General features: G+C 49.5%; 48 protein-coding genes, 1 tRNA gene, 4 pseudogenes and 2 riboswitches (1 of these 55 running past the window's edge). Of the genes and pseudogenes, 13 read left to right on the top strand and 40 right to left on the bottom strand.

All coding sequences use genetic code 11. The features are described 5' to 3' along the window. Both HMPREF9469_RS23190 and HMPREF9469_RS33065 read left to right on the top strand, forming a co-directional pair. Window positions 1–797 (top strand): annotated as a pseudogene (locus tag HMPREF9469_RS23190) (transposase); the annotation flags it as partial. Between the two features lie 166 nt (window positions 798–963). Next, window positions 964–1,206: a site-specific integrase gene (locus HMPREF9469_RS33065; protein ID WP_007867705.1), complete on the top strand. Its 243-nt coding sequence runs from the start codon at window positions 964–966 to the stop codon at window positions 1,204–1,206. Between the two features lie 1,234 nt (window positions 1,207–2,440). On the opposite strand, the gene HMPREF9469_RS23200 is transcribed toward HMPREF9469_RS33065, so the two are convergent. From HMPREF9469_RS23200 to HMPREF9469_RS23245, 11 genes and pseudogenes are all read right to left on the bottom strand, one after another. Further along, window positions 2,441–2,779, bottom strand: a complete 339-nt coding sequence (locus HMPREF9469_RS23200) for a hypothetical protein (protein ID WP_007867706.1) — start codon at window positions 2,777–2,779, stop codon at window positions 2,441–2,443. Between the two features lie 700 nt (window positions 2,780–3,479). Further along, window positions 3,480–4,694: pseudogene (locus HMPREF9469_RS33075) on the bottom strand (IS66 family transposase); the annotation flags it as partial. A gap of 1,189 nt (window positions 4,695–5,883) precedes the next feature. Next, window positions 5,884–6,144, bottom strand: a complete 261-nt coding sequence (locus HMPREF9469_RS23215; protein ID WP_147335886.1) for a hypothetical protein — start codon at window positions 6,142–6,144, stop codon at window positions 5,884–5,886. A gap of 108 nt (window positions 6,145–6,252) precedes the next feature. After that, a complete protein-coding gene (locus tag HMPREF9469_RS23220; protein WP_040417177.1) occupies window positions 6,253–6,738 on the bottom strand; it encodes a hypothetical protein in 486 nt (161 codons plus the stop codon). Window positions 6,739–7,133: 395 nt separating this feature from the next. After that, a complete protein-coding gene (locus tag HMPREF9469_RS33575; protein ID WP_007867716.1) occupies window positions 7,134–7,286 on the bottom strand; it encodes a hypothetical protein in 153 nt (50 codons plus the stop codon). 5 nt (window positions 7,287–7,291) lie between these two features. Beyond that, a complete protein-coding gene (locus tag HMPREF9469_RS33580) occupies window positions 7,292–7,624 on the bottom strand; it encodes a helix-turn-helix domain-containing protein (RefSeq protein ID WP_007867720.1) in 333 nt (110 codons plus the stop codon). A 136-nt stretch (window positions 7,625–7,760) separates the two neighbouring features. Then, complete coding sequence (locus HMPREF9469_RS33585) at window positions 7,761–7,892, bottom strand: hypothetical protein (protein ID WP_316139492.1); 132 nt, start codon at window positions 7,890–7,892, stop codon at window positions 7,761–7,763. Between the two features lie 9 nt (window positions 7,893–7,901). Continuing rightward, the gene (locus tag HMPREF9469_RS33590; protein ID WP_007867723.1) at window positions 7,902–8,192 is read right to left on the bottom strand and encodes a gamma-glutamylcyclotransferase family protein; all 291 of its coding nucleotides are present in this window, start codon (window positions 8,190–8,192) and stop codon (window positions 7,902–7,904) included. A 215-nt stretch (window positions 8,193–8,407) separates the two neighbouring features. Further along, window positions 8,408–9,115, bottom strand: coding sequence for a Fic family protein (locus HMPREF9469_RS23235; protein WP_082197794.1), 708 nt, complete (start codon window positions 9,113–9,115; stop codon window positions 8,408–8,410). 367 nt (window positions 9,116–9,482) lie between these two features. Next, a complete protein-coding gene (locus tag HMPREF9469_RS23240) occupies window positions 9,483–11,111 on the bottom strand; it encodes an ABC transporter ATP-binding protein (RefSeq protein WP_007867728.1) in 1,629 nt (542 codons plus the stop codon). Window positions 11,112–11,212: 101 nt separating this feature from the next. Next, a complete protein-coding gene (locus HMPREF9469_RS23245) occupies window positions 11,213–12,106 on the bottom strand; it encodes a LysR family transcriptional regulator (protein ID WP_007867730.1) in 894 nt (297 codons plus the stop codon). Window positions 12,107–12,256: 150 nt separating this feature from the next. Here HMPREF9469_RS23245 and HMPREF9469_RS23250 point away from each other — a divergent pair, with 150 nt between their 5' ends. Continuing rightward, a complete protein-coding gene (locus HMPREF9469_RS23250) occupies window positions 12,257–13,537 on the top strand; it encodes a cation:proton antiporter (protein WP_007867736.1) in 1,281 nt (426 codons plus the stop codon). Window positions 13,538–13,697: 160 nt separating this feature from the next. On the opposite strand, the gene gpmI is transcribed toward HMPREF9469_RS23250, so the two are convergent. From gpmI to gap, 4 genes are all read right to left on the bottom strand, one after another. After that, window positions 13,698–15,239, bottom strand: coding sequence for a 2,3-bisphosphoglycerate-independent phosphoglycerate mutase (gene gpmI, locus HMPREF9469_RS23255; protein ID WP_007867738.1), 1,542 nt, complete (start codon window positions 15,237–15,239; stop codon window positions 13,698–13,700). A 107-nt stretch (window positions 15,240–15,346) separates the two neighbouring features. Next, window positions 15,347–16,099, bottom strand: a complete 753-nt coding sequence (gene tpiA, locus HMPREF9469_RS33080) for a triose-phosphate isomerase (protein WP_007867741.1) — start codon at window positions 16,097–16,099, stop codon at window positions 15,347–15,349. Window positions 16,100–16,129: 30 nt separating this feature from the next. Further along, window positions 16,130–17,347: a phosphoglycerate kinase gene (locus HMPREF9469_RS33085; RefSeq protein ID WP_007867743.1), complete on the bottom strand. Its 1,218-nt coding sequence runs from the start codon at window positions 17,345–17,347 to the stop codon at window positions 16,130–16,132. Between the two features lie 116 nt (window positions 17,348–17,463). After that, window positions 17,464–18,495 (bottom strand): type I glyceraldehyde-3-phosphate dehydrogenase, encoded by a 1,032-nt coding sequence (gene gap, locus HMPREF9469_RS23270; protein ID WP_007867757.1) that lies wholly within the window; start codon window positions 18,493–18,495, stop codon window positions 17,464–17,466. Window positions 18,496–18,868: 373 nt separating this feature from the next. Between gap and HMPREF9469_RS23275 the strand changes: the two genes are divergently transcribed. After that, a complete protein-coding gene (locus HMPREF9469_RS23275) occupies window positions 18,869–19,678 on the top strand; it encodes a histidinol-phosphatase HisJ family protein (protein ID WP_007867760.1) in 810 nt (269 codons plus the stop codon). A 7-nt stretch (window positions 19,679–19,685) separates the two neighbouring features. Here the strand turns inward: HMPREF9469_RS23275 and HMPREF9469_RS33890 are convergent, their stop codons facing one another. Continuing rightward, window positions 19,686–20,513, bottom strand: coding sequence for a peptidoglycan recognition protein family protein (locus HMPREF9469_RS33890; protein WP_082197798.1), 828 nt, complete (start codon window positions 20,511–20,513; stop codon window positions 19,686–19,688). Window positions 20,514–21,208: 695 nt separating this feature from the next. Here HMPREF9469_RS33890 and HMPREF9469_RS23285 point away from each other — a divergent pair. The 4 genes and pseudogenes from HMPREF9469_RS23285 (at window position 21,209) to HMPREF9469_RS32505 (ending at window position 23,068) form a co-directional block, all read left to right on the top strand. Continuing rightward, window positions 21,209–21,778, top strand: a pseudogene (locus tag HMPREF9469_RS23285) (sigma-70 family RNA polymerase sigma factor). Continuing rightward, entirely contained in the window at window positions 21,753–22,601 is an 849-nt protein-coding gene (gene rsiV, locus HMPREF9469_RS23290; protein WP_007867772.1) for an anti-sigma-V factor RsiV, read from the top strand. The pseudogene HMPREF9469_RS23285 and the gene rsiV overlap by 26 nt, the downstream one beginning before the upstream one ends. Before the next feature lie 120 nt (window positions 22,602–22,721). After that, the gene (locus HMPREF9469_RS23295) at window positions 22,722–22,904 is read left to right on the top strand and encodes a hypothetical protein (RefSeq protein WP_007867773.1); all 183 of its coding nucleotides are present in this window, start codon (window positions 22,722–22,724) and stop codon (window positions 22,902–22,904) included. Window positions 22,905–22,909: 5 nt separating this feature from the next. Further along, on the top strand, window positions 22,910–23,068 hold the full coding sequence (locus tag HMPREF9469_RS32505; protein ID WP_007867776.1) for a hypothetical protein: 159 nt from the start codon (window positions 22,910–22,912) through the stop codon (window positions 23,066–23,068). A 135-nt stretch (window positions 23,069–23,203) separates the two neighbouring features. Here HMPREF9469_RS32505 and HMPREF9469_RS23300 read toward each other — a convergent pair whose 3' ends face one another. Further along, on the bottom strand, window positions 23,204–24,736 hold the full coding sequence (locus HMPREF9469_RS23300) for a bifunctional metallophosphatase/5'-nucleotidase (protein ID WP_007867778.1): 1,533 nt from the start codon (window positions 24,734–24,736) through the stop codon (window positions 23,204–23,206). Window positions 24,737–24,763: 27 nt separating this feature from the next. Beyond that, the gene (ytvI, locus tag HMPREF9469_RS23305; protein ID WP_007867781.1) at window positions 24,764–25,843 is read right to left on the bottom strand and encodes a sporulation integral membrane protein YtvI; all 1,080 of its coding nucleotides are present in this window, start codon (window positions 25,841–25,843) and stop codon (window positions 24,764–24,766) included. A gap of 660 nt (window positions 25,844–26,503) precedes the next feature. Here ytvI and HMPREF9469_RS23310 point away from each other — a divergent pair. Beyond that, entirely contained in the window at window positions 26,504–28,108 is a 1,605-nt protein-coding gene (locus HMPREF9469_RS23310; protein ID WP_227884582.1) for a S8 family peptidase, read from the top strand. Window positions 28,109–28,278: 170 nt separating this feature from the next. On the opposite strand, the gene HMPREF9469_RS23315 is transcribed toward HMPREF9469_RS23310, so the two are convergent. From HMPREF9469_RS23315 to nifS, 6 genes are all read right to left on the bottom strand, one after another. Then, window positions 28,279–28,367, bottom strand: a tRNA-Ser gene (locus HMPREF9469_RS23315). A gap of 133 nt (window positions 28,368–28,500) precedes the next feature. Then, on the bottom strand, window positions 28,501–29,310 hold the full coding sequence (locus HMPREF9469_RS23320) for a DUF6612 family protein (protein WP_007867786.1): 810 nt from the start codon (window positions 29,308–29,310) through the stop codon (window positions 28,501–28,503). Window positions 29,311–29,417: 107 nt separating this feature from the next. Further along, a complete protein-coding gene (locus HMPREF9469_RS23325; protein WP_007867788.1) occupies window positions 29,418–30,761 on the bottom strand; it encodes an N-acetylmuramoyl-L-alanine amidase in 1,344 nt (447 codons plus the stop codon). Next, window positions 30,758–31,834, bottom strand: coding sequence for a tRNA 2-thiouridine(34) synthase MnmA (gene mnmA / locus HMPREF9469_RS23330; RefSeq protein WP_007867789.1), 1,077 nt, complete (start codon window positions 31,832–31,834; stop codon window positions 30,758–30,760). Before mnmA ends, HMPREF9469_RS23325 begins: the two co-directional genes overlap by 4 nt. Next, a complete protein-coding gene (gene nifU, locus HMPREF9469_RS23335; RefSeq protein WP_007867790.1) occupies window positions 31,831–32,268 on the bottom strand; it encodes a Fe-S cluster assembly scaffold protein NifU in 438 nt (145 codons plus the stop codon). Before nifU ends, mnmA begins: the two co-directional genes overlap by 4 nt. 46 nt (window positions 32,269–32,314) lie before the next feature. Further along, on the bottom strand, window positions 32,315–33,499 hold the full coding sequence (gene nifS / locus HMPREF9469_RS23340; protein ID WP_007867791.1) for a cysteine desulfurase NifS: 1,185 nt from the start codon (window positions 33,497–33,499) through the stop codon (window positions 32,315–32,317). Between the two features lie 288 nt (window positions 33,500–33,787). Between nifS and HMPREF9469_RS23345 the strand changes: the two genes are divergently transcribed. After that, complete coding sequence (locus HMPREF9469_RS23345) at window positions 33,788–35,188, top strand: MATE family efflux transporter (RefSeq protein ID WP_007867792.1); 1,401 nt, start codon at window positions 33,788–33,790, stop codon at window positions 35,186–35,188. 1 nt (window position 35,189) lies between these two features. Here HMPREF9469_RS23345 and HMPREF9469_RS23350 read toward each other — a convergent pair whose 3' ends face one another. Together HMPREF9469_RS23350 and HMPREF9469_RS23355 are read right to left on the bottom strand one after the other, a co-directional pair. After that, window positions 35,190–36,482: a TRAP transporter large permease gene (locus tag HMPREF9469_RS23350; RefSeq protein ID WP_007867794.1), complete on the bottom strand. Its 1,293-nt coding sequence runs from the start codon at window positions 36,480–36,482 to the stop codon at window positions 35,190–35,192. Between the two features lie 4 nt (window positions 36,483–36,486). Further along, entirely contained in the window at window positions 36,487–37,008 is a 522-nt protein-coding gene (locus HMPREF9469_RS23355) for a TRAP transporter small permease (RefSeq protein WP_007867796.1), read from the bottom strand. Between the two features lie 333 nt (window positions 37,009–37,341). Here HMPREF9469_RS23355 and HMPREF9469_RS23360 point away from each other — a divergent pair, with 333 nt between their 5' ends. After that, on the top strand, window positions 37,342–38,904 hold the full coding sequence (locus HMPREF9469_RS23360; protein ID WP_007867798.1) for a putative polysaccharide biosynthesis protein: 1,563 nt from the start codon (window positions 37,342–37,344) through the stop codon (window positions 38,902–38,904). 32 nt (window positions 38,905–38,936) lie between these two features. Here the strand turns inward: HMPREF9469_RS23360 and HMPREF9469_RS23365 are convergent, their stop codons facing one another. After that, window positions 38,937–39,734 (bottom strand): Cof-type HAD-IIB family hydrolase, encoded by a 798-nt coding sequence (locus tag HMPREF9469_RS23365; protein ID WP_007867801.1) that lies wholly within the window; start codon window positions 39,732–39,734, stop codon window positions 38,937–38,939. Between the two features lie 186 nt (window positions 39,735–39,920). On the opposite strand from HMPREF9469_RS23365, the gene HMPREF9469_RS23370 reads away from it, so the two are divergent. After that, entirely contained in the window at window positions 39,921–41,291 is a 1,371-nt protein-coding gene (locus HMPREF9469_RS23370) for an MATE family efflux transporter (protein ID WP_007867803.1), read from the top strand. 2 nt (window positions 41,292–41,293) lie between these two features. Here HMPREF9469_RS23370 and HMPREF9469_RS23375 read toward each other — a convergent pair whose 3' ends face one another. The 5 genes and pseudogenes from HMPREF9469_RS23375 to HMPREF9469_RS23395 form a co-directional block, all read right to left on the bottom strand. Then, window positions 41,294–42,529 (bottom strand): NAD(P)-dependent oxidoreductase, encoded by a 1,236-nt coding sequence (locus HMPREF9469_RS23375; RefSeq protein WP_007867804.1) that lies wholly within the window; start codon window positions 42,527–42,529, stop codon window positions 41,294–41,296. A gap of 116 nt (window positions 42,530–42,645) precedes the next feature. Continuing rightward, a complete protein-coding gene (locus tag HMPREF9469_RS32130) occupies window positions 42,646–42,786 on the bottom strand; it encodes a hypothetical protein (RefSeq protein WP_156200172.1) in 141 nt (46 codons plus the stop codon). A 67-nt stretch (window positions 42,787–42,853) separates the two neighbouring features. After that, window positions 42,854–43,420: a folate family ECF transporter S component gene (locus HMPREF9469_RS23385; protein ID WP_007867806.1), complete on the bottom strand. Its 567-nt coding sequence runs from the start codon at window positions 43,418–43,420 to the stop codon at window positions 42,854–42,856. A gap of 182 nt (window positions 43,421–43,602) precedes the next feature. Beyond that, window positions 43,603–43,707: riboswitch (THF riboswitch) on the bottom strand. Window positions 43,708–43,844: 137 nt separating this feature from the next. Next, entirely contained in the window at window positions 43,845–44,870 is a 1,026-nt protein-coding gene (locus HMPREF9469_RS23390; RefSeq protein WP_007867809.1) for an MBL fold metallo-hydrolase, read from the bottom strand. A 133-nt stretch (window positions 44,871–45,003) separates the two neighbouring features. Then, window positions 45,004–45,525, bottom strand: a pseudogene (locus tag HMPREF9469_RS23395) (phosphatase PAP2 family protein); the annotation flags it as partial. Between the two features lie 234 nt (window positions 45,526–45,759). Between HMPREF9469_RS23395 and HMPREF9469_RS23400 the strand changes: the two are divergent. After that, window positions 45,760–46,782: a PTS sugar transporter subunit IIC gene (locus HMPREF9469_RS23400; RefSeq protein WP_007867813.1), complete on the top strand. Its 1,023-nt coding sequence runs from the start codon at window positions 45,760–45,762 to the stop codon at window positions 46,780–46,782. A 134-nt stretch (window positions 46,783–46,916) separates the two neighbouring features. Here the strand turns inward: HMPREF9469_RS23400 and HMPREF9469_RS23405 are convergent, their stop codons facing one another. From HMPREF9469_RS23405 to amrA, 8 genes are all read right to left on the bottom strand, one after another. Beyond that, a complete protein-coding gene (locus HMPREF9469_RS23405) occupies window positions 46,917–51,578 on the bottom strand; it encodes an EAL domain-containing protein (RefSeq protein ID WP_007867815.1) in 4,662 nt (1,553 codons plus the stop codon). Between the two features lie 156 nt (window positions 51,579–51,734). Further along, on the bottom strand, window positions 51,735–52,493 hold the full coding sequence (locus tag HMPREF9469_RS23410; protein WP_007867817.1) for an ABC transporter ATP-binding protein: 759 nt from the start codon (window positions 52,491–52,493) through the stop codon (window positions 51,735–51,737). 75 nt (window positions 52,494–52,568) lie between these two features. Continuing rightward, complete coding sequence (locus HMPREF9469_RS23415) at window positions 52,569–53,699, bottom strand: ABC transporter substrate-binding protein (RefSeq protein WP_007867819.1); 1,131 nt, start codon at window positions 53,697–53,699, stop codon at window positions 52,569–52,571. 69 nt (window positions 53,700–53,768) lie between these two features. Beyond that, on the bottom strand, window positions 53,769–54,530 hold the full coding sequence (locus tag HMPREF9469_RS23420; protein ID WP_007867822.1) for an ABC transporter permease: 762 nt from the start codon (window positions 54,528–54,530) through the stop codon (window positions 53,769–53,771). Then, on the bottom strand, window positions 54,499–54,795 hold the full coding sequence (locus HMPREF9469_RS23425; protein ID WP_007867824.1) for a thiamine-binding protein: 297 nt from the start codon (window positions 54,793–54,795) through the stop codon (window positions 54,499–54,501). Before HMPREF9469_RS23425 ends, HMPREF9469_RS23420 begins: the two co-directional genes overlap by 32 nt. Window positions 54,796–54,884: 89 nt before the next feature. Then, window positions 54,885–54,994: riboswitch (TPP riboswitch) on the bottom strand. A gap of 68 nt (window positions 54,995–55,062) precedes the next feature. Next, window positions 55,063–56,136, bottom strand: coding sequence for a collagen-like protein (locus tag HMPREF9469_RS23430; protein ID WP_007867827.1), 1,074 nt, complete (start codon window positions 56,134–56,136; stop codon window positions 55,063–55,065). A gap of 162 nt (window positions 56,137–56,298) precedes the next feature. Further along, window positions 56,299–57,126 (bottom strand): AmmeMemoRadiSam system radical SAM enzyme, encoded by an 828-nt coding sequence (gene amrS, locus HMPREF9469_RS23435; RefSeq protein ID WP_007867830.1) that lies wholly within the window; start codon window positions 57,124–57,126, stop codon window positions 56,299–56,301. Beyond that, window positions 57,123–57,671, bottom strand: partial view of an AmmeMemoRadiSam system protein A gene (gene amrA, locus HMPREF9469_RS23440; RefSeq protein WP_007867832.1) — the 3' portion only. Its footprint extends 858 nt past the window's final position; the window shows 549 of its 1,407 coding nt (coding positions 859–1,407); its start codon lies beyond the right edge, outside the window — the gene reads right to left on this strand; its stop codon occupies window positions 57,123–57,125. The genes amrS and amrA overlap by 4 nt, the downstream gene beginning before the upstream one ends.

Raw genomic sequence — 57,671 nt, forward strand, 5'->3', positions numbered from 1 at the left:
CCATATGATGAACGGGAAGTTAAAACCAGCATACAATGTCCAGATTGCGGTGGAGAATTACTTTATCGTCCACGGATATGTAAGCAATGACCGGACAGACTATCATACGCTGATCCCTGTTTTGGAAAAGCACAGGAAAACGTTTGGAAATACGTTGGAGGCAGTGACTGCTGACAGCGGCTACTGCAGTGAAAAGAACCTGCTGTATTTGAAAGAGAACGGGAGCCGGAGTTATATCAAGCTTCAGGAACATGAGAAGCGTAAGACACGGGCATACAAAGAAGACATCGGGAAGTATTACACCATGACATATGTCATCTTTGAAGATGAGCGTTATTATATCTGCCATGACGGAAGGGAACTGCGGCATATCCGTACGGAGAGCAAAGAACAGGATGGCTACACCCAGACCGTGGAGGTATATGGCTGTGCGGACTGCAGCGGCTGTGAGCATAAATCGAAATGTCTTTATAAATACAATGCGGAAAAGAACCCGGACCGCAATAAAGTCATGAAGATCAATGAAAGATGGGAAGAACTGCGGGAAGAGTCCCATACAAATATCCAGAGTGAAGAAGGGATTCTGAAACGTCAGACCCGTTCGATCCAGACAGAGGGACATTTTGGAGATATCAAGGAGAATGAAAACTTCCGGCGTTTTACCTACCGATCAGAGGAAAAAGTATATAAAGAGTTCATGTTGTATGCGATAGGCAGGAATATGATGAAATACCACCGATTTTTACACCATGAAATCGAAAAATATGAAGGGGAAAAAGGAGCAGAAAACCGCTTAGCAGACAGAGCCCCCGGACAACAAAACAGGCTGAATATCTCGCACTTTCCCGGTGCTTGATACTCAGCCTTTATTTGTTGTCAGCAGCCCCCGTTTCGTGGTCTGCGTGTGGTTCCTTGTAAACTGACCTATATTATGCGCTATATTACATTCAGAGATATCGTTGTATGAAGGAAAAAATGAACAAAACTACTGAACCTGTACGGAATATGAAAACCAGAAACAGTATATCAGCCTACCTGAAAGGCAAATCTTCAAGGGATTATCTGATTACCAAACAGCAACTCAATACAGCCTTCCGAATCAGTGATGTATTGAAATTAAAAGTCAGTGACGTTCTAACGACTAATGGAGAATTTAAAGATTTACTGACTGTAAAGGAGAAAAAACTTCTAAAATACGGAGCATAGCAGGCAATTCAAGTTTACCAAGCACATTGGCCGAATATCTTAACGAAACAAATTTATCTTATGGGGCTTATTTATTTCCATCCAGAAAAGGGGAAAATCAACCACTTTCCACTACACAAGCACATAGAATATTACAAGGCATAGCGGAAACGCTATATATTGATAACTTTGGTTCACACTCATCAAGGAAAAACTGGGGATACTTTGCTTATAAAAAGACAAAAAAATCTCCCTCATTATGGAAACATATAACTATACAAGAGAAAAAGTTACTTAAGCATTCAACAAAAGGATCACGATGACTTATATAATCAAATCAAATTTTAGAAGGAATCTCAAAGCAAATTCATTAGAAAATTTTAACATCATATTAATTTGACACTTTTTTCTATTTTTGATATTATAATGACAGACGAGGTGGTGTTTCAAGCAATTCTCCAATAGATGTTACTACACGCATGGTCAACAAACCATTAGGCTCGTCACTCCATCATATTTCCTGGAAGTAGGATCCCAAAACTCCATATAGTACTTCTCGGAAATGGAAACCTGGCTAGGTCTATTTTTCTTATTGAGATTTGAACTTGGCCAGGTTTTTAGCAAAGTTTCCATAAGTTAAATCAACTTATTCTGTGGCTCTTTTTGCATTTTTCCCTTTTTCTCTGTATAACTTCCATTGTTTTCGTTCCTTAAACCTCATAGTATGTCCGTAAGCTGACACCTTTCACGTTCTGTTCTTCTTACAACACCTCATATACAAACTGATGCTTAATATTGATGCGCCGAGAGTATGCCCCTTGCAAATCGCCTTATAACTTTTCATATGGAGGCGGTGTTTGATATGGCTTCTCTGGATAAGCGCTATTCCCCACCTTTGTCTCCAACTTTTCCGCCTTAGGGTTCTATATATCCTTGGATACTTTTTTTGATAAACGATTGCGTACATTACCAGTGCACCTCGTTTTCTGGCAAACACTCATCAAGCGATGTAGAAAGCCCTTCGACAATCTTCTCTCGTAGCTGCGGAATAGATGAAAGATATACCGTTTCCATCAAGCCGTTGTGATCTTCTTGGCTGATTATGGCAGCATTTCCTGACTTTGTGCTTATATTCACCGGCCCATTGTACTTGTTTGTCTGCTCCAGCAGTTCAAAAATATTCTTGCGTAACCAAGCCCCCTAATATATATTATAGTGTACGCTTTTATTCTTTTTCTTTAACTTACACAAAAAATCACATAAAAGTATTGATAATACCGATAACCAGTGTGGTAGCAGCCATTATGCGGGCAATCTTAAGTTTTTTCTCATCACCTTTGCTCGTACGGTCAATCACGATTGCTGCGATTCCTACGGCACCAGAAGCTACGCTAACAGCGACCTGTATTGGGAATAGACCACGTCCGATACGGATACCGACAGCTGCTGCGTAGATGGAGAGTGCGACTACAATGTAGAAACATACACGTTTGATGTGTGGTCGTCTTACAAGAAACATCAAGCACAAAGATAAGAAACTTGTAGCTACCATTATCATAAAAACGATTACTAACCAATCTAAAGAGGTTAACATATTAATTTCCTCATTTTTCTATTTTTATGTTGTTTTGCTTTGTTGAGTATAGCATAGCAAGCAATTCTAAAAAGATTCCTAAGGATATTTCTAAAGACTTTCTATGCGAGTATGATAGGAGAACATATATAACTTATTGTGGTATTTCTGCCATTGTACTATAATTGCCCCCCTAGACAGGTACAGAAAAAGCAGGGGGCGTTTGGATATACTCATATCTATTTTGCCTATTGGCATTATAGCATATGCCTTTGGCATTTTCAAGTATTCCACTATTTTTATAATTGCTAACTGGAATGAAAATTTAAATTCCATTTCCCTATCCCACAGTAGAATGAAATCCTTCACAGGGTGGCTTGATTCATTGCGCCTTTTGTAGTAACCTCTCTCTCTTTCTTATTTTCCTATTGACGTTTTATTTGCAAGCTAATGTACTATATACTTTCTTTTATAATAATATTATTTTTCAAAAAAATCATGTATATATCCAGCAAATTTATATATAAATTATTTTATTTTTGTATACGCATTCTATTTCAACCATTCATGCATTTTATTTTAATAAACACTTATAATTTCGTACCATTATATTTTTTGATGCAAGATATCAGAGAATATATTAATCTATTGAAAATATTTTTTCAGTTGATTATCAACTGAAGTTGAATACCTAAAAATTAAAAAGTACTTAGTGACCTTCTTAGCCCCCCACCCATACTATAAAGACAGTGATCATCGGCACCGTTCCTGTATCCTGTACCATGGAATCCCATGGTAGATCACCATCCATATATTCCGTATTCTCATCCCCAACATATCTGACAGTATATACTAGATGGATTTCATGGCATCCAGGCCATTGTATTTCGCTGTTTCGACTAAAGTATATACCTCTTCACTTGCACCAGCCCCCTTCGGACTTCCAGAAAACAGACAGTTCTCCTCAAAGGAATAACTGATGGAACAGTTTCCCATCTTCAAGATAATAAAAAATTCCTGACGATTGTTCAGGGCATAATGGAAAGCTGTATGAAGTTTCAACTTTGGCAGTCCTCCGACAGATTTTATCTCTGCCCATGACCAGAAATCTTCTATAAGCGGCTTCTCGAGGCATAACCGTTTTTTCTTTTATTCTGGGGTAAGCCGTCCCGTTCCTTTTCCATATCATACTATTTATTCAGACGCCGGACTGCTTCCACGGGTTTTGAAGCTTACAATTCATAGATGTCTTTTGGCAGCGCATCCACAACCGTGCGGCGCAAATGAGTATAGCACAGGCATCTTGTGGCCATCTTCCCCCATTAGACCTGGAATAAGCATCCGTATGGATATATCCCCTCAGTACATTTCCTCCCCCACCTAGCTGATATTCCAAATACCGGGCCGGCCTTACCTAATCCCTGATGCTGCATTACACCCACATGTAAGAATTCGCAGTTTTCTTCCTCCCTTGTCTCTTTAGCAACTACACATGTCTCTCATCGATATGCATATGCCCCTACTTTAGAAGTTCCTGCTTCCATTAAGAGACCGCATTAGAGAGCCAGTCCCAACAGACTGCAAGAAGTCAGTTCGACATCGTTGTCCTACAAAAAAACAGTCCCATCTCCTCCCATTCCTTTTCCTGAAGGTATAGTGGGATGCCCAGTTCAAACTTCTGACGGATGAGCCATGTGATTGTGGAAGCTGACGCGAAGAAATGTATGATCAAGGGATTCGGTACCGGCGTTCTCCATATAAGGCATCCCAGTTTTTCGGTATGCCCTGCATTCATCCGTTTCCCAGTCATGGTCGATCACTTTAAAGCTGGCAGGAATCAGGAATACACTGTACCTTAGTACGAACAAATTCCTCACCGATTTTTACCATGGTACTTTCCGCATCCTTTACTGATCTGTTCACCTTCATCGATTGTGGGGGAGCATTTCCTTTTTAGCTTTTATCGTTACACTGCTTGTTCTATTCCGCAAGGTTCTTTCCCTTGTCCTTGCTTCATTTCACCATCAGCAAACCGATTCTTTGCACAGTGACGCACGGCTACTTTGGCTATCACTCTAGAAGTTAAAAATATCCTTGCACTGGTTTACTATCATCACCATGCCGAGTAAAGGAGATAGCAAATGCCATTCCATGTTGAATCATTTTCTCAGACACTTATGAATCAACTATCGTTTTCAATCTTCTTATTCTTTTTCTGTACTAATTATTTATTTCGTATTGGGAGGTTCACTTCATGTGACACCATGACGCATACCATAGGACACCCAAAGGGCAGAATCCCCCCTTGGCGTAATCTTTTCATTTTAAAAGGGCGGACATTGCTTTGATTTCCGGAAAGATATTCTGCCACCATCTTCAGACGTTCTCTAAATCCCAACCGCTCCCGGATTCGTTCTCTGCAAAATATGCCAATGGCCCTATTCCGATTCTTTGGTATTCATTAAAAATCCCTTAATCTGCGTTTTCTCGGTATCTTTTGGCTCTACCAGCACCACAATCATCCACTTCTGCCAAGAAAGTATTCAAACCGGAATCCCCGGACGGCTTTGCCGGCCGGTGTTTTTCGGGGTTCGGCTGCGAAAGCAGCATAACCTCTTTAACCTGCACCACTTTCGACCCAACTTTCCATCCCTAATTTTCTCGATTTTCTCATCATTTTAAGCCTCGCTCACAAAGGCCCGACAAGGCAGGAAAGCCCGTTTATGGTACATGGATGCCACCTCTTTCCTTCAAGCGGCACACAGGGCCAACGAACGTTTCACGCGGGCCGATTCCCTTCTTACATCCTCTATGTCATATCAGACCCTGGTTCTATTTCACTGTATTCCTTATTCTGAGTAGGGACCAGTTCTTCCAATTACTTTACAAAAAAACCATTCTTTCCTCAAACCTAAGGTTTCTCCGCGCTAAGCAGTTTTTGATACCTTCATCATACAATCCATCGGCAGAATGGATGTCTTTCCTCCAATCTTTGCTGTTACGGTGTTATGAGCAAAATCCAGAGAGTAACCCCCTTTGACCCGTCTACCATCGACAGCACAGCGCTCCTCAAATTCCTCTTTGGCAACCGGCTCCGTCTCTTTATATGCCGTTTCCAGAAATTCCTAGCCAGTCATTTTTTTCGCCTGCGAATAATGAAGCGCACAGGCATGGGCCACTTCAAGTGGAGTTCCATACCTTTCCCCAATCCTGCAGCTGGTCCCCCCATCCTTCTTTGCCTCAATGAAAACAAAGCGGCGGCTAGCGTCTTCTGCCTTCCGCCTAGCTTCCTCCTGGACAATGATTTTCTCGACATGCTCCCTCTTCTCAACCGGGACACATTTTTCATACAGCTTCTGCATCATCTCTTTCACTACCTTCTCCATGGTAGAACCATCTACCAAGTGGTCAGTCAACGCCTTGTATTGATGCTCCTCCATCCATACTGTGGTCTCTAAACAGTTCCTTTCTCCCGTTTCCTTATCATGCAGTCCCTAACTCATCTCCCCGGAAATCTCCTGAGAATGATTCACCATTCTGGCTTCCGGCCTTGGTCTTTTCGAACGAGTTTCCTTCTCCCTCGCCTCTCTGGCAATCCTATCATCGTTCCTCGTAGGTGGTAAATTTTTTTCAAACTGTCTGTGTTCCACCCCTGACGGACTCTCAGTACCGAAAATGGGAGCATAAAAGATAGCCTTTACTCTTATCGAATCAAGTCTATCTCCATCTTCCATTTCATTGTTCATTGAGTCAATCGTTCCATCTAACAATCTGAAACCATCACGCATATCTCCAATGTATTCTTGGTAATCTTCAGAGATATTGCCCAAAAAAAGAGAACAGATTAACATAGAAATTAAAATAACAGGCAAGAGGAGCAATCCAGTGGTCCATGCCCTGCCTTTTCGCAATCGCTCATCGGTAAGAGTTGTTACCGCCGTTTTTGCCACAAGAGCTGTAGTTGATGTGGGTTCTGCCAATTAACCACCTACACAACAAAATCACCCACCATCAAAGTGAGTGATCTCGTATCCATATTTACATGATTAATTCGTGCATTTGCTGTGATGCGTCCTGCCGTTCCTTTTGGGTAATTTCATGCCCAAGAAACAGTCCCATGCTGTAGTCCAAGATTTTTGCTTTTCTTTCTGACAGCATAATCCTTTAAAAAACCTTTTGCAGTTCAGTAGTAAATGGTGCTTTCTCTACCAAGACATAGATCCGATCCATGTCAATTCGATCTGCAATCCGCTGCAATGCCTGATTGCAATTCTCGTCTTTCAGGGAAGAAATCTAATCAAAGCAGGGTATCTTTTTCCCCTGTTCCAAAATAGACGAGGTCGGGAACAGATAAACATGCTGATGGATTTCTTTTTCATCTCTCAACACCTTCTGCATTCTCACACGCTCGCTCCTGTTCTTCATAAAGATATTTCGCCCTCAGATAATTTGCCTGTTCCTCCGATATGACTCCTGCCCAAAGGTCGGCATTAATTGAACCATACAGCTCTCCCCATAAGCAGTCCATATAAGTTACCTCATCTTTTCCCCCTGTATATAATCGCCGATTGCTTTTTGCAGATGGGCAGACAGGTTGGATTCCAAGTAAGAACGATCCTGCGGTTTGCCGTCCTCCTGATGTTGTTTGGATTCTTCTGTGAGTGTCAGTACCTCCTCGATGGTCATTGTAAAAGCGGTTGCCAGCTTTTGAAGCGTCTGCGCATTGCACCGCGTCAAGCTTGTTTTGCCGGAGCAGATGTCTGAAAGTGTTGCCCAGGGAATACCACTTCTTTTGGATAAGCTGTATCGAGACATTCCTTTTTCTTTTATCACTTCATTTATTGTCATTTTCATCACCACTACCATTATATCGGACTTCCGATATATCGTCAATGGTGATTTCCATAAAAGGCAAGGCTTACCATCATTCCATCCCACCAAAGCCAAACAGCTTTTGTTGTTCCCACTGCGATTCTTCGAATGGAGATTGGCATTGCATACGCTACTCTGTTTCAGCTATGGCATTCTCTAAAACAGAAAGGTCAAAGCCTGCACTTTCATAACCCTCGGCCATGGTGTTCACATATCTTTGAGAGAGCATACCCAACGAATTTCCCTCCATCATAACATACACAAAAGCTTCCTACTGCCTGCCGTCTATTGCAACCGTCATGCTTTTCATACAAATCGGATAGCCCTCATATCGGTCTAAGGCAGGTTCATCGTTTTGACCAACTGTCCACCTTAGGACAGGCACGTGTCTCCCCTCACAGGGTTCTATCGTGGTATAGGAACCTGTGCGTGACCCACAAAAAAACCGCTTGTAATTCTTAATTTCAAACGTTCCAAGTTCCCTTGCCAAGGGACAGCACTTCGCCATCTGCGGCAGATTTGGATTGCTAACATAGGCAATATCGATTCTTACTTTGCTCATTCGTTCCTCCAACCTCCCCATCAACATAGAAAAGCAGGGCTGCATTTGCCTCCACTAGGATTCCTCCTGGTCCATCTTTTCCAACGTCCTGATCAGCGCTCAAAAAATAAGTGCAGAGGGCAAAGCACAAATCCTATGATTTATCTCTTGCACGTATAGGATACAAAAGAGTGCCGGACCTATTTCTTTGTCCGACACACAGTCCATCTATTTCTTCATTTCAGTTCCATTCCTGACATTCCAGACTCCATTTTAGGGAAAGGGATCTGAAACAGCCGCAGGATTTCCTTCTGAGATTCCAGCTCCCGTTCTGCAATAAATTCTATAAAATCATGAGCCTCCCGATGCGCCCGTTCCAACAAAAATACATAATCCTTACGAAGGATTGGCGGGATGACTGCCGGAAGATATCCATCTTGAATCAACGCAAAATTCATCAAAAGGCGCACCACTTTGCCATTCCCATCCTTGAACGGATGGATATATACAAAACGCCGATGCAGCTCGGCAGCAAATTCCACTGGGTGGAATCGCTCTCTTACCTTAGCTGCCCATTCAAACAGCCCTCTCATCTCTTTGTCCAGTCTATCTGGTGGTGTGATTGAATAATGAGAACCTGTGATGATAACCTGAATATCTCGATATCGGCCTGCATAGTCTGGTTCTATATTCCAATAGAACAACCTATGCATATAGAGCACCATCTCTTCATCTATTCGGCGACTTTTTAGCAAAGTGAACATAAACCCATATGCTTTCGCATGAGCCGCCACTTCCAATACATCTCGCAGTGATCTGCCTCCTATGGTCAGCCCATCCTCCAAAAGCACCTTGGTTTCACTCTCTATCAGAGAATTTCCCTCCAGCGCATTGGAAGTCCAGGTCAGTCCAATCCGATAATACGCTTTTATCTTCTCCAACATTTATCCTTCGAATGGACGTAAAACATTTATCTCATTTTGAAACCGATCTACCTTTTCTAATACTTTCACAGACATCACATCCTCATCTCTCTATTTCTTGTTAGCATCATACCATATCACCAGGGAAAAGAGTAGCATTTCCTTCCATTTTTGCCATTTAACGATTTCAGATCGTTAAAAATAGATGCATAGTTTTATCATTGATACAAGCCCAGCCCCCCTATCTGTCAGTCTGTCAACCTACGACTGCCAATAAAAAAAAGAGAGAGAATGTTCTCTCCCCCAAGCATCACCTGAACAACAACTCGTAAATCTACTATATCTGTACATTATGGGAATACTGCTTTCTTCCGTACTATGCTCTTCGTTATATACACTTTACACATCCATTTGTGTATAGTGTCCTTCTTTTGCCACTTTTTCTTACTCTATACACGTGATACACATAAAAAATTATACTCCATTTTACGTCCAGGATCAGGATAGCAGGATTCTTTAGGAACACTCTGGCAATGCTGATCCGCTGCTTCTGTCCGCCGGACAGCTTTACGCCCCTCTCTCCCACATACGTATCATATCCATCCTGGAGCTCGCTGATAAACTCATGGGCTCCCGCCATCCTGGCTGCCTCAATCACTTTCTCTCTGGACGCCCCGGGACATCCGTAGCTGATATTCTCATAGACAGAACCTGAAAACAGATACACATCCTGCTGAACCACACCAATGTTGGACCGCAGGCTGCGCAGGGTCACCCCCCTGATATCCTGGCCGTCAATGGTAATACTTCCTGAAGCAGCATCATAAAACCTGGGCAGCAGGTTGCACAGAGTGGTCTTACCCCCTCCGGAAGGTCCCACCAGGGCAATCCTCTCCCCCGGCTCTACTGTTAAATCAATATCCTGCAATACAGGCGCATGATTGCCCGGGTAGGAAAAACTCACATGGTTAAATACAATTTTCCCCTTCACGTGTTCCAGCATCTTCGCATTCCTGCAGTCCCTTATATCAGGCACAACATCCATGATCTCCTGAAAACGTTCAATTCCCGTCATACCGCGCTGAAACTGCTCGGCAAACTCAATGATCCTTCGGATCGTGGTGAGAAGCGTGGTTACGTACAGCGTATAGGCCACAAGATCTCCGGCCTCTATCTTCCCCTGTATCATAAAAATGCCTCCGGCCACAATAACCACCACATACATCAGACCGTCAAAGGATCTGGTGGTGATCTGAAATGCAGCCATATAACGGTACGTATATTTTTTAATATCCATAAAAGCCTGATTGCCTTTTCCAAACTTGGCAATCTCCACCGGCTCATTGGCAAAAGCCCTTACAACCCTGTTTCCAAGAAGAGCGTCCTCAATCTGGGCATTGAGTTCTCCGATCTGGTTGCGCTGTCTGCGGAAGGCTTCCTTTACTTTCATGTTAAACCAGATGCAAGACACCACCATAACGGGGATCAGCACAAAGATCAGCAGGGTCAGTTCCAGATCGATTCCTGAAAGGATGATAAACGAAACCACTGTCTTAAGGGCGGCAATAAAAAACTCCTCGGGACAGTGATGGGCAAACTCTGTCACATCAAAAAGATCACTTGTAATACGGGACATGATCTGTCCCACCTTGGTGCTGCTGTAATAACTGTCAGACAAGCGCTGAAGATGCTCAAATGCGTCCTGGCGCATGTCTGTCTCAATGTATACCCCCATCACATGGCCGGTGTAAGCCATATAGTAGGCTGCAAAGGAATCGATGATCCGAAGCACCAGATACAGACCGCCGATCCTCACCACAACGCCCACCGTGATCGCGGCAAGGTCCTGCATTCCCTGATTTGTAATATAGCGCAGCATAAGCGGAAACACCAGCTCCCCTAATGTGGTCAGGGCAGCGCAGAATAGATCGAACAATAAAATCCCTTTATATTTGCCGTAGTAAGGCAAAAAACGATTTAGAAGCCTTCTTGTCCTCATACCCCTCTTTTCACTCACATCAACCGACTCCTGTTTTGTTCCGCCCGTGCCATTTAACATTGCCTGTGATATAAAGCACTATCTTTCATTCTATCCTATTTCCCAGAAAAATGGAAGGGCTATTTTGCCTTCAGATGTTCATAAATCAACCGTATATTGTCAATCAGCTCCGGATGGATGAAATCCTTCTGATAAACCATGTCGATCTGGCGCACCATGGTGGAATTCTCAATGGGGATGATCGCCAGCCGTCCGCTGGCAAGTTCCTCGCGGCACGCGCTTTTTGCGATGATCGTTATCCCCAGATCCATGCTTACCAGCTCCTTGATCATGGACACATTATCCAGTTCCATCATAACATTAAATTCAGAGAGGCTCATATCCCTGGCACCCAGGTGCTTTTCAAACAGCTGCCTTGTGCCTGCACTCTGGCTCCTTAATATCAGCTTCTCATGGCGGATTTCCCGCAGGGATACGGTCTTGGCCCTGGCCAGCCGGTGGATGGGGGATACGGCCAGACACAGGTAATCCGTGTCCAACGTGGTGGTGACCAGGGCGTCATCCGGCACTGCGCCTTCCACCACTGCAAAATCAAGCTCATACGCCTTTAAGCGGGTATAAATTTTTTGAATGGTATTAACACCAATATTTATATGTATGCCGGGATTCTCATTGCAAAGGGTGGCCAGTACCTGGGGAATGATGGTCTCGCCTGCGGTTGGCGTGATGCCCACATTCAGGTGGCTGGTCTCAGTCTTGCTGTCCTCAATAGCCTGCCACGCATTGCTGTACACAGCGGCTGCCCTGCGGGCGTACTGGACCAGGATCTTACCCTGGGGTGTCAGTTTTAGTTTGTTTTTGTCTCTATAAAATATTTTAATGTCGAACTCATTTTCCAGCATACGTATCTGGTGGCTTACGGCCGGCTGTGTCAGATTCAGCTTCTGAGCAGCCTTGGTATAACTTCCAGTCTCGATCACCGCCAGCAACGTATTAACTTTTACATCAAACACAGTCCCGTCCCCCTCCAAAATATAAATATTTTTTATGTACCAATTAATTAATATCATTTGATTTTATCACCAAATACTACTATAATCAAGCAAAACAAAAAAGGAACAGGGTAAAAATATACGCCCTGTCCGCAGAAAGGAGTGTTCCATATGGCACTGTATTTATCAAATCTGGGGGCAGCAGGAATCATATTAAGCATCGCAATCATGCTGGCATCCGGCTTTCTGCTGACTCGTATCACAAAGAGGCTTCACCTTCCTAATGTTACCGGTTATATTATTGCGGGAGTCATCATCGGGCCCTGGTGCCTGAATCTGGTTCCCTCACAATATATAGAACAGATGGACTTTGTCACGGATTTAGCTCTTGCGTTTATCGCGTTTGGGGTGGGAAGATATTTTAAGCTCTCCGCTCTGAAGGCAAATGGAAAAAACATGGTTATCCTCACGCTGTTTGAGTCGCTGATGGCCGGCGTGTTCATTACGGTTTCCATGCTGCTTTTAGGATTGTCCCTGTCCTTCAGCCTTCTTCTGGGCGCCATTGGCTGCGCCACAGCACCGGCCTCCACCATTATGACCATCCGTCAGTACAAGGCCAAAGGCCCATTTATTGACACCATTCTTCAGGTGGTAGCACTGGATGACGCGGTAGCGCTGGTGGCCTTCAGTGTCTGCGCTGCATTTGTTCAGGCAAGTTCAGGTACCGGAGCCGTGTCCATTTCCCAGGTAGTCATTCCCGTGCTGCTCAACATAGCCGCACTTGTCATGGGCGCTGTTTCCGGGATCGTACTCAGCCGGATGATCAACAAACGCCGCAGCAAGGATCACAGTCTGGTCCTGGCCTGCGTTACCATCATGGGCGTGGCAGGTGTCTGCTCATCCATGAATGTTTCGCCCCTTTTGGCCTGTATGGCATCCGGCACAGCCTACATCAATGCCAGCGGCAACAAGCATCTGTTTAAGCAGCTGAACCAGTTTACACCGCCCCTTTTGGTAATGTTCTTTGTACTGTCCGGAATGCGGCTTTCCATCCCCAGTCTGGCTGCCGCAGGCACCATTGGCGTCATCTACTTCCTGGTGCGCATTGCAGGCAAGTACGCTGGTTCCACCGTAGGGGCAGCCGTTATCCATGCATCACCGGAGATCCGCCGCTACTTTGGCCTGGCCCTGATTCCCCAGGCAGGTGTATCCATTGGCCTGGCGGTTCTCGGCCAGAGAATGCTTCCCGCTGAAAGCGGGCTCATGCTGTCCACCATCATCCTGTCCAGCGGACTGCTCTATGAGATGGTCGGACCTGCTTGCTCCAAGATAGCCATAAAACTGTCCGGAAGTATACCGGATAAGGAAAAATGTACAAAAAAAGAGAAGAAGGGGGATGGAGGTGAAATGGAGGAGACTGTTTCTGCGCAGGCAAGGCATGTGGTGGTTTGAGGGATTGGAATAAAGCCGCGGGACTGGCCTGCATGGGTGAAGGACGGATCATAATAATGAAACAGCCGGAAATAATGCTGCTGGCCAAAATTAATTGGTGGATGCGGCTTTATTTCCGGCTGGCTTTGTGTTTCATGTCAGATAGGAGTAAATTTCGTGATTATTTTACCAGGAGTGACGTTCCGGTCATCTCCCCCGGCTGCTCCATGCCCATAAGTTGGATCAGGGTAGGGATGATGTCACACAGTGCTCCGCCTTCGCGCAGTTTGTAAGAAGGATCTGCATTGACCAGGATAAAAGGCACCGGGTTGGTGGTGTGGGCTGTAAATGGCTCGCCTGTCTCATAATCCACCAGCTGCTCTGCATTTCCATGGTCAGCGCAGATGAACATAACGCCATCCACTTCCTTAATGGCTTCCACCGCACGGCCCACGCATACATCCACGGTTTCAATTGCCTTGATGGCAGCTTCCTCCACACCGGTATGGCCAACCATATCCGGGTTTGCAAAGTTGATAATGATCACATCATATTTGCCGGACTTGATGGCTTCCACCAGCTTGTCGCATACGCCCAGGGCACTCATCTCCGGCTTCAGGTCGTAGGTGGCAACCTCCTTGGGAGACGGCACCAGGATGCGGTCCTCTCCGGGATTCGGCTCCTCTACGCCGCCGTTAAAGAAGAATGTAACATGGGCGTATTTCTCAGTCTCGGCAATCCTTACCTGGGTCTTGCCGTGAGCGGCCAGGAACTCACCGAATGTGTTGGTGATTCCTTCCTTCTTAAATGCAACCAGCTTATTCTCAATGGTCTCATCATAATCAGTAAAGCAGACAAACACAAGATCCAGTTTTTTGTCTCTTGCAAAGCCATCAAAATCATTATCACAGAACGCACGGGTGATCTCTCTTGCACGGTCCGGACGGAAGTTGTAGAAAATCACGGAATCCCCATCCCCGATCACGGCTGTTGGCTTTCCGCCTTTTTCCACTACAAAGGGAACCACGAACTCATCCGCTTTGCCTGCGTCATAGGATGCCTGGATGCCTTCAGTCGCGCTGGAAGCAGTATTTCCCCGCCCCTTTGTCAGTGCATTGTAAGCAAGTTCCACACGGTCCCATCTCTTGTCACGGTCCATGGCGTAGTAGCGCCCCATAACGGATGCAACCTCTCCCACGCCGATCTCCTTCATCTTGGCTTCCAGCGCAGCCACATATCCCTTGCCTGACTCCGGAGGCGTATCACGTCCGTCCAGAAAGCAATGGACATATACCTTTTCCAGGCCGTTTCTCTTAGCCAGATCCAAAAGGCCGTAGATGTGCGTGTTGTGGCTGTGCACTCCGCCATCGGACACAAGGCCGAACATATGAAGTGCGGAATTATTTTTTTTGCAGTTTTCCACAGCCGCAAGGAATTCCGGGACCTGGAAAAAGTCGCCATCCTGAATGGATTTTGTGATCCTTGTCAATTCCTGATAAACAATGCGGCCGGCGCCCATATTGAGATGTCCAACCTCAGAGTTTCCCATCTGTCCTTCAGGAAGTCCCACTGCCATTCCGCTTGCCTCACCCTTTACAAAAGGGCACTGGCTCATAAGCTGGTCCATGACCGGTGTCTTTCCCTCACACACCGCATTATGGTCACAGTTGTTGTTAAGGCCGTAGCCGTCAAGTATCATTAATACTGTTGGTCTCTTGCTCATAGTTCATATCTCCTTCTACTTTCATTCTCCTGGAAAGAGCAGCTCTCCTGGAAAGAATTAAACCCTGCAGCCCGTCTGACCCGGCCGCAGGGCAATCATATCATTTATTACTTATTGTAGTTGACGATCTTTCCAAAATCAGGCTTCAGGGATGCGCCGCCAACCAGTCCGCCGTCAATGTCAGCCTGGGTAAAAAGCTCAGGAGCGGAGGAAGCTGATACGGAGCCGCCGTACTGGATACGGATGGCCTCTGCTGTTGCCTCATCATAAATCTCGCCAATACATGCACGGATTGCCGCACATACTTCCTCGGCCTGCTCCGTGGTTGCAACTTTACCAGTGCCAATGGCCCAGATCGGCTCATAGGCGATCACAGCCGTCTTGGCCTGGTCAGCGGTCACATTGAGAAATGCGATCTTGATCTGCTGACGGATCCAGTCAATGGTAATCCCCTGTTCCCTCTGGGTCAGTGACTCACCACAGCAGACAATGGGGGTGATCCCATGCTCAAATGCCTTAAGCACCTTTTTGTTCACGGTCTCATCTGTCTCGGCAAAATACTCACGCCTCTCAGAATGGCCGATGATCACATATTTAACTCCGGCATCTGTGAGCATGTTAGGAGCGATCTCGCCTGTGTAAGCGCCTTTTTCCTCATAATACATGTTCTCAGCGCCGATACAGATGTTGCTTCCCTTGGCAGCTTCCATGGCCGGTATGATGTCAATGGCCGGAACGCAGAATACTACGTCCACATCGTCATTTGCTACCAGTGGTTTTAACTCGTTAACCAGAGCAACTGCCTCAGATGGCGTCATGTTCATCTTCCAGTTGCCTGCGATAATTTTCTTTCTTGCCATGTCAAATCCCCTCTCTTTGAACGGACGCGATCAGTCCTTGTTGTCAGCTGCAGCCACACCCGGAAGTTCCTTGCCCTCTAAGAATTCCAGAGAAGCGCCTCCTCCTGTGGAGATGTGTGTCATCTTGTCAGCAAAACCAAGTCTCTTGACAGCATTCACGGAATCACCGCCGCCAATCACTGTGGTAGCATCCGCCAGATCTGCCACTGCGCGGCATACTTCCAGTGTTCCCTCAGCAAAGTTGGAGAACTCGAATACGCCCATGGGTCCGTTCCAGACAACCGTCTTTGCGCCCTTTAACGCATCCTTATAAAGAGCAATTGTCTTTGGCCCGATATCAAAGCCAGACCAGCCGGCATCGATCACATCCACTACCTTATGCTCTGTCTCATTGGAAAATTCCTTACCCTCTACATGGTCAACGGGAAGCAGCAGCTTAACCCCCTTCTCCTCCGCCTTTTTAACCATCTCCAGAGCGTAATCCAGCTTATCTTCCTCACATAAGGAATTGCCGATCTCCTGTCCCTGTGCCTTGGCAAAGGTATAAGCCATGCCGCCGCCAATAATCAGGGTGTCAACCTTATCCAGCAGGTTATTGATCACATTGATCTTATCGGAAACCTTAGCTCCGCCCAGGATCGCAACAAAGGGGCGGACCGGATTCTCAACAGCCTGGCCTAAGAATTTGATCTCCTTTTCCATCAGATAACCAACCACGTTCTCCTTGGTATATCTTGTAACGCCCACGTTGGAGCAGTGAGCCCTGTGTGCGGTACCAAACGCGTCATTTACAAAGATACCATCGCACAGATCAGCCAGTTCCTTAGCATATGCCTCGGTAGCGGCATCGCCGTCTTTAAATTTTGTCTCTTCGATCCTGTAACGTGTGTTCTGCAGCAGAAGTACTTCACCGTCCTTTAACTCAGCGGCAACTTTCTGTGTCTCCGGTCCTGTAACCTTGGCATCATCCACGAATTTCACTTCTACGCCCAGTCTCTCGCTCAGCGCGGGAGCAACCGGTGCAAGGCTCATCTCCGGCACAGGTTCACCCTTGGGCTTGCCCAGATGGGAGCAGAGGATCACCTTAGCGCCCTGGTCAAGCAGCTTCTTAATGGTTGGGATGGCACCGTCAATACGGTTATAGTTCTGGATCACCCCTTCTTTTAACGGTACGTTGAAATCACAGCGTACCAGTACTTTCTTGCCCTTTAAATCTTTTAAATCATCCACAGTTTTCTTATTTAACATGGTTATGTTCCCCTTTCAGTGTCATGAGATTTTTTACTCGCCATATCCAATGGGATAAAAAGGATCCGGTCCAAACGACCGGACCCTTCATGAGTCTACTTAATGCTTAATTCAGATTAGCCTAACTCAGCAAAGTACTTAATGGTTCTTACCATCTGGCTTGTGTAAGAATTCTCATTGTCATACCATGAAACAACCTGAACCTCATACAGATCATCAGCGATCTGAGCTACCATGGTCTGAGTTGCATCAAACAGGGAGCCGAATCTCATACCGATCACGTCAGAGGAAACAATTGCATCCTCATTGTATCCGAAGGACTCACAAGCAGCAGCCTTCATTGCGGCATTGATATCTTCCTTGGTAACGCCAGCCTTCTTAACAACAGCTGTAAGGATAGTGGTGGAACCGGTCGGTACCGGAACACGCTGTGCGGAACCGATCAGCTTGCCGTTCAGTTCCGGGATAACCAGACCGATTGCCTTAGCTGCGCCGGTAGAGTTAGGAACGATGTTGGCTGCGCCAGCTCTTGCTCTTCTTAAGTCGCCCTTTCTGTGCGGTCCGTCCAGGATCATCTGATCGCCTGTGTAAGCGTGGATGGTGGACATGATACCGCTCTGGATCGGAGCGTAATCATTCAGAGCCTTAGCCATAGGAGCTAAGCAGTTTGTTGTACAGGAAGCTGCAGAAATGATCTTGTCATCAGCTGTCAGAACATTCTCGTTAACACTGTATACGATAGTAGGAAGGTCATTGCCTGCCGGAGCAGAAATAACAACTTTCTTAGCGCCGGCCTCGATGTGTGCCTGAGCCTTGTCCTTAGAGCAGTAGAAACCTGTACACTCCAGAACTACGTCAACACCGATTTCGCCCCATGGAAGATCAGCAGCCTTTGGTTCCTTGTAGATGGTAATCTTCTTGCCATCAACAGTAATGGAATCCTCTCCAGCCTCTACAGTGTGCAGACCCTGGCCATAGACGCCGGCATATCCGCCCTGTGCTGTATCGTACTTTAAGAGATGAGCTAACATCTTAGGATCGGTTAAGTCATTGATTGCTACTACATCGTAACCTTCTGCTCCGAACATCTGACGGAAAGCCAGACGTCCAATACGTCCAAAACCATTAATTGCTACTTTTACTGCCATGATTCAATTCCTCCTAGTTTGTTAAAAATTATATTATTGTTAAATAATAATCAACCTTATTACATTGTAATCAATTTCTCAGCAAATGGCAAGTCCTTTTTTCATTTTTTCGCAGGACTGGCTTTTTCTGGAAATTTCTTTCATCCCCTGCCCCTGTACGGGCCTAAAGTCCCCTGAATTTCCCACTATCCATTATGCCACGCCTTGGAGCACTCTTATTCATTTGTTGATAAAATAAAATCTTTTCTTTCGGGAACTTTCTGCTATAATGAACCTAGAGCGTGCCTGGGTGGAACTAAATGTCCACACGCTCCGGCAAATTTTATTTCATATAATAATGCCTATTTAGTAATAACTACAAGGAGAACCTTCCATGATTTACGACTGTCATCTGCATACTGAATTTTCCGGTGATTCCGATACCCCCGTGCGCCGGCAGATTGAACGGGCCATCCAGCTTGGCATGATGGAAATGTGCATCACTGACCATCATGACTATGATACCAGCTTCTGCGACACCAACTTTAACCTGGATATACCGTCCTATCTCACTGTCCTTCAAAGCCTTAGGAATGAATATAAGGAAAGGATACGTATCAATATAGGGGTGGAACTGGGCCTTCAGAACCACCTGAAACGATATCTTCACAATCTTGAAAAGGAATACGGCTCCTGCTTTGACTTCATTATCGGGTCCAGCCATTTTGTGATGGGAATGGATCCCTATGATTCCGATTACTGGGAAACCTACGGTGAGGAGGATGGTCTGGAGCAGTTTTTTAAAGTATCTTTAAGCCGTGTGCGCAACCTTTATGACACCTTTGATTCCTTTGGTCATCTGGATTATATTGTGCGTTACGCCCCTCATCAGAATTCCTGCTATACCTACCAGCGCTATGAACAATGGATCGAACCCCTTCTCATGGAACTGATCCGGCACGGCAAGGGACTGGAGTGCAATACGGGCGGCTTTAAATACGGTCTGGGACAGCCCAATCCCTGCAGCAGGATTTTAAAGCGCTACAGGGAACTTGGCGGTGAGATCATCACCATTGGGTCGGATGCCCACTCTCCGGAATTCCTGGGCAATGCCTTTGAGGAATGCCGCCGTATCCTGTTAGAATGCGGCTTCCGCCATTATGCGGTATACCATGAAAGGGTGCCGGAATTTCACCTGCTGTAACCGCCCGTCATTTGCTGCCTTTCATGGCAGCATCCACGTCCTTTTTTAACTGCTCCCATGCATCTTCATGATCTACAAAGTACTTGGGACAAACTTTTCCGTTGATATCGTAATGGCGGACCACGTCTTTGGATGTCAGTTTCAGTTCCTTGCACAGAGCTGCGGTCAGGTTTACCACCGACTCATAGGTTGCATCGTTGAATTTCCCGGTCTCATCAGGATGGCAGACCTCTATGGCTATGGTGTCGTCATTGCGGGGGGCATTTGCGTAAGCAATTTCAGTAATGGGGATGCACTGGATCACCTCCCCCTCCAGACCCACCACAAAGTGGCTGCTGGTGGAGGTTCCGCCCTTTTGTGGATCCTGATCCGCCAGGCTGTCAAAATAATTCCTGTTGTTTTCTGCCGTGGACCCCGGATTTGCCACATAATGGATCACGATATTATTAACCCTCTGCCTGCTGACATCCGGTCTTGAAAATATATTCTTCCTTATAAAATCCTGTTTTACCCATTCAGGCACTTCCGCCGCTTTCAGGTCCACCGTATAGGGCCGTTCCCACCCCCAGAGATAATAACCTCCGCCAAATCCTGCGCCTATGCCCAGCACAAATGCAAGTAAAAGGGCGAGCACCGGTACTCCCCGCCTTTTGCCGCTCCCCCGCGAATCATTCTTCCCTTCGCGCTGGGACCTGTTTCTGGTTTCGCCGTGTGAGCCGCTTCGGGTTTCGCCTTGTAAATTGCTTCGGGTTTCATCCCGTGAGCCGCTTCGGGCCAGGCGGCTGCCTGCTCCACGGGAACTGCGGCTGCCTGCATCCGCGCGGATCTGTGCTATGTGCCCCTTCTCCGCGTGGTGGCCTTCCCCTGTGCGGTGGCCTTCCCCTGTGCGAAGACTTTCCCCTGTGCGGTGGCCTCCCCCCGCGCTGTGATCCTCTCCCGCTGCGGACGCGTTCCCTGAACCAGCCCGCTTTCTTAAGGCCGCTTCCTCCCTGGAACGTGAACGTCCGGCTCCTTTTGCCCTGGAACGGCCCGGAACTAACGCCCCCTCAGCGCCGTTATCCTGCCTGGTTCCTCCCATATGTGAAGCACCCACAGGCCTGTTCTGCCTGGTTCCCTGACTTTTCCCGGGCTCCAGGGGAACGTGGCGGATGTCATCCCCTATCTCCATGTCCTTTGTATAATCTTCCCTCATCTGACGTATACCTTTCATTTTGTTTCCGATTTATCTTTTTATAAAACCATACCCTCAGCGGACAAGGGGACACATGTTTTCACACAACAGATCAGTAATCCCGCGTCATTACCGCCGGACGTGCTCCCACTGGCGTTAACGCGGCCAGCCTCAAAAAAACAGCGGTTTGAGCGTATGCGATTGTCCACTAAAGGTATTATCAATATAACATTTTTTGATTTAAAACACAATGGATGTTGCATTTCACAATTCTTACGATAAAATGTAGGAATGAGTGCAACTTTATGGAATCCTCAAACGTCTAACACACAGAAGGATACGAAAGGAGGATACAATACATGGGCTTTCAAAAAAATACGGCGGACACCGAACGGATTCTCACGGACAATTATGAGAAATATTACCGCCTGGCATATAGCTATATGCGCAATGAAGACGATGCTTTGGATGTAGTCCAGGAAAGCGCCTATCGGGCGATCAGGGACTGCGGCAAGGTTAAGAATAAAGACTACCTGTCCACATGGATTTACAGGATCGTAGTCAACACTGCCCTGGATCTGTTACGGAAGAAAAAGAAGGAGACACTGACCGAGGAACTGCCGGAGATCCCGGTGGAGGATCAGTATCAGGAAACGGAACTGCGGACCATACTGAACCAGCTGGACCACAAAAGCAAAACAATTATTATCCTCAGGTATTTTGAGGACCTGAAGCTGGAGGACATTGCAGATATCCTGGGTGATAACCTGAACACGGTAAAAGCCAGGCTGTACAGGTCCCTGAAAAAGCTAAGACTAAACCTGGAGGCCGAACATTATAAAGATGTTGCAGATAAATTTTAGAAAGGAGTAATGCTCATGAAACAGGATAGAAAAAAAACAGATGGACATGTTAAAGCAGGAATATGACCACATTCCTGTGCCAAAAGAAGCTAAGACGCGCATGCAGACGGGCATTGCCCAGGCAAAAAGAGAACAGAAAGGCGTGATCATTATGAAATTTGCAAAACATACAGGCGGGGTCGCAGCAGCAGCCATGCTGACCATTACCCTGCTGGCTAACTTAAATCCTACCACAGCCAATGCAATGGAGCAGATACCCGTGATCGGATCCATTGCCAAAGTAGTTACCTTCCGTACCTTTGAAGATAAAAAGGGCAATTTTGAAGCAGATATCCAGGTTCCCCAGGTAACTTTGGAGAACAGTGGAGAAACCCAGGTCCCTGCCAATAAATCCATTGAGGAATATGCCAATGAATTCATTGCCGACTACGAAAAAGAACTGGCCGCAAACAATGGTGAAGGCCATTATGGAGTGGATTCCCGATACAAGGTGGTGACTGACACTGACAAATACCTGTCCATCCGGATCGACACCACCCTTACCATGGCCAGCGGCACTCAGTTTGTTAAGATCTTTACCATTGACAAGACAACAGGAAATGTCATAACCCTGGCAGAACTTCTGAAAAACAAACCGGCAGCCCTGGAAGCTGTCAGCGATCAGATCAAGCAGCAGATGGAAGCTCAGATGGCCGCGGACGAGAATATTATCTATTTCTATCATTCCGAGATGCCTGAGGAGGACTTTAAGGGACTGACCGGGGATGAAAGTTACTATTTTAATCAGAACGGTGAACTTGTAATTGCTTTTAATGAATATGATGTGGCACCTGGTTATATGGGAGCAGTGGAATTTACCATCCCCGCTTCTGTTACCGGAACCTTTTAGGATTCAATTTCCTTCCTATCCCGTGGATGTGCGGCAGACTCCCTGTACATCCACTTTTTATACTTGAAAAAACGCATATTTTCCCGCCTTATCCTCCATACTAACCATGAGGTGATGAACATGATAGATAATGATGAACTGCCTATTGGGTTTACTATGGAGCTGGCCATGCATTCCGATGCCTTAAACCGCTTTGCAGGGCTTTCCAAACCGGAACAGGAACAAATCGTCAATGGCGCCAGAACCATTGAGAGCAGACAGGAAATGCGCAACTATGTAGAAAACATGTTTACGAAAGGATGATGGCCATGAATGCCGGACAGACACCCATGGAGCCCTTGGAGCTTCCGGGAAGAAACAGCAGCACTTACGGCGATGGCGACATTCCGGAGATCGACCTGCCCGGAACCGCTGACGCCACCCCTTCCATCCCGGAGGAATGCCCGGGAAGAGGCATGGAGTCCTGATCCTGACCGGCCAGGACCCAGCATGGAAACGGAATTAAAACAGTCCGGGGGGCCTGCCCCCTCGGACGTTCCCGTACAGAGAGCAGCTTTGTCCAAATATGTTCAGATCCCGGAATACCTACATATTAGACCGTATCACGTCTGAGGCTGCCAGATCACCTGGCAGCTTTCCCTATTCGGCAGTTTTACGGGACTGTTGGAGCGGATATAACGGGCGATCAGCTCCGGCACCTGCACAGTGCCTTTCCACAATACAGGGCAGCGGCCCAACAGCTCATATCCCCCTATGCCCGTGGCGCGGTAATTGCTGGTACACAGCCGCAATTTTCCCTTTCCCAGAGGAGTGCCGTCTGTCCTGGTCAGCTTGGTTACTCTTTGTCCCACAGGACGTCCTATGTCAAAGACATAGGAGATTCCTGCATAAAAATCGTAATTAAAATGTCCCAGCTTTGGTTCCAGGAACACTTCCGATATTGCCGGTTTTCCATCCTTTAGCGTAAAGTAGGCTGCGCACCGCTCCAGGGAGGCCCTGAGCACTGTCTCATCTGCCTCCAGGACCACTAGCGTGTTGTCAAAGGGATATGCCCTATATATCCCTTTCATGGTCACAGGGCTGTACAGGCCCACAGGAGTATTTCCCAAACTGGTACAGGATAATTCCGCACCGGTTACTGCAAGCTGTACCTGATTAAACAAGGCAGCCATACGGCTGCCCCCCAGGGCCGCCTTCAATTTTTCCTCAGGCAATATATCATTCGCCATCCATCCCACAGGCTGGTTCAGCCATTGCTCCACCATGCATTCAAAGGGCAGCAGCGTGTCATAGGGTTCCCTCTCGTGCTCTTTTTCCACAGGCAGGATCCGGGATCCTATGTCCACCTTTTTGTCTTCCTCCTCAACCTCCAGAAAAACATACCGCTCTGCTCCCCCAGGACATTGGACCGCATAAGTTTTATTTATATCTGTTCCTTCTATTGCCGCATGCTGGTGACCGGTCAGTACCAGGTCATAACCCAATTCTTCGCAAAGCTTCCAGCCAATATTTTCTCCTGTGTAGGATAAGATCCTGCCGTCCTGCAGATCACGCTCAAATCCTCCATGGTAAATACAGATACAGATATCACACTGCGGCCGGAGGCGCTCATATGCATGGGATGCTGCGGTAAAGGCATCTGTAATCCGCAGTCCTGCCAATGTTTCAGGCTGTTCCCACACATTTACATAATCTGTTACAATTCCCGAAATCCCAATCCTAAGCCCGATTTCCAGGGTATGCACGATCTCCGGCAGGATTCCCAATTCTCCCCTCAGATCCTGCACATTGGCACACAGGCACTGTGCATCCAGCGCCTGGAGGTAATCCCTCAGGGCCTTGTACCCAAAATTAAAATCATGGTTTCCAAGAGTGATATAGTCGTATCCTGCCGCGTTAAACGCCGCAGCCATGGGATGGCATGGCGCTTTATCCGGATGTTCCAGATAATACTGGGAAAAAGGCGTGCCCTGAAGCGTATCTCCGCCGTCCAGGATCAGGGTGTTTTCATCCTTTTTCATCTGTGCGGCCAAGTTCAGGATACCGCATGTTTCAGGTACACCTGCCAGATAATCCACTGGAAATACATGTCCATGGGTATCAGAAGTATAATATATCTTTAATGTCCGTTTCATCCCCGCCCCCCTAATAGTTTTCTGACATTACGCTGTTCTGAACAGCCTGACCGTGCCTGTGTCATTGAGATGGCGCAGCAGCGAGAGACCGATGGGAAAACCGAAAAGTCCAAGCACCCCAAAAAGCTGCGCCCCCACAAACATGCTGACCAGCGTCACCACGGGGTGAAGGCCGATCTGGCTGCCTACGATCTTGGGCTCTATGATATTGCGGATGACCGTGATGGCCAGATAAACGATCAGAAGTCCCAGAGCCAGTTTGTGATCTCCCGTAATGGCTGTGATGATCGTCCACGGTATCATAATGCCCCCTGTTCCCAGCACAGGAAGGATATCAAAAACAGCGATCAAACATGCAATCAGAAGGGAGTGCTCCACGCCGATCAGTGTAAGTCCCAGGGCAAGTTCCACAAAGGTTATGGACATGATAAGGGCATAGGAACGGATGCATACAAACAGCGTGCCTACCACATAAGCCTGGATCTTCAGAAAGATCCCCCTTGACTTTTCCCCCATCTGAAGCAGGCAGAAGCTTGTGAGCCGGTCATAATCCATTGCCATGAAAAAGGTGGCTATGACCATAAGCAGCAGATTGATAAAAAGGCCGGGAAGGGAGGAGGCAAAACCGGATATCCACCCCATGGCGCTTATGGAAAGCCCGGAAACCATCTGGCCTGCCGATTGTACAAAATGTCCCTCCAGTTCCTCCAGAGCACCCACAAGGGATGGGTCCATGCGCAGAATGGACTGCTCAATGCTGCTGAATATCCCTGCAAGTACCGGTTCCGCCCGGTTAGTATAGATTGCCGGCAGATTTACTATGAGCGCTTTTCCCTGGGAAAACATCTTAATACAGAGCAGGGTTATCAAAAGCCCCGCTGTGCTGTAAAACAGGAGTACCAGCAGAATGGCCGTGACCTTTTGGTTCAGATGAAGCCTTCCTGACAAAAAGCAAATGGGTCCCTTTAACAGGTATGCGATCACAAATGCCGTGACAAAAGGGGTTACCATGGGCAGGCCGTATTTTAAAATAGCAAAAGCGGCCGCCAACAGGATGGCAAAATACATGCAATTGATTATAAATACCTTTCTTTCTTCTGTTTTCATCACATCGGTTCCTTTCTGTTTCCTTCCTCAGCCGGAAAGCATAAAATAAAATGGCACGGCCAACGCCAAAAAGGGCGCAGGACATGCCTCATTGTTCTGATTTCTGTGTAAAATTATAGTTCAGGGCAGCATTACGATCAGCGTCCTCCATAAAAACGGTTTTCTCTTTTTGTGTGATCTGTTTATGGCTTATTATATGGGTTTAAATGTAATAACACAAGAGGGTGGAAGTAAGTTTAACATATTTTTAACCTTATGCCCATGAATGACTATTTCAAGGTCCACTCTCATATATTGAAATAAATTGGAAACTTAGGAATGCGCTGGATGAAAATATTAGATGAGAATTATTATGACTTAATAATAAATAATGCAATAGCTCCGATTTATGCAAACGATGATACCCTCAGTGGACAAGGGGACACGCGGTTTTGCACCACAGATTTGCGATTCTGCGGCGTTACTGTCGCTCGGCGTACGTCCAGTACGCCTCGTTCCAGTGCCTTGCAGAATCACAAATCTGAGGCGCAAAACTCCTTCGGACCCCAATCACCGTATTTTGGTGGCTGGTAAGGCAACGGATGGAGGCGTACTGGACGTACGCCGACTGACGTTAACGCGGCCAGCCGCCAAAAGACGGCGGTTGGGGCGTGTATCCCCTTGTCCACTGAGGGTAACATTACTTATATTAATGAACGGCATGCCTTGATCCATCTTCCTGCCGCTGATAATATCTGTTCTCTCGGCACAATGCCATATCACATATTCCCTAGCTTATTTGAAGCTACTTCTCCTATCAGCCTGGGAGCCTCCGGAATTATCTCCATACAGGAGAATCCCCATCTGGATTTACAGGGCCTGGGGGTACTGGTCGGTATTATTGACACCGGAATTGATTACACCCATCCTGCATTCCGCAATCCTGACAGTACTTCCCGAATCATCTCTATTTGGGACCAGACCAATCAAAATGGTACGCCGCCGGAACGATTTACCTTCGGCACGGAATATCAGACCGAGGAGATCAATCATGCTTTATCCTCAGATAACCCTCATTCTATAGTACCTGTATCTGATCCCACCGGACACGGTACATCCCTTGCCAGTATCATTGCCGGCAGCCCAAACGATACGGTTAACTTTTCCGGTGTCGCACCAAAATCTGAGTTGGTCATTGTAAAGTTAAAGGAAGCAAAGAAAAATATCAAAGATATATTTTGTGTCCCCAATGATGTTACTTGCTATATGGAATCGGACATCATGCTTGGAGTCAGATATTTATACACTGTTTCACAAGCCCTGAGGCGCCCTATTGTTATATGCCTTGCATTGGGCAGCAATCAAGGAGGGCATGACGGAAACGGTGCTCTCAGCAGCTATTTGGATTATCTTTCCCAGCTCCCATGGATAGGAATATCCATATCGGCCGGAAATGAAGGCGTAGCGGGAAGACATTATTTTCATACCACAATGACAGCGCCATTCCAAAATGATTTTGAGCTGTTGGTTGGAGATGGCGATCATGAATTTTCATTTGAGATATGGTCCTCCTATTCAAGATTATCCGTGGAGATTTTTGCACCCAATCGTGAAACCACACAGCAGGTCTTCCCTTCCCTGTTTGACTGCAGAAGATTTCAGTTTATTTTTCATGATTGCATTTTATGGGTCAATAATATGATGTTTGAGCAGGATACAGGGGACCAATTAATCCTTGTCCGTTTTCATAACGCGCTTCCCGGTACATGGACGATCCGAATACGCAATTTAGAAAATGAGGCATTTACTTTCCATGCCTGGCTGCCAACCGAATCGATTCTGTCGGATAACACATATTTTATACGGTCGGATCCCGATACAACCATCACTTCTCCAGGCAACAGCTACCATCCGCTGACAGTGACCGCCTACAATCAGCTTGATAACCGGATAATCCAAGAGTCAGGAAGAGGATTTACCCGAAACGGACACATAAAACCGGATCTGGCAGCACCAGGTTATCAGATTCCCTGCGCCTTGCCCCAAAGCCGTTACGGTAATGCCTCCGGCAGCGGAGCTGCTGCCGCTTTTGCCGGCGGAGCCATCGCGATCATTTTAGAATGGTGTGTTTCCCGTGGGAACTATACCTCGATTACAGGAAATGATATCAGCAGGCTATTAACACGGGGAGCGAGACATGATCCGGAAATTTTATTTCCTAATAACATTTGGGGATATGGAGAACTGGATGTTAACAGAGTCTTTGAACAATTCGCCTCACTATAGCATGTATATTCTGTTCTTATAATGGCTTTATACGTCTAACCCGCGGGGACAGGCCCCTCCATATTCCTGCTTCTTCATTCCCCATATACAGACCATCCGGCTGCCGGTACATTTAACAAACCCATTCATCACAAAAAAGCCGCCAGCAATATCGCTGACAGCCTATGAAACGGAGGAGGAGGGATTTGAACCCTCGCGCCGGTGCTACCGACCTACTGGTGTTCGAAGCCAGACCCTTCAGCCGCTTGGGTACTCCTCCAAGAAAATACCAACTACTGCATTATACACTAAATTTTGTGTTTTGTGTAGTAGTTGGCATTAATTTTTTTACTTTCAATTCTGTTGTCTTATATCCATGCTGTCAAATCTTAGCCAGATACCGCTGCCAAGCCTTAATTAGCAGCTGCAGCTGCCGTCATATCCGTATACTCGGCAACATTGGGAACAGGAACATCCACAGGCTGGCCCGGATCTGCGATTCCCACATCTCCGTCCAGATTTACGGTAACGGTCTGGCCTTCCATGGTCATATCCATATCCATCTTAAGACGCATCTTGATCATGTCACCGTTTGGATTTACAACATATTCACCTCTCATGTTGCGAAGGTTCATGCCGGTTCCATCCATCATGCCGGTGAGGCCCGTAGAACTTAAAACAGTCTGAAGGTACTCATTCATCTTAGTATCATCAATGGTAAAACCGATCACCTTATTCTCACCTTCATCCCACAGGTTCAGGTCCCGCATAATGTCTGTGGAAACATCAAAGGCATTGGCGGATGCCATGGACTGCTCCATCATGTCGGCCATTGCCATGGGGTACTTGACTTTCTGACCCAGCATATCCATGTAGCAGTATCCGTCCAGATAATACATGGAAAACGTAATCTGCTCATTGTCCGGTCCCGTCATACGGCTGTAAGCCATATAACGCATCTGGCCGGGGTCTGTGAGATGGTTCATCTTTATGTTCATCTCAAGCCGCATGTCCATGGGGGACAGGCCTTCATTCTGCAGCATGGTGCCGCCCACTTTTATCTTAAAATCATAGTAGGCATTCATGTCCGTAATGGATCTGCTCTTCTCCTGTACCTGGTTATACAGCGCCAAAGCTTCCTCTGTCTGTCCGGCATATGCGGTCATGGGGCACAGCAGGGCGGCTCCAAGGGCGATAGCCAGCAGGCGTTTCATAAGTTTCATAAAAAGTCCCTCCTTGTTTTGACAAAAATCAAACTGTTATGCTTATTGTAAAACAGTTTTCAGTTTTTGTCTATCTCAAGAAGGGTACTGTAAGAAAATGTTAATAATCACCGGCCAAAATATTGGTTGATCCCTGCCAGAAGGCCGTCAGCCAATGTATTCAGAGTTGCCTGGGAGTGGTCTGATGCCTTGTCACCCAACTCTATGTCCACGGAAGGTATGGTGGAAAAGGAGGTCTGGGTCAGGTCCATGGCCATGGCTCCATTGGAGAATATCTTTACCCCAACGCCTTTCAGGCCTGCCACCAGACTCTCTCCAAGAGCATTGTGGGACTGCCAGTGGCTTCTCACCGGCTCCATGTTCCGGTAGGAATCCACATTGGGCACACTCATATAAAACGCCCCCTTGTTGTTGGTGGTGGAATCCCAGTGGAGCGCAATATGGCAGTCGCTGGTATTGTTGGCGATCACTGTCCTGGCTATATTATCCAACTGCACATCATCACTTTCCCTTATCATCAGCACATCATACCCGGATGCCAGAAGTTTATCCTTTAGGATCTTTGCCATGGCAAGGGTCACCTTACTCTCCGCCGTACCGTCCGCAAATGTCATCCCGCCTGAAACAGCCACGGCCGAGGTTGCGCCCGCGCCGGTTGTGCCCCCGGTGACCTTGGGCGTACCATCCGGATGGCACAGGGTCTTCACCGAAGAACCGCCTTTTGTGCCGTGTCCCGCATTGACGCAGACCGTGATATTTTTCCTGCCGGATGCATCCGAACGGTAAAGCACGGCAGAACCGGAGTTGATCTTTGAAAAATCAGCATACTTCCAGGAAGGGTTCAGGGTAACCTCCCCGCTGTCCGCGCATGATGCCCCGGACACCCCGGCTGCCCCACTTGTCTCTACAACATCGGTGGTCACATAAGCGGATGAGAGATAGCAGGATGTACCGTTGTAATCGATCCTGGTCCACTCGCTGCTCTTACCCGTGCGTTTCAGTTTTGTCCCATGGCTTGCATAGGTGACTATGTTGGAATCGCTTCCCGTGTCACAGGATGACCGGATACGCACACTGCCTCCGTCAGAGGTCTTTACATAAACCGAATCGTCCACACTCTCAAATACCGGCAAGGACGCTGTGGTCAGCTCTGTCTCCAGACGGGTGGTTTCCGCAGTGGCGCTGATCCGGATGTCTCCCTGGCTTTGATCATCCCGGCCCTGGTTATCCCGGCCCTGATCATCCTTGCCATTCTGGCCTTCAGAAGCAGAACCGCCTTTTCCTCCCAGACCATCCATGGCCGCCTCTGCCTGGGATACCTCTGCCTGGGACTTAAGTTCCTCACTGGTGGCATACTGGCTGCAGCCCGCAGCTCCAAGGCTGCAGGCCAGTATTCCTGCCAGCACAAAAGAAACCTTTGATCCCTGTCTTTCCCACGCCTTCATTTTCATACAATAGTACCTCCGCCTGCCACATAATCCCCCTGGTAGAACACAACGGCCTGGCCCGGCGTAGCCGCCCGTACCGGCTCGTGGAACACGCACTCCACCAGGTCCGGACCAATCTCCCGTATGGTGCAGGGCGCGCCCCTGTGGCTGTATCTGATCTTGGCAATGACCTCCATCGCCTGTCCATGAAGGCCGTCCACCGCCATCCAGTTCAACTTGCTGCAGCAAAGGACATTTGTAAATACATCCTTGCCCTCTCCGATCACCACCTCATTGGTCTCGGGACGTATCTCTACCACAAACACGGGACGCCCCATTGAAAGGTTCAGGCCCTTGCGCTGGCCAATGGTATAATGGGAGATTCCTTCGTGCCTGCCCAGGACATTTCCCTGCAGATCCACAAAATTGCCCTTTGGCATCTGCTTTCCTGTGTACTCTTCAATAAAATTGGCATAATCATGGTCCGGTATAAAACAGATCTCCTGGCTGTCAGGCTTATGGGCCACCTGAAGTCCGATGTCCTGGGCCATCCTGCGTATCTCATCCTTACAAAAGCTGCCCACAGGCATCAGGGTATGGGCCAGCTGATCCTGGGTCAGGTTGTAAAGGGCATAGGTCTGGTCCTTCTCCACTGTAACCGAGGTTTTGAGGGCATATCTGCCGTTTGGCAGCTGCTCGATCTGTGCATAATGGCCGGTGGCAATATAATCCGCCCCGATCGCCATGCTGCGCCTTAAAAGGGACTCCCACTTCACATAGCGGTTGCAGGCAATACAGGGGTTAGGTGTTTTCCCCTCCACATACTCGCCCACAAAATAGTCCATTACGTTTTTCCGGAACTCTTCCCTGAAATTCATGACATAATAAGGGATACCGAGATCCATGGCAACCCTGCGGGCATCATCCACGGCGCTTAAGCCGCAGCATCCCCCTTCTGCCTCCTGGACATCCGTATCCTCATCCTGCCATATCTGCATGGTGACGCCGATAACGTCATAACCCTGCTGCTTTAACAGCCAGGCAGCCACGGAGGAGTCAACTCCTCCTGACATGCCTACTACAACTTTCCTGCTCAATAGTCTTCTTCCTCTTCCTCTTCTTCGATATTATCCTTGGGTTTTTCCAACCCTTCAATGGTAATACCCTGTTTCTGTGCATAATCCCAGAGGGCGGCGTGAATGGCTTCCTCTGCTAACAATGAACAGTGTACCTTAACCGGGGGCAATCCGTCAAGAGCTTCCATGACAGCTTTGTTGGTGATTTTCATGGCCTCCTGGACGGATTTTCCTTTTACCAGTTCGGTAGCCATGCTGCTGGTAGCCACGGCCGCGCCGCAGCCAAAGGTTTTAAACTTCACATCCCTTATGATCTGGTTATCGTCAATATCCAGATAGATCCTCATGATATCGCCGCATTTGGGATTTCCCACGGTTCCCAGGCCGCTGGGGTTCTCTATTTCACCCACATTTCTTGGGTGCTCAAAATGGTCCATTACTTTCTCGGTGTACATCTATATTCCTCCTGGTCATGGGCGCCAAACAACAGGCGCTCCGCTTTTACTGTTTGTTGTGCTTCATATAATCTTCGTATAACGGTGACATGCTGCGCAGGTAAGCCACCACTTCCTTGATCTGCTCTACCACGTAGTCTATCTCTTCCCTGGTGTTCTCCTCGCTGAGCGTCAGACGCAGGGAACCATGGGCGATCTCATGGGGCAGCCCGATGGCCAGGAGCACATGGGATGGGTCCAGGGATCCGGAGGTACAGGCGGAGCCGCTGGAACCGCAGATCCCTGCCATGTCCAGTTTGATGAGAAGGGATTCCCCTTCAATGAACTGGAAAGCAAAGTTCGCATTGTTGGGAAGGCGGCTGGAACGGGAACCATTGATCCTGGTAAAGGGCACCTCGCTGACCACCCGCTCCATCAGGTAATCACGAAGCTCCGTCTCTTTCTGTGTGCGCTCTTTCATGTTGGCCATGGCAATCTCCACTGCCTTGCCGTAGCCCACAATGCCGGGAACATTTTCCGTGCCTGCACGGCGTTTGCGCTCCTGGGCTCCCCCATGGATAAAGGAACGGATCTTAACGCCTGTACGGATATAGAGGAAACCGATCCCCTTTGGCCCGTTCAGCTTATGCCCGCTGGAGCTGAGCATGTCGATGTTGTAATCATCCACATTGATGGGCACGTGGGCGTAGGCCTGTACCGCGTCTGTGTGGAACAGGATACCGTGTTCTTTTGCAATTGCGCCGATCTCCTTTATGGGTTCAATGGTTCCGATCTCATTGTTTGCAAACATGACGGAGATCAGGATGGTGTCCGGCCTGATCGCCTTTTTCAGTTCGTCCAGCTTGACCACGCCGTTCTCATCCACATCCAGATAGGTGACATCGTATCCTCTCTTTTCCAGATACTGGCAGGTGTGAAGGATGGCATGGTGCTCAATCTTGCTGGTAATGATATGTTTTCCCTTCCCGGCATAGGCTTCCGCGGTTGCAACCAGAGCCCAGTTATCAGACTCGCTGCCTCCTGCCGTGAAATATATTTCATTGGTCTTGGCCCCCAATGACTGAGCAATGGTTTCCCTTGCATGGCTGACTGCTTTTTTGCTGTTGGTGGAAAAATCATATACGGATGATGGATTTCCATAAAATTCCGTAAAATATGGAAGCATGGCTTCCACTACCTCCGGCCTCGTCTTGGTGGTGGCCGCATTATCAAGATAAATCAACTGTTTCATACTAAAAATCCGCCTTTCTGTAGTCCTAAAGTTAAAAGCTTCATCTACGCCTCTTACTATACCATAGTATTCCTACAATTTCAATAGGAATACTTGTATTTTGTCCAAAGCAAACATGAAGGCTGATACTTTATTATATGTCATCCACGCCCCTCAGTTCACAGGGATCCCCCGCCCTCCAGGCTCTGCCTTTTGCATCCGGCCCTATTAGAATCATGCACTGCATTGACATTTCCGCCCCTTCGTCATTATAATGGAAGTTAACGATATAGAAAGAAGGAAGATACTATGGGGATGAATGAAGGGGAAAATGAACGGTACGACATGCTGGTAAACGGGGATATCAGAAAGGTGGTGCCAAGGCTTGCCGTGCCCACCATCATAAGCATGATGGTCAGTTCCATTTATAATATGGCGGACACATTTTTTGTAAGCCAGCTGGGCACAAGTGCATCGGGAGCAGTGGGGATCATCTTTTCAGCCATGGCCATTATCCAGGCTCTGTCCTTTACCATCGGCATGGGCACCGGCAACCACATGGCGCGCTGTCTGGGCGCCGGCAGGACAAAGGAAGGTGAGACAGCTGTGTCCGTAGCCTTTTTTACGGGCATGATACTGGGCACCTGCCTGGGCTTTGTGTGCCTGCTGCACATTGACCAGATCGTCATGCTTTTAGGGGCCACCGAGACCATCAAGCCCTATGCGGTGGAGTATGCGCGCTATATCTTTATAGCCACCCCGTTTATGATGTGCTCCTTTATCATGAACAATCTTCTGCGCCTCCAGGGCCTGGCCGCATTTGCCATGATCGGCATCACCGCGGGAGGGATCCTGAACATTGCCCTGGACCCCCTGTTCATATTCGGCCTGAACCTGGGGACCTCAGGCGCTGCCATTGCCACCGGGCTCTCCCAGTTCATAAGCTTCTGCATCCTGCTGGCCCAGTGCAACAGGAGGAAAGGATGCATTCCCATACGGCTCCGGAATTTCCGCCCTTCCCTTTCCCTGTACGGAAAGATCATCTACGGCGGGATGCCTTCCCTGACCCGCCAGGGCATGGCAAGCATTGCCACCATTGTCCTTAACACCACGGCCCATCCCTTTGGGGACGCTGCCATTGCCGCCATGGCCATTGTAAACCGCCTGGTCTATTTCATCAATTCAGCCGTGATCGGGTTTGGCCAGGGCTTCCAGCCCGTATGCGCTTTTTCCTATGGGGCAAAAAAATATGCCCGGGTCCGCCAGGCATATATATTCTGTGTTAAATTTACCACCTGTATCCTGATCGTGATCTGCGCCGGAGTCTTTCTTATCTCGGGACATGTCATCAGCCTGTTCCGCAGGGATGACCCGGCGGTCATTGCCATCGGCACCCTGGCCCTGCGGCTTCAGCTCATCACCATGTGGTTCAATGGGTTCCTCACCATGAGCAACATGATGTCCCAGTCCATTGGATACGGTTTCAGAGCCACCCTGCTGTCCATTTCCCGGCAGGGGCTCTTCCTTATACCGATCCTACTGCTGGCCGCCCATTTCCTTGGACTTCTGGGAATCCAGGCCGCCCAGCCCATTGCCGATGTATGTACCCTGGTACTCACGGCCTTTATTATACACGGGATCTTTAAGAGTTTTCCCCAGGAGCCCCAGGAAGTCCGCGATATTCAGGGCTTCCAGGGCGTCCGGTCCTGACTTATGATAAAACCTGGGGAAGCCAGAGGCTGATGGCAGGAATAAAGGTGATCAGCAGAAGCGTAATGATCATGCACAGGTAAAACGGCAGGGTCGCCTTGACTACCCGCTCTATGGGAACCTTGGAAACAGCGGATCCTATAAAAAGCACCGCTCCCACCGGAGGAGTCAAAAGGCCGATGCCGCAGTTTAACACCACCATGATGCCGAACTGGATGGGGTCGATCCCAATGGATGTTGCAATGGGCATCAGAATGGGGGTGGCGATCAGGATAATGGGCGCCATATCCATGATACAGCCCAGTACCAGAAGGATCAGGTTCAACAGCAGCGCCAGGATGACGGGATTGTTTGTCAGACCTGTGATGGCGTTGGCTGCCATTATAGGCACATGCAGGCGGGTCAGGCAGTAACCGAATATGCTGGAAGTGGAAATGAGGATCAATACAATGGACAGGGTCTCCACACATTCCCCCATAACTCTCCACACGCCTTTCCAGTCAAGGCCTTTGTAGATGAACACGCTGACGATCAGGCTGTAGATGACCGCAATGGCCGCTGACTCCGTTGCTGTAAATGCACCGCCCACAACGCCCACAACCACGATCAGCACCGCTGCCAGGGCCCAGAATGATACGCTAAGCTGCTTTAACAGGTTGGCAATGCTGAACTTATCGCCCTTCGGATAGTTGCGCTTCACAGAGATGATATAGGAGCCCACCATCAGCGATACTGCCAGCAGGGCCCCCGGTATATAGCCGGCCAGGAACAGACTTCCCACGGAAATGCCTCCCGCCGTGGTGGCATAGATCACCATGTTGTGGCTTGGCGGGACCAACAGGCCTTCACAGGAGGAGGTGATGGTTACCGCGGTTGAAAAATCGTCATCATAGCCCTGTTCCACCATCATTGGGATCAAAATGGAGCCGATGGAGGCCGTGTCCGCAGCAGCGGAACCGGAGATCCCTCCGAAAAAATAGGATGCCACAATATTGACCATGGCCATGCCGCCCCGCATCCATCCCACGCAGGCATTGGCCAGTGCAATCAGCTTTTCCGATATTCCTCCGGAGCCCATCAGGCAGCCCATGACAATGAAGAAAGGCACGGCCATCAGGCTGAAGGTGCTGATGCCCTTTACCATCTGCTGGCAGATGGTGGCCAGGGGAAGCCCCTGATACAGCAAACAGAATACAGAGGACAGGGCCACTGCGTACGCAATGGGAAACCTTAAAATAATCATAGCAAAAAAACTGGCCAGCAAAATCAGGATCGCAGCGTTTTCTCCGCTCATATACTCACTCCTCCTCTCCCATACAGATTGCTTTTACGTGATTGTACAGCGCTTCCAGTTCAAAGATCACCATCGCCACCCCGGCAAGGGGAACCGGAAAATACATCCAGAACCGTGAAAGCCAGGGCATGCTCACATAGGTCCCCTTGGAGCCAATGCCATTGGCATATTTCCAGCCCACGGTGATCATGATGACTGCAAGGGCAAGGACCGCCACATCGGACAGGATGTCAAGCGCCCTCACCACTGTCTTTGGCAGATAGATGTCAAAGGCTGTCATTCGGATATGGGCGTTCCTGCGGATCGCCAGGGCGGCTGAAAGCACTGCCATATAGGCCATACAGGTCAGGACAACCTCCTCGCTCCAGGCCGGATCCGGAATAAAGGGCACATAACGGCCAGCCACCGCCATACAGGTAATCAATATATCCACCGTCAGCAGCATTTTGCACAGGAACAAAACAAACTCATAGGTCTTATCATACACAGGTTTGATCTTGTCAATTGTTTGAAACAGAGATGACATGGTACTCTCCCTTCTATTATGAATGGCATTAAGAGACCTGACCGCAGCGAGCTCTGACTGACTTGGTCACTATAAAGATATTATAAAGGATTCGGGTGTCCAGGAATACGGTAAGTTTTTGCGAATTTTAGTATTTTTTTAACTTTTTTATAACTTATGCACAAAAATATGGTCTGTTAAGAAATCTTAACAGGCTAATTTTAACAACTTTTTAACGCAAATGCAGCATTTCATTTATGTTTTCTTTATATCATGCCTCCCATCCCCCTCCCCAGTCATAAAATCCTCCTCCATCCAATATACTTGTAATAATTCCCATTTCCCGGAGTATCCATGAAGGAGTCAATCATCGCATCTTCATCCATTTCCAAACGCCTTTCCCCACGGAAAATGGCGTTTATAACAGGTACGCTGCTCCTTACCTCCACAGGGTTCATATGCAGGATCCTGGGCTTTTTCTACCGTATTTACATGTCCAGGACCATCGGAGCCGAGGGCCTGGGCATTTACAATATGGTCCATCCCATATTCAGCATCTGTTTTGCCGTCTGTGCAGGTTCCATCCAAACCGCCCTGTCCCAGTATGTGGCCGCCAACCAGGCCCGGGGCAAGGCCGTGTTCAAGACAGGCCTTGTGATTGCCATGGGCATGTCTTTTATTCTTGCCTGGGTCATTTACACCAACAACCATTTCCTGGCTGAAAAGCTTTTGCTGGAACCCAGATGCGCGCCCTATCTTCCTGTTATGGCCGTATCTGTTCCCTTTGCAGCCCTCCACGCCTGCATTAACGGTTATTATTACGGAATGCAGAAAGCCAGAGTGCCTGCATTTTCCCAGGTGGCTGAGCAGGTCATCCGCATGGGCGCCGTGTTCCTGATCGCCGGTATCTGGCTGGATTCCGGACGTGAGATCACGGTGAGCCTGGCTGTGTACGGGCATCTGATCGGGGAAATGGCCTCAGCGGCATTTACCCTGTTCTGCCTGGGCTTTTTTCCTCCCTCGGGACGCAAAGAAGAGAGGAACATACGCAAGGTCATCCCTCTCTCCTTTGGTGCATCGGCAGCTCCCCTCATGGCTCTGGCACTGCCCCTTATGGGCAACCGGCTGATCCTTAATGTACTGGGAAGCGCAGAAGCCATATGGATTCCCAATAGGCTGATGAGCTCCGGCCTCACCAACTCCGAGGCCCTGTCCATCTACGGTGTGCTCACCAGCATGGCCCTGCCCTTTATCCTATTTCCGTCAGCCATCACCAATTCCATGGCCGTGCTCCTCCTCCCCACCGTGGCTGAAGCCCAGGCGGACGGCAACGAAGCCCGGATCTCCTCCATGATATCCATGTCCCTGCGCTACAGCTGCTATATGGGGATCCTGTGCATCGGCATCTTTACCATCTTCGGCAACCAGCTGGGCGTCAGCGTGTTCCATGACCAGAACGCAGGTACGTTCATCACCATCCTGTCCTGGCTGTGTCCTTTTATGTACCTGGCCACCACCATGGGCAGCATCCTGAACGGGCTGGGAAAGACCTCGGTCACATTTTTCCAAAACGTGTGGGCCATGGTCATACGGCTGGCCTTTGTGCTCTTTGCCATTCCCCGTTTTGGGATCCTGGGATATCTGTGGGGTATGCTGGCCAGCGAGCTGGCCCTTGCTGTCATGTGTTTTCTGGCCGTGAAAAGGCAGGTGCCCTTTCAGTGGGATACTGCCAACATGATCATAAAGCCTGTTGTACTGCTTCTCATCTCCATCGGCATATACCTGGCATTCTCCCATGTGATGACATCCCTGGACCGCCTTCCCCTGTTTATTGAAACCTCGGTCCACATTGTATTCTTAAGTATCTGCTACATGGGGCTTTTGCTCCTGTTTCATAAGAGGAAACCGCTTCCGTAAAAGTGTTTCGGAGAACATGGTCCATACACGCGCTAGGAGGTACGGGACAGCAGGTAGTCCACGGCCTGCATCAGTCCGTCCCGGGCCACATCCCCGGTCACATAGTCCGCCGCCGCCCTGGCCTTGGCTGTCCCATTGCCCATGGCAATGCCGATCCCCGCATAGGAGAGCATGGACACGTCATTGTTACCGTCCCCAATGGCGGCCGCATCCTTGATATCGATCCCGTAATGGGCAAGAACCTGCCGGATCCCTGTACATTTTCCGCCTCCCTTTGGGGTCAGGTCCACTCCCTCCCCATCGTGCCATACAGAGTACTCGCAGCCCGGCAGCTTCTTTACCAGCTCCAATGCCCCAGGCTCATCCAGGTAAGGAATGACCTGGTAAATATCGTGGAAAAGAGCCCTCTTTATATCTCCCAGAGGAGGAATACGGGTTCCTATGCTCTGCTGCACCCGTTCCACCCGTTCATCCACATAATTCAGGTACCACCGGTGGGCTTCCATGAACAGGCAGGGAAACGGCTCCTTTTCCATGACCTCAAGGATTGTCTCCACCTGATCCCGGGCAATGGGATTCTTATACAGCACCGGTCTGCCCGGGCTTTCCTCATAACAGTACTGGCCGTTTAGGGTGACATAGGCGTCAAACACAAGGTCATCCAGCAGTTTTTCCTCCTCGATCTCCAGATAATGCCGGCCGGTGGCGATAAACAGCCGGATACCGGCCTGTCTGGCCTTATCCAGAGCCTGTCTTGTGCTCATGCTGATCCCCTTTTTTTCAAATTCCCTTAAAGTACCGTCAATGTCAAAGAATATTGCTTTTACCATGCACGTCTCTCCTTTTTCCCCTTACTTTCCCTTTACGTTCCTCCTTGCATCATGCTCCAAGGTGTCTATGGCACATTATACCAGTCCTTCCCTTAATGTAAAAGACCCGTTATTGACTTTCTTTTGGTTTGGAGATATATTTATTAGATGGCATTTTTTAGAGATAGAAAGGACTGGGTAATATTTATGGGAACATCAAAAGAAGCAAAAGAAGTAGACCTGGGTTCGGGCAGTGTGGGAAAATTGCTGTTTAATCTGGCAATTCCAGCCATTACCGCCCAAATTATCAATGTATTATATAACATGGTTGACCGTATGTACATAGGCCACCTGCCCGGCGTGGGGGCCAATGCCCTGACCGGCGTGGGCGTCACCTTTCCTGTCATCATGGCCATCTCAGCTTTTGCAGCCCTGGTGAGCATGGGCGGCGCGCCCAGGGCATCCATCATGCTGGGCAAGGGTAAAAAGGATGAGGCTGAAAATATCCTGGGCAACTGCACCACGGCCCTGATCGTGGTGGCGGTGGTGCTCACCGCCTTTTTCCTCACCTTTGGACGCAGTATCCTGCTGATGTTCGGCGCCAGCGCCAATACCATTGAGTACGGGTGGGCCTACATGCAGATCTATTCACTGGGGACCATTTTCGTGCAGCTGGCGCTGGGATTGAATGCGTTTATCAATGCCCAGGGATATGCAAAAACCGGAATGCTCACCGTACTGATCGGAGCCGTGTGCAACATCATCCTGGATCCCATTCTCATGTTTGGGTTCCATATGGGCGTGCGGGGCGCCGCTCTGGCAACCATCATCTCCCAGGGCATCTCCGCTGCCTGGGTGGTACTGTTCCTGCTTTCCAAAAAGAGTTATCTCAACATACGCCCCCATTATATGAAACCAAAAGCAGAGGTCCTCATGCCTGCCATTGCCCTGGGGGCCGCACCCTTTGTGATGCAGTTCACGGAAAGCATTTTGAACATCTGCTTTAATACTTCACTGTTAAAATACGGAGGGGATGTGGCCGTGGGGGCCATGACCATCATGGGAAGCGTGATGCAGTTCTCCCTGCTCCCCCTTCAGGGGCTGACCCAGGGCGCGCAGCCCATTATCAGCTTTAACTTTGGGGCAAAAAAACTGGACCGGGTCAGCAGAACCTTCCGTCTTCTGCTCATCTCCTGTATGTGCTATTCCACTGCCATGTGGGCGGTCAGCATGTTTGCTCCCTCGGTCTTTATCCGTATCTTCACCAAGGACCCTGCCCTCACTGCCTTCAGCACCTGGTCCATCCATATATACATGGCCGCCGTCCTGCTCTTTGGCGCCCAGCTGGCCTGCCAGCAGACTTTCATCGCACTGGGCGACAGCAAGACTTCATTGTTCCTGGCGCTGCTGAGAAAGGTCATCCTGCTGATACCTCTTATCTACGTCCTGCCTGCATTTTTTGAAAACAAGGTATTTGCGGTTTTCCTGGCAGAGCCCATTGCAGATACACTGGCAGTCTGCACCACGGTATCACTGTTTATCATTTCCTTCAGGAAATTGAAACGCGAAATGAAATAATCTTAATTCCCTTTGTTTTTATCCTTATTTTTCATGTATTCGTCCATGGCATCCACCACGGTTTTGGAGTAGGCAACCGCCTCCACCACTGTTTTGGCTCCCAGGACCACATCACCGGAGGCAAATATGCCTTCCACCGTGGTTTCTCCGTTGTCCGAGGTCTGAAGCAGCCCGTTTTTTGTGGCCTTCAGACCGTCTGTGGTGTTGACCAGCTTACTCTTTGGTCCCTGGCTGATGGAAATGATCACGGAATCCGCCTTCACCTGCTCTGTTTCTTCAGAGTATCCGGTGATATTCCCCTCCTCATCAAAACACACATCCCGGAACACCGGTCCGTCATCATTGATCTCCACAATACTTTTCCCAAACTCAAACCTGGCTCCGTCCAGCATAGCATACTGGGTCTCATGCAGGCTGGCATCGGAATGCTTTCCCCTTGCGTACATGGTCACATTATGGGATCCCTTGCGGATCACGGTCCTTGCCACATCCATGGCTGAATTGCCCACGCCGATAATGGCCACATTATCCCCCAGGTCATAGGCATCGGGATTGGCAAGGTAATCAATGGCAAAATGAACATTTCCCAGTGACTCCCCCTTTACCCCAAGGGTCTTGGGACGCCAGACGCCAGTTCCGATGAAAATGCTCTCATATCCGTCCCGGAACAGGTCCTTGATCTCCAGTGCTCCGCCAATGGTGGTGTTGGGCCTTATCCTGATCCCTATGGACTGGAGTTTTTTCTTATAACGGTCCAGAATGCTCTTGGGCAGCCGGAATTCCGGGATGCCATACTGCAGTACCCCTCCGATCTTGTCCCTGGAATCAAAGATGGTCACGCTGTACCCCCTCTGGGTCAGCATAATGGCAATGGTGATACCGGCCGGTCCGGCACCGATGACCGCCACCTTTTTTCCGTTCTTAGGTGCACATTCTATGTTGATCCGTTCCAGACAGGTGTCTGATATATAGTTCTCAATACTGCTCACATGGACCGGCTGGCCCTTTCTGCCAAGGACACAATGGCCTTCGCACTGGCGCTCATGGTTACACACCAGGGAACACACCAGGGACATTGGGTTGTTTGCAAACAGCATGGCGCCTGCGTCCTCCAGTCCCCCTTCCTTTAATGCTTTGATCATGGTCGGAATGGGTGTATGGATGGGGCATCCCTGCTGACACATTGGTTTCTTACACTGAAGGCATCTGTTTGCTTCATCAATTACATGAACTGCCATGGCATGGTTCCTCCTCAATCTTGACTTCTGTTTTTTTTGCAGACATCATCATAGCACGGACCGGTGCTTCCTGCAACAGGCCGGGTGTACTTTTTGCAAAACAGCTTGACGGAAAATTAACGGTATTGAAGGCTGCTCTCTGTTTTATTTCCAGAATGTACCATGGCTGCGCACTGCGCAAAAATGCCTCCGGCCAGCCATTTTAAAGGCGGACCAAAGGCATTTTCCTCAGACCAATGGATCGTTAATAATTTCATCAGTTATTTTTTCCAATTCGTATCCCATCCCTTAAACAGGCCGGGATCGTGCCGGGGCATCCCAAAATCATACAGCGGTCCTGGTCTTTCCCAATATGCGGAACACCCCTGTCATCTCCAGGACCTTTGCAGTATTAAAGAATATAAAAGCGTCAATGGGCCACATGATCAGATTTCTGATAATACGCGGGGCCAGGAGCACCATAAATGCCTTTCCATACACAAGAGACAGGCACAGGGTGTTGAGGAACAGGTTGCACACAACAGCCACCACCAGCTGGACGGCCAGCACCCGCCACAGGGTCAGGGGCTTTTTGTAAAGGAAACAGCCGTACAGCAGTCCTTTGAGCATCACGATCAGGGTCAGACCTGGCATAAACGGCCCCATGGGCTTGACCAGGTACTTAAGCACATCCAGGGCTCCTCCAAACATGCCCCCCACCACGGGCCCGAACAGATAGCTTACAAGGGTAACGGGGATCCCGGAAAATCCGATCCTCACCGTATCCGTAATGTAAATGGTCAGCGACCCCAAAACCACTCCTATAGCCGCCATCATGGCGCATACCGTAACGGTCCTGACCTGTCTCATCTCCTGGGATGAGCTGGTAAATAAAGCTGCCAGTTTCTTCATGAACAATTACCTCCTTTGCAGATTTCTCGTACTACAATGGGAGATATCCGACATGTTCCAAACAGGTTCAGGATCATACCTGCACCTAGGTTCCAGACATAAAAAACGGCCTTACAAAACAGCCCTGCATCAGTTTTGATCCTGATCCAAAGCCGCTCTCAGCCGCTCCATCTATCTTCCGTTGCAGCGGGATGCGGCCTATGTACCGCAGGAAACGCAAGTTTCCTTTCGTCCAGCTGACAACTCCCTGTTCAGCCGGCACTTAACGCACATATGCCTACTCTGCTTTCATTATTTTATTTTATTGCTAATGTATACTATACACTATTTTCTTAAATATGCAAGTATATTTTTCAGTACCCTCCGGGGCCCATGACCGTTCCATGGGGATTCCGCCATGCGGGCCCTCTGTCTGCTCCACCCTCTAGGGAGCTTCCCAGTAAAAAATCCCGTCCTCCCTGGAACGGATGGCAAAGTCCTCATCATACAGGTACTCCAGGCAGGAAAAGGTCTTGCTGATCACCATCTTGAGCTTGATAAACTCCGCCTCATCCTTTGGCACGGATTCCATGCCGTAAGCCAGACAGGCCACCTCCTTGGTGGTCATCCTGCGGTGTCCGTGATCCAGAATATGTTTGATCAGGTCTGTCTTATCCAGATAGGCGAACACGATCCGGTTCACCACCCGCTTCACATCCTTGATCGGCTCCTTGTGGGCCGGCAGCACCAGACAGTCCTTATATTCATGCTTAAAATGTTCCAGGGATTCAAAATACCCCTTCAGCAGATGCTCATCCGGGTATGTGGTCCCCACAATGGGCACAATGCCGTCAATGACCTGGTCTGCGCAGAACAGGATCCTGCGTTTTTTTTCATAAAGCCCCATCTGTCCAAAGGTGTGTCCCTTCAGGGGAACGGTCTCAAAATCATATCCGCCGTAGGACAGGATCTGCCCTGCCTTTACCGGTGTATAGGCGAATCCGGGGATCTCAAATTCCCACCCCTTGTTCTCATTCACACGGCGGTTCACCTCCATGAACATGTTCCAGACCTGGGGTGTCCCTGTTTCGGTAACGCCCACTGCCCGCAGCACCTCAGGCTGGTCCTCCTGGGAGCCATGACTGTGGTTATAGTACAGACAGTCATAGCAGTGTCTGTCCTCCTGGGGATTCATGAAAAGCCTGGCCCCACGCTGGGCATACACACTGGCCAGTCCGCAGTGGTCATGGTGCTTGTGGGTCAGGAAAATATCCAGTTTATCATAAGTGATCCCAAGGCTGGCCAGGGCCTCCTCCATGGATTCCAGGCATTGTTGTTTCCTGAACCCGGCATCCACCATCAGGCTGCGCCCCCCGTCCCTGCCCGGAATCAGGAATATTTTTATTTCACTGATACTTTTTTGGTTGCTGTATAACTCCACCTCATAGATTCCCGGTGCGCGTTCCAACATATATGTCACCTGTCCTTTATTCTGTCAATCTTTCATCATCCTGTCTTTGATTTTCCTCTGATCCCTTGGCGGTCCCCATGCCACTAGCGGTCCCCATGCCTTTGGAGGTACTTATATCTTTGGCGGTACTTATGTCTTTAGCGGTACTCATCCTCTTAGCAGTTCTGGCAACAAACCATGCAATGATGATTCCCAGCGCCATGCCAGCCAGCACATCCGTGGGAAAATGCACAAACAGATACATTCTGGAAAATGCGATCAGCACTGCCAGCATCAGGGCGGGAATCCCCCACTTTCTGTTGAACATGAATATAGTCACCCCGCCTTCAAAGCTTACCAGGGTGTGGCCAGAGGGAAATGAATAATCCCTGGGCACCTGGACCAGCAGCTGTACGGTGGGATCCAGCCAGCAGGGACGGTCCCGGGCAATCAGATTCTTTAGGGCGACATTTCCCAACAGGAAACCTATGCCAATGGATACCAGCATACAGGCGCCCATGAGCCTGGTCCTTGGAACAGCAAACAGCACTGCTGCAAGCAGCAGCCAGAATATCCCGTGATCCCCAAGGGATGTGATCAATGTCATAAGGCCATCCACCAGGGGAGTATGCAGATCCTGGAGTAAATATAAAAAACGGAATTCGATATCGTCCACCTCTCTCTGGAATTAATGTCCCCTATTCGTACCATTATATCCCACGCCATATAAATTTGCAATATGTTAATATTTTAACAATTCGGCGGGTTTTCGTCAAAAATCCTTGCTTTTTTGTCAAAGTATGGTAAAATTCCTATCCATAACGTGTTAAATAATGCTTTCTGCCAAATATTCCCCGGGGCGGGATGTGCAGACGGCAGTAACGATGTTTGAATAAGGGAGAGAATGAGTATGAAAACCGAGAGTGTAAAGGAGTTTCTAAAACGGAAAAATGTTAACATCACTGTCCAGACCTATCTGATCGATGCACTGGGAGCCATGGCCTTCGGCCTGTTTGCCTCCCTGCTCATCGGCACCATATTCGGAACCCTGGGACAACAATTTGACATTGAGATTTTTAATGTGATCGCTGATTATGCCAAAAGCGCCACAGGAGCCGCTCTGGGCATTGCCATTGCCCACGCGCTGAAGGCGCCTCAGCTGGTGCTGTTCTCCGCAGCCACCGTGGGGATTGCGGGCAATACCCTGGGCGGTCCCGTAGGCGCTCTGGTGGCCACCATCATCGCTGCTGAGCTGGGCAAGATCGTTTCCAAGGAAACGCGGCTGGACATCATTGTCACTCCGGGGATCACCATTATCTCCGGCGTACTGGTGGCCCAGTTTGTGGGACCGGGCGTGGCGGGCTTTATGAACTGGTTCGGAAACCTGGTAAAAACAGCCACGGAAATGCAGCCCTTTATCATGGGAATCCTGGTATCCGCCCTGATCGGGGTTGCCCTTACCCTTCCCATCAGCAGCGCTGCCATCTGTATCGCTCTCTCCCTGGACGGACTGGCGGGGGGAGCGGCCACTGCCGGCTGCTGTGCGCAGATGATCGGTTTTGCAGTGATGAGCTACCGCGAAAACAAGGTTGGCGGCCTTATGGCCCAAGGTCTGGGCACCAGCATGCTGCAGATGGGCAATATTGTGCTGAACCCCCGGATCTGGATCCCGCCTACTCTGGCATCCATGATCACAGGCCCTGTTGCAACCGTGGTCTTTGGCCTTAAGAACATCCCGGCGGGCTCCGGTATGGGCACCTGCGGCCTGGTGGGTCCCATCGGCGTCTACACCGCCATGGGAGGCGGCGCCCGGATGTGGCTTGGGATCCTGCTGGTCTGCTTTGTGCTCCCGGCAGTGCTCACCTTTATCTTCGGGGAGATCCTGCGCAGGATGGGATGGATCAAAGAGGGGGATCTGAAGCTGGATCTGTAGGATTGGGAAAACATAGAGCAGGCGGAGCCGCCCTGATATATTCATGGTCGGTTCCGCCTGCTTTTTTGATACGCAATCTTTTTGATACGTATTTCGTTCGATCCCTGTTCCGGGAATCTCTGGCCGCCGCGCCCTCAGGGCGTGCCCGCCAGTTCTATACGGATTGATTTCATGGACGGGTCATATTTCCTGTAGGCACATTTCCCGCACATCTTGGCCGCAAAAAGGGCTATGTCCGCCTTGTGGTAGAGTTCGTCAAAGTTGATCCCCTGTTCCGGGATCATGACATAGCCGGCAGAGATAGAGAATGTGATGTCCTTTCCTTCGCCGCGGCGTGTAACGGACATCTCATCCACGATCCTGTTCAGCTTTGCCTCTATGTCCTTCTCACTTATGTTCTTGCAAAGGATGATGAACTCGTCACCGCCCATCCTGCACACAATATCCTCACTCCGGAAATAACTTTTAAGCTTTCTTGCATTTTGTACGATCATGGAATCCCCGAAGTCATGGCCGAATACATCATTGGCCATCTTGAAGTTATCCAGGTCAAACATGATAAGGGCTGCCGAGGACCATGCCCCCTGTGCCAGATAGGCACGGATGGCCGGCAGGGCGGACTGACGGTTGAGAAGACCGGTAAGGGAATCCGTGGACGCCATTTTTGTCAGCATTTGTTTCTGCAGCTTGTTATCCGTAATGTCCGTACAGTATCCCAGCACCATCAAAGGCGTGCCCTCCTCATCCAGAATGGTTTCCCCCGCAGACCGGAACCATATGAGGGAACCGTCATCCGCTGTTACCGGAAATTCAAAACTCAAGGTTTTGTGGCCCACATTTCTTCGCAGATGCATCATGAAATCCAAAAAGGGCTGCCTGTATTTGTCCAGTATACATGCATTTCTGTCCAGAAGTCCGGTCAGACCCGTCACCGTTTCCCCGTTTGCTTCATCCTGCCTGCAGAGATATTTTACGAAGTTGGGGCTGGTCACATTAGTGAGGACCAGGCTGTCATCCCTCAGATCCCATTCCCAGCTGTTGATCCCTGCCAGGTGGAGAATCGTCTTCTGCTTTTGGTCCAAAAGATCCAGCTCCTGCCTTTTTTCCTGGATATCCGTCACATCCTTGTAGTTAAAGAGGTAGATGGTCTCATCTGATTCCTGTTTCACGGATCTGGCCTCCGTACGGATCCAGACCTTCTTTTTGTCCGGCCGGATAAAGGCGGATACATAGGTGAACCTTTGTCCGCTGTCTGAAAGACAGCGGATCTTATGAAGAAGTTCCGGAAATCCGTCCCCGTATCCCTGTTCCAGATACCCGCCCTTTGGCAGCATATCCCTGTATTCTTCCTTTGTATACCCCAGCGACCTTGCAAGTCCGTCCGCCATAACCTCATATTCATACCGGCCGTCCCTGGATCTGACAAGGATAAAATCTTCAGGAACATAATCCAGGAGCAGGCGCAGACGCTCACGCAGTGTCACCATCTCCGTGACATCCAGGACCACGCCCTGGAAAAATTCATTTCCCCCGTAACTCATGTACCGTGTCTGGTCAATAACCCATATATAGCCTTTGGCGGATCTCATGCGGTATTCCATGTTGTAAGCCTGTTCGCTGTCAGTGAGTATGTCCACGCCTCTCACCATACGCTCCCGGTCATCGGGATGGACCATATTGATGAACTTGTTGTCAAACAGAAGCCTGATCTCCTCCCTGGTATAGCCAAAGATGTCCAGAAAGCGGTTGCTGATATAGGTAAAATCAAACTCTTTATTTTTAGCGCAGCGGTGGTAACCGCCGGGCATGTCATTATTAAGGAAATTCAGCTCCTCATTCTTGCGAAGCAACTCACTGTTGCGCTCAGTTAAGGCCTCCTGGGCTTCCATGGTCTCCGAAATATCCGTACATGCGCTGACAATGGCCAGACGGCCATCCTCCGCCTCAATGACCCGCCCCTTATCAAGGGTCCAGAACCATGAGCCGTCTTTCTTGGGCATCCTGTAGGTGGTGGTGTACTCCAACCCCGGATAATACTCCTGCCCAATGTCCCGGCTCACGCGCTCCCGGTCATCCGGGTGGATGGTATTGAGGACCAGGCCCCGGATCGCCTCCTCCAGTTCCTCAAAGGAGTCATACCCCAGCAGCTTAACCATCTCATAGTTGGCAAAATACAGTGGGAATCCCTCCTCACAGTATCCGCCGATCATGCCTCCCGGGGTCATCTGGGCAAAAATGGATGCCGCGGCCCGCCGGTTCTCCTCTGTGAGCTTCATAAAGGACTCATCCTTTTGGGCAATGTGGACCACAGCGGACAGAGCCCTTTGGGATGCCTCCAGCTTCTGCTCCCTGCGCCGCTGCTCCGTGACATCGGACACCGCTCCATAAAACAGCCTGCGCCCGTCCTGTTCTCTGAGGAAAAAGACCCGCAGATGCATCCACATATAGGTTCCATCCGCTTTCCTGCGCCTGATATCCCCTTCCGCTCCATTGAGCTGGTTCTCATACGCCTGGGTAAATATTCTTATGGCACGCGGCCTGTCCTCCTCCCGCGTGTCCTGGAGAATGGACCTGCGCTGTGATTCCAGATCCACTGCATTGGTCCCTGTGAGGGCACAGTACTGTTCGTTCACTCTCAAAAGTTCCAGTTCACTGCCCTGAAGCTGGTAGAACGCCACGGCTCCCAGGATATGGTTCATCATGGCATCGCTGGCAATATCCTCCTCAAACATGTCCTTGAGCCGGATACGGTCCATCTGCTTTGCTTTGATCCCCCTGTAATCCATCTGGTCCTCATCTGCCAGAAGGGGTTCAAATACCTCTATGGGCATAGGATGGAAAAAATAATATCCCTGACCATAGGCGCATCCCATACTCTTCAGGAAGTCGATCTGTTCCTTTGTCTCAATCCCCTCCGCGATCATGCGCAGCCCCATAATGTTGGCCAGCCTTGTGACAGCCTCCAGAATCTCCACGCCCTTCCCGGCGGTATCCCCATCCATGTCAAGGAACTTCATATCGATCTTCAGAACATCCACATTCACATCCTTCAGCATGTTAAGTGAGGAATACCCGCTCCCGAAATCATCCATAAGTACGGTGAATCCGGCTTCCCGCAGGGATTCCACCACTCCGGTGATCGCTTCAAATTCTTCCACATAAGCGCTTTCCGTGATCTCCACTTCCAAAAGCCTTGGATCCAGGGAATACGTTTCAACCAGCTTCCTGAAGACATCAGCCACATCCATGGCATAGATATCCATTCGGGATACATTTACAGAAATAGGGACGGCGCGGTGCCCCCTGTCGATCCAGCTTCGCATCCTCCTGCATACCTCCTCCCAGAGGTACAGATCCAGCTTGGAGATCAGCCCGTTGTTCTCCAGAACAGGCAGGAAATCCCCGGGAGGGATCATCCCCCGCACCGGATGGTTCCAGCGCACCAGGGCTTCCAGCCCCACGATCTTGCCCGTGCTCAGATTGCACTTGGGCTGACCGTAAAAGGTAAACTCCCCATGTTCCAGACCCTTCTGGACCTCAGAAAGGAGCTTGTGGTTTTCCTCCATCTGCCGCATCATGCGGCTGTCATACCGGCAGGCCCGCTGGGCATAGCTGCCCTTTACCGATGACAGGGCAATGCAGGCCCGGTCATACATGGTGCTGATGGACAGGCTTTTATCCTCTATTCCATAAACACCAAAGGCAGGGAGAAATCCTGCCGTACCGCCGCACTGCCTTACATATTCCATGATCCGCTTTTGCAGCTGCCCGACAGCAGCATCCTCATCGGGAAGGATGATGACAAAATCATCTCCCCCCATGTAGCCCGCCATGCCGCCGTACTGGTCCTGTATATCCCTTAAATGGCCTCCCACCCGGGCCAGAAGCCGGTCCCCCTCCTCCTGTCCGTACCACTCGTTAAACAGCTTAAAATGCTCAATATCAACCGCCACCAGGCAATAACCGCCACAGGCTTTAAGAACAAACTCCCCGGCCCGCTTAAAAAACACGGTGCGCCTGTAAAGACCGGTGAGCTGGTCCATGTCCGTGCCCTGGGAAAGGGACTTCTTCATCTCCTCCTCCCGGCGCTTCTGCTCACTGATATCCTGGATAAAGCACATGAGGATGTCCTCATCATCTCCCCCCTGATTCAGGGGAACCGCTATCTGGGCCACCCAGCAGTAAGATCCGTCCGTCCTCTTTTTCCTGAACTGTCCCTTTAAGACCGAACTCCCGTTCCGGACCCCATGCTTTAAAAACTCTTTTATCCTTTTCGCATCCCAGAACTCCCTGAACGCCCGGGCGTCATCCGGATGGATCATATAACTCCCCACATCCTCAAGCATCCTGTCCAGGGGGCCCTCCGTATGGGGGATCATATACTTGTTCTCCACATGGTACAGTATCTTATAGGAATTCCTGGTAAAATTCAATTCAAACAGCTCATCATACGCAGACATATTGGTCAGATTATAGAACAGGTTTTTATTTCCCTCATAAATTTCACGGACCAGCACCATATTGCAGGTGCCTTTTCCGGGCCAGTCTATCTTACCCGTTCCCACCTCCAGCCATTTTTGCACTACCTTATTGTAGAATACCACAGCGGATCCGTCCCTTTTGCTGAAGGGACATTCCTCACAAGGCCTGCTTTCCTGGCACAGCTTCTCATAACAAAGATCCCCGCACTGTAGCTCGGGAAATTTCTCCTGCAGGGTGGAATTATAATGAACGATCCGGTAATTATCATCAATGATGTAAATGCTGGTTTCATTACTGCATTTCATGGTGTTCATGCATGACCTCTTTTCTGCAATCTGCTGACACATATAACCCTATTATATTATTTTTTTCATGTATCCGTCAACCAAAGAATGGAATTGCGGACAGACATATAGGTGCACAAAAGGGACTTCCGGCCTTTACAGCCGGAAGTCCCCTGGTTCAACCTGTCACAGTGCCGCCTCAGAGTGCTCTTTCAGATGGTTTAATATACATTTTTTATATTCCAGAAATGCTTCCGTCACATGGAAATCCCCTGATCTGGGTTTTGGCTCCCTGACCACGATCTCACCTGTGATCCTGCCCGGCTTTCCTGTGAGCAGGTAAATACGGTCGGACAGCAGCACTGCCTCATCAATATCATGGGTGATAAACAAGGTTGACAGGCGGATCTGCTCCAACACATTCAGGTACCAGCTGTGGACCGACTGCTTGGTCAGCATGTCCAGCGCTGAAAAGGGCTCATCCAAAAGGGCCACGCTGCCTGAAAAGAGGTAGGTCCGAAGGAGCGCGGCCCGCTGGCGCATGCCGCCTGAGAGCTGGGCCGGGTATTTTTTCTGTGTACCCTCCAGTCCGAACTGGGCAAAATATCCTCCCGCCTCCTGCCTGGCCTCTTTCTTTTTCATGCCCTTTATAATAAGCGGAAGGGCCACGTTGTCCTCGATCGTACGGAAAGGAAACAGCAAATCCTTCTGCAGCATATAGCTGACCCGTCCCGGGCATCCTGTGATATCCTCTCCCTCCATCAATACACGCCCCTTGTCCGGGGTACTTAAACCGGCTATGATATTGAACAGGGTGGTTTTTCCTCCCCCGCTGATCCCCAGGAGGGAAACCAGTTCCCCTTTATTAAGCTCAATGGAAATGTCCTGGATAACCGGCTCCCCGTCAAAGGATTTGGACACCCCTTCCACCTTTAATTGTACCATCTGTTCCTCCTTGCCCCAGGGGCGCATTTCAGGGCGGCGTCTTAACAGCCGCCCTGCTGGATCTCCTCACACATGTCAGGGCAGATAATCATTGGAAAAACCTGTGTTTTCCTCAATGGGCGTTTCCACAAGCCCCTTTTCATTCAGCCAGCTGTAATACCCATTCCACCGGTCCGGTGAAATATACCCCCACCGCTCCGCATCTGCCTGGTACTGATCCGCCAGGTAGATCTGGCTTGCCTTTACAAGTTCAGGATCCAGCTCAGGGGCGGCCTTGCAGAGAATGTCCGCAGCTTCCTCAGGTTCCTTAACGGCATCCTGATAACCTTTACTCACCGCTTCCATGAACGCCCTGGCCGTATCAGGTTCTTGTTCCAGGAAATCATTATTGGCAATGATGACCGGGGTATAAAAATCAAATACAGGATTCAGGTCCGCAAATGCAAAATAATCCGTTTCCAACCCCTCGATCTCTGTCTTTACGCCGGCCCACGCATAGAAGATCCAGATAGCGTCCACTGATTTTGTCTTAAGGGCCGTAACCTCGTCTGTTACCATACTGGGAATCAGCTGTACTTTGCTGAAATCACCGCCGTCCACCTCCATCACGTCCTGGATGGTGGCTTTTTCTATGGGCAGATCCCATGTGGCATATTTCATGCCTTCCAGCCCTTTGGGCCTGTCCATCCCTTCCCCCTTGCGGGAAATGATGCCGGATGTGTTGTGCTGGATAACAGCTGCCACCGCAGTCACGGGCAGCCGGGTATCCCCTGAAAACGCAGGCGCCAGGCTGTCCTGGAAGGACATTGCAAACTGTGCCTTGCCTGAGGCAACCAAAACCTCAGCTCCGTTTTCCGGCGGCTGCACAATGCTTACCTCCAGTCCTGCATCTTTAAAATATCCTTTTTCCTCCGCCACATAAATTCCTGTGTGGTTGGTATTAGGCGTCCAGTCCAGTACAAAGGTGATCTCCTTTGGCGGACCCTCCGCCTGCCCGGACGTCTCCTCTCCTGCCTGATCTTTATCCGGTGCCGCTTCCTGCCCGGATGGCGCCGCTTCCTGTCCTGATGAGGCTGCCTCCTGTCCGGGTGACGTCTTCTCCTGACCGGGTGACGTCTTCTCCTGACCGGACGGGGCCGCGCATCCTGACAGCATGATTACAAGCACAGCCGCCCCAAGGACTCCTGCGTATCTTTTTTTCTTCATATTCTCCTCCTGAATCCTACTGTGTGCTCTCGAAGATTCCGAAAGTACACTACTCTATCCAACTAATTCTTAACGTTTTTCCCAGGGCATGCACTTTTTCTGAAGCAGCTCCACCAGCCACATAAGCAGCAGGCTGATCATTGAAATAAGAAAGATCACTGCAAACATTTTATCAAATGAAAATGCCTTTCTGACCCGTGTCATGTACACGCCCAGTCCGCCGAATCCCCCCAGCCATTCTGAGATCACGGCGCCTACCACTGCATAGGATGCTGAAATCCTGAGACTGGAAAAAAACTGGTTCAGCGCTCCGGGAAGCTTAAGGTAACGGAATATCTGCATACGGCCCGCCCCCATTGCCCGAAGAAGGTTCACTGCGTCCGGATCAGCGGACTTAAAACCTGTGAGAAGTCCCACCGTGATAGGAAAAAACGTTGTGATGACAATAAGTATGACTTTGGGCGTCATCTCATACCCGAACCACAACACTAAAAGCGGAGCCATGGCCACAGCCGGAACCGTCTGGGTCAGGACGATCAGGGGATAGAATGCCTTATATGCCTGCTCAAACCGGTCCATCAGTACTGCGGCAAAAAATCCGGTTGCAATTCCAAATCCAAGGCCCAGGGCTGCCTCCGTCAGGGTAATCCTGGCATTGTCCATCAGAGCAGGAAACTCGCTCACAAAGGTACGCGCCACATGGACAGGCGAGGGCAGCATAAAGCCCTCTATGATTCCCATGGACACGGCAGCCTGCCACAATATGAGTATGGTGACAATGGCCGAGCAGGACCAGAATTTACCTGTGGTGTTTTGTAACTTTCTTTTCAATGGTAAGCACATCTCCTTCAGGGCGGTAGGATACCTTGATATATGCCGCCACGGATGGCGCACCTGCCCTGACGGCAATGTGCTGGCACTCTTTCACAATATCCATAAGCTGGTCATAGTCGCCTTCAATGGCCGTCTCAAACGGTCCTACATAATAGTTTAACCCGGTGCTTTTGATATAATCAATGACCTGGTCCACAATGCGGATCAGCTCCTCATCGTTCTCTGCTTCCGGTAATGTCTGAATTGCTACACTTGCGTTCATAATTCTCTCCTTTTCTCTTATTGTCCCATAGGATGCTCCAACAGAACAGAATATAAAAATCCCGCCAGGACAATCCTGGCGGGACATCACAGACATGGTCTGAATACTCCCTACGCTGGCATTATCCAGATCAGGTGTCAGGGTTCGGAAACCTAAGTCCCATCTCAGCCAGGCAAGCCCAGCACCCCTCTTGATTTTCTTGCTTCAGTATACTACCCGTGATATTAAAAGTCAATATATGCCATTTAATATATTATATCCCCGCTTTTATCTCCTCAGTTTGAAGATCACCATGGTCAGTGATCCCTCCGGGCCGGGAAGAGGACTGTTATAGGTCAAAGTAAATGTGGTCTCCTCCGGAACTGCAATGATAAAGGAGACAGATCCCACCGCACTGGACCGTCCTTCCCCGGTCATGAAATAGATCCCATATTCAATATGAGGTCCGCCGTTATAGGACGGCGTGATCTGCATATATGTCTTTTCAGAATACAGTACGGTCACCTCATAAAAAATGGAGTAATATCCTGGCTGGAGAGTGATATGGGTGGGATCGGTCAGCACAATATTACCTGTGTCGTCCGCCACGCCAATTCCCATGGGTATCTGCTGTGCATTGACATACAGTGCCGCAAAATTGATAAAGGAAGCAAATATGTCGTTGGGTACCACACCGGTGGGGCCGGTAGGACCGGTGACACCAGCAGCGCCTGCAGGTCCGGTGGCTCCTGTTGGGCCTGTTATTCCCGCAGGACCTGTATCTCCCTGATTTCCCTGAGGGCCGGCAGGTCCCTGAGGGCCGGTGGCTCCCGATGGTCCCTGGGGGCCGGTGATCCCCGGGTTTCCCTGTGGTCCCGCAGGCCCCTGGATTCCCTGAGGGCCGGTGGGACCGGCCGCCCCCTGGGGTCCGGTGGCTCCCGTGTTCCCCTGGGGGCCGGCAGGTCCCTGGGCGCCTATGGGTCCCATAACCCCGGTACTGCCGGTAGCGCCTGTTGCCCCTGTTGCTCCCTGGGCGCCGGTGGGTCCAACCTCACCTCTGAGCCCCATGGGTCCCTGAAGGCCCTGGGGGCCGGTAGCTCCCTGAGGCCCGGCTGCTCCCTGGGGGCCGGTGGCTCCCTGAGGCCCGGCTGCTCCCTGGGGGCCGGTGGCTCCCTGAGGCCCGGCTGCTCCCCGGGGGCCTCTCGGCCCTGCAGGCCCGGCTGGTCCCCGGCAGCAGCACCAGTCATTGCATCTGCATCCGCTGCCGCATCCATTTTCGCTATTGCACCCACTTCCGCTGCCGCAGCCTTTTTTGCCGCATCCATTTCCATTGCTACATTCATTTATATCGTCTTGATACATCGTACTCTCCCCTTCACATAGATTACAAAGCAAATGCACTTCCGGATCGTTCCGGCAGTGCATTGCGTTCGTTACTTTTATTATATGCACGTCTGAGTTCCCCGTTAATCCAGGGCGTACATAAGGGGAGTGCCCATTCCCGGGGGCAGCGTCTCCAGACTGCTAACAATTCCCTATAAACACATGCTTAAGGGATTTACGGGCAGTCTCTGCCAGGGAATAGACCGTACGGATATCAGTAGCCCCCCGGTCCGTCATCTTCCACCTTGGGAAAAACCGTGTGATATGGAGGGGAATGTCCGAACTGATCCCACCAACCCAGGAGGCCAGCTCCTTAATCTCCTGTTCTGAATCATTTTCCCCCGGCACGATCAGGGTGGTGAGTTCCACATGGCAGGCTTCAGCCGCCCGCTGGATGAAATGCCGGACCGTCCCCAAATCTCCGCCCAGCTTTGCGTAAAACTGGTCCGTAAACCCCTTCAGGTCAATATTCATGGCATCGGTAAGGGGCAGGATCTCATCCAGAACCGGGTCCGTCACACTTGCATTGGTTACAATCACATTCTTCATCCCGGCTGCCCTGATAAAACGGGCCGTGTCACGCACATATTCCCATCCCACCAAAGGCTCATTGTATGTGTATGCCACTCCTATATTTCCCCGGGGCCTTAGGGCCTGGGCCCGGGCAGCCAGTTCCCCCGGCTCTATATAAGCCGCTTCACTTTCCCCCTCCCCGGCCATGGATATCTCATGATTTTGGCAGAAGGGACATCTCAGATTGCATCCGAAACTTCCGGCCGACAAAATCATGGTTCCCGGACAAAACATGGCAAGAGGCTTTTTTTCAATGGGATCCAGAGCCAGGGAAGTGATCTTCCCATAATTTACAGGTATGATCCTCTCCCCCGTATTCTTCCTGGCCCGGCAGAACCCGGTCTGTTCCCTGTCCAGTTCACAATGGTGCATACACACATCACATCTGATCTTCATCCCTTATCACCATGCCTTATGACCTGGAACCGCTCCAGCCTGACATCCATATCATCCGCATCGATTCCGGCTTTCTGTTTCGCGATCTCCAGCTGCTCCTCCACTGTGTCCACACCGTCCAGATTTGGCAGAAGCAGGCCGCGTCTCTGCCCTTTGGTGACAATGACCCCGTAATGCTTTACGTCCAGTTCCTCCGTTCCGCTTATGGGCTGTGTCTCTCCCAAAACATCCACACTGTACACAAGGCGGCACAGCTCTTCCTCCATTACGGATGGGAACCTTGGATCATGGATCCCGGCGCTTACCGCGTTCTGTATGATTTCCTCAGCCACATTCCGGCACACAGGGCCAATGGTGCCGATGCACCCCCGCAATGCGCCGTTCTTATGAATGGACACAAACGTCCCAGCCCTGGTGTCCAGCATCTCCTCAGGCAGTTCATCTTTAACCGTATCCAGGGAAATCATCCTTCTTGTGCGCACATAGTATTCCAGGGATCTTCTTGCAAGGGATACATAGGCGTCCTCCCCATCCTGCATCTGCCT

The sequence above is a fragment of the [Clostridium] citroniae WAL-17108 genome, from assembly GCF_000233455.1.
Classification (GTDB): domain Bacteria; phylum Bacillota; class Clostridia; order Lachnospirales; family Lachnospiraceae; genus Enterocloster; species Enterocloster citroniae.

Excerpts from the sequence above, each read along its gene's own strand:
- HMPREF9469_RS33065 (WP_007867705.1), top strand. The coding sequence starts at position 964 with ATGAAGGAAAAAATGAACAAAACTACTGAACCTGTACGGAATATGAAA.
- HMPREF9469_RS23200 (WP_007867706.1), bottom strand. The coding sequence starts at position 2,779 with ATGTTAACCTCTTTAGATTGGTTAGTAATCGTTTTTATGATAATGGTA.
- HMPREF9469_RS23215 (WP_147335886.1), bottom strand. The coding sequence starts at position 6,144 with ATGGAGAAGGTAGTGAAAGAGATGATGCAGAAGCTGTATGAAAAATGT.
- HMPREF9469_RS33575 (WP_007867716.1), bottom strand. The coding sequence starts at position 7,286 with ATGGACTGCTTATGGGGAGAGCTGTATGGTTCAATTAATGCCGACCTT.
- HMPREF9469_RS33580 (WP_007867720.1), bottom strand. The coding sequence starts at position 7,624 with ATGGTAGTGGTGATGAAAATGACAATAAATGAAGTGATAAAAGAAAAA.
- HMPREF9469_RS33590 (WP_007867723.1), bottom strand. The coding sequence starts at position 8,192 with ATGAGCAAAGTAAGAATCGATATTGCCTATGTTAGCAATCCAAATCTG.
- HMPREF9469_RS23235 (WP_082197794.1), bottom strand. The coding sequence starts at position 9,115 with ATGTTGGAGAAGATAAAAGCGTATTATCGGATTGGACTGACCTGGACT.
- HMPREF9469_RS23250 (WP_007867736.1), top strand. The coding sequence starts at position 12,257 with ATGGCACTGTATTTATCAAATCTGGGGGCAGCAGGAATCATATTAAGC.
- gpmI (WP_007867738.1), bottom strand. The coding sequence starts at position 15,239 with ATGAGCAAGAGACCAACAGTATTAATGATACTTGACGGCTACGGCCTT.
- tpiA (WP_007867741.1), bottom strand. The coding sequence starts at position 16,099 with ATGGCAAGAAAGAAAATTATCGCAGGCAACTGGAAGATGAACATGACG.
- HMPREF9469_RS33085 (WP_007867743.1), bottom strand. The coding sequence starts at position 17,347 with ATGTTAAATAAGAAAACTGTGGATGATTTAAAAGATTTAAAGGGCAAG.
- gap (WP_007867757.1), bottom strand. The coding sequence starts at position 18,495 with ATGGCAGTAAAAGTAGCAATTAATGGTTTTGGACGTATTGGACGTCTG.
- HMPREF9469_RS23275 (WP_007867760.1), top strand. The coding sequence starts at position 18,869 with ATGATTTACGACTGTCATCTGCATACTGAATTTTCCGGTGATTCCGAT.
- rsiV (WP_007867772.1), top strand. The coding sequence starts at position 21,753 with ATGGACATGTTAAAGCAGGAATATGACCACATTCCTGTGCCAAAAGAA.
- HMPREF9469_RS23295 (WP_007867773.1), top strand. The coding sequence starts at position 22,722 with ATGATAGATAATGATGAACTGCCTATTGGGTTTACTATGGAGCTGGCC.
- HMPREF9469_RS32505 (WP_007867776.1), top strand. The coding sequence starts at position 22,910 with ATGAATGCCGGACAGACACCCATGGAGCCCTTGGAGCTTCCGGGAAGA.
- HMPREF9469_RS23300 (WP_007867778.1), bottom strand. The coding sequence starts at position 24,736 with ATGAAACGGACATTAAAGATATATTATACTTCTGATACCCATGGACAT.
- ytvI (WP_007867781.1), bottom strand. The coding sequence starts at position 25,843 with ATGAAAACAGAAGAAAGAAAGGTATTTATAATCAATTGCATGTATTTT.
- HMPREF9469_RS23320 (WP_007867786.1), bottom strand. The coding sequence starts at position 29,310 with ATGAAACTTATGAAACGCCTGCTGGCTATCGCCCTTGGAGCCGCCCTG.
- HMPREF9469_RS23325 (WP_007867788.1), bottom strand. The coding sequence starts at position 30,761 with ATGAAAATGAAGGCGTGGGAAAGACAGGGATCAAAGGTTTCTTTTGTG.
- nifU (WP_007867790.1), bottom strand. The coding sequence starts at position 32,268 with ATGTACACCGAGAAAGTAATGGACCATTTTGAGCACCCAAGAAATGTG.
- nifS (WP_007867791.1), bottom strand. The coding sequence starts at position 33,499 with ATGAAACAGTTGATTTATCTTGATAATGCGGCCACCACCAAGACGAGG.
- HMPREF9469_RS23345 (WP_007867792.1), top strand. The coding sequence starts at position 33,788 with ATGGGGATGAATGAAGGGGAAAATGAACGGTACGACATGCTGGTAAAC.
- HMPREF9469_RS23350 (WP_007867794.1), bottom strand. The coding sequence starts at position 36,482 with ATGAGCGGAGAAAACGCTGCGATCCTGATTTTGCTGGCCAGTTTTTTT.
- HMPREF9469_RS23355 (WP_007867796.1), bottom strand. The coding sequence starts at position 37,008 with ATGTCATCTCTGTTTCAAACAATTGACAAGATCAAACCTGTGTATGAT.
- HMPREF9469_RS23360 (WP_007867798.1), top strand. The coding sequence starts at position 37,342 with ATGAAGGAGTCAATCATCGCATCTTCATCCATTTCCAAACGCCTTTCC.
- HMPREF9469_RS23365 (WP_007867801.1), bottom strand. The coding sequence starts at position 39,734 with ATGGTAAAAGCAATATTCTTTGACATTGACGGTACTTTAAGGGAATTT.
- HMPREF9469_RS23370 (WP_007867803.1), top strand. The coding sequence starts at position 39,921 with ATGGGAACATCAAAAGAAGCAAAAGAAGTAGACCTGGGTTCGGGCAGT.
- HMPREF9469_RS23375 (WP_007867804.1), bottom strand. The coding sequence starts at position 42,529 with ATGGCAGTTCATGTAATTGATGAAGCAAACAGATGCCTTCAGTGTAAG.
- HMPREF9469_RS32130 (WP_156200172.1), bottom strand. The coding sequence starts at position 42,786 with ATGAAATTATTAACGATCCATTGGTCTGAGGAAAATGCCTTTGGTCCG.
- HMPREF9469_RS23385 (WP_007867806.1), bottom strand. The coding sequence starts at position 43,420 with ATGAAGAAACTGGCAGCTTTATTTACCAGCTCATCCCAGGAGATGAGA.
- HMPREF9469_RS23390 (WP_007867809.1), bottom strand. The coding sequence starts at position 44,870 with ATGTTGGAACGCGCACCGGGAATCTATGAGGTGGAGTTATACAGCAAC.
- HMPREF9469_RS23400 (WP_007867813.1), top strand. The coding sequence starts at position 45,760 with ATGAAAACCGAGAGTGTAAAGGAGTTTCTAAAACGGAAAAATGTTAAC.
- HMPREF9469_RS23405 (WP_007867815.1), bottom strand. The coding sequence starts at position 51,578 with ATGAACACCATGAAATGCAGTAATGAAACCAGCATTTACATCATTGAT.
- HMPREF9469_RS23410 (WP_007867817.1), bottom strand. The coding sequence starts at position 52,493 with ATGGTACAATTAAAGGTGGAAGGGGTGTCCAAATCCTTTGACGGGGAG.
- HMPREF9469_RS23415 (WP_007867819.1), bottom strand. The coding sequence starts at position 53,699 with ATGAAGAAAAAAAGATACGCAGGAGTCCTTGGGGCGGCTGTGCTTGTA.
- HMPREF9469_RS23425 (WP_007867824.1), bottom strand. The coding sequence starts at position 54,795 with ATGAACGCAAGTGTAGCAATTCAGACATTACCGGAAGCAGAGAACGAT.
- HMPREF9469_RS23430 (WP_007867827.1), bottom strand. The coding sequence starts at position 56,136 with ATGTATCAAGACGATATAAATGAATGTAGCAATGGAAATGGATGCGGC.
- amrS (WP_007867830.1), bottom strand. The coding sequence starts at position 57,126 with ATGAAGATCAGATGTGATGTGTGTATGCACCATTGTGAACTGGACAGG.